Source organism: Bradyrhizobium manausense, assembly GCF_018129685.1.
Taxonomy (GTDB): domain Bacteria; phylum Pseudomonadota; class Alphaproteobacteria; order Rhizobiales; family Xanthobacteraceae; genus Bradyrhizobium; species Bradyrhizobium manausense_D.
Genome location: NZ_JAFCLG010000026.1, coordinates 1 through 56,545, shown reverse-complemented (window position 1 = coordinate 56,545; position 56,545 = coordinate 1). Strand labels below are relative to the sequence as shown.

Genomic DNA, 56,545 nt, shown 5'->3' with positions numbered 1-56,545 from the left:
CTTGCTTGCCACTGGATATGCCGAATTGCCTGAAGGCGGGCCACAGCTTGACCTTCCGAGGCTGGCCAAGCCGTATCATCAGGATCAGCTCCGCGATCGCCTCGATCAGATGCTGCGCTGAACGCAGCAGCTGCAATCATCAGCCCACCATCCGGTCACGTCCGCTCCAGAAGCCGGCGCGCAGCACCTTCTTGTCGACCTTGCCGACGCCGGTCATCGGCAGCTGCCTGACGAACTGGATCTGCTTCGGCGCATGCGCGGAACCCTTTCGCGCCCGCACCATGTTGATCAGCTCGTCCGGATCGGGCCTCGCGCCTTCGCGCGGCACGACGATGGCGGTGACGGCTTCGCCCCATTTCTCGTCGGGAATGCCGACGACCGCGACCATCGCCACATCGGCGTGTTGCGAGAGAACGTCTTCGATCTCGCGCGGAAAAATGTTGAAGCCGCCGGTGACGATCATGTCCTTCTTTCGATCGAGGATGAACATGTAGCCGCGTTCGTCCTGGCGCGCGATGTCGCCAGTGTGGACCCAGCCGTTCTTCAACGTCTCGGCTGTGATATCAGGCCGCTTCCAGTATTCCGCCATCACATGCGGTGCGCGCACGCAGATCTCGCCGGCCTCGCCGGTCTTCACCTCCTGATCGTTGTCGTCGAGAATCCTGACCTCGCAGGCCGCGATCGGGAAGCCGCACGACAAGAACAGCTCCGGCGTGCTGGGATCGTGATCCTTCTTGCGCAGCACCGAGACCGGGTAGCATTCGGTCTGGCCGTAGAGCTGCGAGAACACCGGTCCGATGCGTTCGATGCCTTCGACCAGCCGGCTCGGCGACATCGCCGATGCGCCGTAGAGCACGAGTTCGAGCGAGGAGAGATCGGTCTTATCAAGCGCGGGATGATCGAGCAGCACATAGATCATGGTCGGCACGAACAGCGTGAAGTTGATGCGCTCCCGCGCGATCGTCGCCAGGACGGCCTCCGGATCGAACCCCTTCAGCATGTGTACGGTGCCGCCGCGCATCAGCGTTGGCAGCACCTTTGTGCCGGCGACGTGGCTGATCGGCGCCACCGTGAGATAGCGCGCGGCGTCGGGGATCTCGAAATCGGCGAGGATCGCGCCGGCCGCTCCGGCGTTTTCGCGGTGGTAGCGCAGCGCCCCCTTGGATTTTCCCGTGGTGCCGCCGGTGTAGTTCAGCGTGGAGAGATCGTCGAGACCGGCGAGGCACCGCGCGCTGGCATGTCCCGCGTTCTCGACCGCCGCGAGCAGATCGAGGCCGTAATCGGCGGGTCCCATCGTGAAGACTGCCTTGAGCAGCGTGGCCTTTGCGGCAAGCTCGCCGCCGCGATCGCGGAAGGCGGCCACATCGACCACCAACACTTCGGCTTCGGAATCCTCGAGCTGGAACAGCTGGTCGCTCTGTGATCCCAGCGGATGGAGCCACGTGATGCAGCATCGCGACAATTGCGCGGCGACACCGGCGCACCAGGTGTCGGCGCGATTTGCGGTGAGAAAAGCAACGCGCGCACCCGGCTGCAGGCCGAGCCGCATGAACACGCCCTGGATGCGTCCGATCAGATCGAGCGAGCCCTGATAGCTCAGCGATCCGCCGGGCCATGCGAAGGCCGTGCGATCGGGATAGCGCGCCAGCGCCCGTAGCGTCTGCGCACAAGTCGGGGACGATGCGTGGAGCGGATCGGACATATGTTTCCTCGCAGCCTTGTCATCGGCTTCTTGCGTGCCAATGTTGCCGGCGACGCTATCACAGGGAGTGCGGGATGGAACGACAAAGCCCGCGCAGGGAGGCATGCGTGACGTCAGCTCGGCTGCGGATTTTTCGCGATCGTCTCAGCCTGCCGCTGATTGCAGCGCCGATGTTCCTGGTGTCGGGCGTCGAGCTCATGGTGGCGGCCTGCCGCAACGGTGTGATCGGCAGCTTTCCCACCGTGAATTGCCGCAGCACGGAACAGCTCGACGGTTGGCTTACGGAGGTCGCAACGCGGCTGCGACAACACGAAGATCAAACCGGCCGCAAGGCCGCGCCGCTTTGTCCGAACCTGATCGTGCATCGCTCCAACGCGCGGCTGGAGCAGGATCTCGCCGTGCTGCTCAAGCACAAGCCGGAGATCGTCATCACCTCGGTGGGCTCGCCGGCGCAGGTGTTGAAGCCGCTGCATGATGCCGGTGCGCTCGTGCTGGCCGACGTCGCCTCCATCCGCCACGCCGAGCGCGCGGCAGCGGCGGGCGTTGACGGACTGGTGCTGCTCACCGCGGGCGCCGGCGGGCAGACCGGCTGGCTCAATCCGTTCGCCTTCGTCCGTGCGGTGCGCGCGTTCTACGACGGCATCATCGTGCTTGCCGGCGGCATCAGCGATGGCCGCGCATTGCATGCGGCCGAGGTGCTCGGGTGCGATCTCGGCTACATGGGCACGAAATTCATCGCGACGCGCGAGAGCATGGCGGACGATCGCCACAAGCAGATGCTGGTCGAGAGCAGCGCCGACGATATTCTGCTCACCACTGCGTTCACCGGCCTGCAGACCAGCATGCTGAAGCCGTCGATTGTCGCGGCCGGGCTTGATCCTGACGACCTGCCGGCGCGCGGCGCGATCGACATCGGCAAGGACATCGACGTCACCGCGCGCGAGAACCGGCCCGAGCGCTGGCGCGACATCTGGAGCGGCGGCCATTCGACGTCGGGTGTCACTGGCATCATGGCAGTCGATGATCTCGTTGCCCGGACGGCAGCGGAGTACCGCGATGCAACGCGGCGGTAGCGTCGTGCGCCGCCCAGCACGGTTAATCTCGCATGGCTGCCCAGGCCCGCACTTAACGGCAGATTAACCAAGCCCCGCCAAGAATTCCCCTCACGGCCGCCAATCAGGACGAGAGGGACAGGCGATGGATTTCGATTTTCTCAACAGCAAGACCGCCGCAACGCTGGACGAGATCCGCGTTCGTGTCGCCCACGCGCTGGCCCGCCATCCGCTGTGCCGCACTGTCCGCTTCGACATCGTCAGCGTTCCCCGCACCCGTCGGGGCGGCAATTGGACGGTGACGCTGCAATCGGTCGAGCCGCGCGCGGTCTGGGAGGCCTCCGAGATCGTCGCCGACATCCAGGACGCCTACGATCTGGCTGCAGCCGCCTGATTTTAAAGGGCTTTTAGCGCTTGTCGCGATGGACAAGTCGATTGTCGCCTGAAAGGCACACTCAAGCCTTAATTCGCGCCTTTTTCCCGGGCATCTCTAACAACATCGTGAAGCGGTCCTTCCGGAGAGACGTTTGTCCAGAGCCATCACCATCACCGTGCTGACCTGTATCCTTGTCCTCGGTGCCGCCACCACTGCCATTCTCGGTCGCGACAGCGTGCCCAGCGTCGGTGCCGAGATGATCACCCAGGCCCCGCCGAAGCCGCTCGCCACTAACCGGGCCGCCAAGGCCGACCGGCTGGTTCCGACCCTGGCGCTGGCCTCGGCCGCCATTAACCCGGTGCAGGTATCCTCTGATCAGCTTTCGCAGGCCCCCGTCCTGACCGAGCCGCTGCGCCAGGCCTTTGCCGCAGCCACGCCGTCCGATTTCCCGATGCTCAAATCTCCTGAGCCCAAAGCTGCTGAGCTCAAGGCCAGGGACGCCAAGGTCGCTTCGTTGGAGCCGGCCACCGCAGAGCCGGCGACCGGTTCGCTTACGGAAGCGGCGAAGCCAAAAGTGGCCGCCAAACCGCAGCCCCAGAAGACCTACTCACTGCTCTCCGACGTACAGATCGCCGGTATCAGGGATCGCCTGAAGCTGTCGTCGTCGCAGGAATATTACTGGCCCTCGGTCGAGTCCGCGCTGCGCAACGTCGTCAAGAAGATTTCGGCGAACAAGCTCTCCAATCCCAACGGGCCGAATGTGCAGATCGATCCGAATTGCGACGAGGTCCAGCAGTTGAAGTCGGCGGCGATGCCGCTGCTGTTCCAGCTGCGTGACGACCAGAAGGAAGAAGTGCGCAAGCTCGCCCGCATCATCGGGCTCGAGAAGGTCGCGCAGCAGATCTGAGGTTTTGGTTCCCGAGAGGAACTGCGCGCTCATCAGGAACATCCGGCAATCGACAGGCGTTGCCTGCTCCGAACAGGGAGTGGACCAATGCGCGCCTCGACAGCCTATTTCGTCGGTGCCGGATCGATCGTCGCCGCCATCGCCATTGGTCTCGGCGGCGGCATCGTCGCCGGCAATATCATGAATCCGATCGCGCCCAAGCAGGGCCCGGACACCAGCAAGATGGCGCAGCGCGACGAAGCCGCCACACACACACGCGCGCCGTCGGAGCGCGTGCAATATCTGACGGGTTCGCAAAGCTTTGGCGCGATGATCGCTGCGCCAGCACAGGCGCAGGGCGAAGCCAAGCCTGATGTGCCGGCCACTCAGGCGAGCCCTGAACCCCCGGCGCCCCCGCTTCCGCAGACAACGGCCGCGGCCGAGCCGGCCAAGCCCGCGGCTGCGTCCGCTCCGCAAGTGACAAGACCCGTCGAGCAACAGGCCTCGACGGAGTCGGCGCCTTCGCCCGACAGTGCCTATGCCAAGGCCAGCGCTTCTGACGTGAAGCGTGCGGCGTGGGAGCGGCGGCGGGCGGAACGGCACTCGCGCTGGGCGGAACGCCGTCGCTATGACCAGCGCGATGCACGCGGCGCGCGCGATCAAACCGACTGGGATGATGTCGCGCGCAACGTTCGCGCGGATTCCGCGACCCGTGATGTTGTCGTCCGTCGTCCGCCCGGCGGTGTCATGCTGTTCGGTCGGGACGACGATGACTAAAGCGCGATGAGATTTGGATGAATCGTCATTGCGCTTCAGATTGTTGTTTGCGCATGATTTTTCCGGAAAACCGCTTCGCACTTTTCCGGATCATGCTTAGGCGCTTGACCAGCCCCGCACGCGATCGTGAGCGGCGGTTCGTCCTGTGGAGGCGATTGCCTTAATTTTCAACTTCCGGATGATCGCTCTGCGAGGCATGATCGACGCAGCCAGCCTGAGGCCGCGTCATGGGAGTAGCGCTGCTAGCTTGGGGACGCTTCTTCGGTCCGCACGGCGAACGCGTGACCGTGCCTGCGCCGGTTGACGGACGCGGCGCGCCCTGGTTGCTCGACTTCCTCGCCTCCCACCTTCGCGCGCTGCGCAATGTCGGTTTCACCGCGATCCAATTGCCGCCGACCTCGAAGGCGCAAGGCGGCGCAGGGCCGGGCTGCGACGGCTACGGCGTGTTCGATCCCCGCGACATCGGCAGCAAGGGCCAGCAAGGCTCGGTGGCCACGCGTTATGGCACCAAAGCGTCATTGACGCGCCTGGTCGCGGTCGCCCATGCCTGCGATATCGACGTCTATCTCGATCTCGTTCTGCATCAGCGCATGGGCGAGAACGGCGGCCCAGGCGTGTTCCGCTATCTCGGAGCGGACGGGCACACGCTGAACGGGCGTCACACCACATCGCCCGGCTGGTTTCGCGGCGTGCCACCGGACAATCTGCCCGACGATGACGTGCCGAGCCCGCCCAACGATTTTCCGTTCGGCCGCGAGCTGTCCTATCAACATTGCCGTCCGCCGCGCGTCACGATCGAGGATGCGCTCGATTTCGGTGAATGGGTGTTTCGGACCACGGGCGCCGACGGCGCGCGCTTCGACGACGTCAAGGGCACCTGGGCGCCGTTCGTGCGCGAGTTCATGACTCACGGCGTGATGGCGTCGAAGTTTTTCTACTCGGAATATTTCGACGGCAATCGCGCCATCCTCAACAGCTGGGCGACGCAGCCGCCGATGAGCGGCCGGTCGCTGGTCGCCGACTTTCCGATGCATTGGGCGCTGCAATCCGCTTGCGATGGCGGCGATGCGCGCGTGCTGGATGGCGCCGGTTATACGAGCTGGCGGCCCGATCTCACCTGCACCTTCGTCGACAATCCTGACACCGATACCTCGCCGGGACAGCAGGTGATCAGCAACAAGCTGCTCGCCTATGCCTTCTTGCTGTCGATCGAGGGCTATCCCTTCGTCTACGGCAAGGACTACTTCCCGACCAGCGTCTGGCCGGGCGCCTACGGGCTGAAACCGTGGATCGACAACCTCGTCTGGATCCACGAGCACCTCGCCAATGGGCCGACCAGCGGCCGCTTTGTGGATGACAAGGTGATCGTGCTCAACAGGACCGGCGCGCCCGGCCTGCTGACCGCGCTCAACTTCGACACCGTGAATGCGCGTACGATCAGTTGTCAGACTGCGTTCGGCGCCAACGTCCAATTGCACGATTACAGCGGCCATCATGACGATGTCAGGACCGATGCAAATGGCGTCGCAACCTTCACGATTCCGAGCAACGCCTTCAGCAAGGGTCAGAGCTATCTCTGCTTCTCGCGCGCCGGCCTGAACGTGGCATCCGTCAGGCCGCAGCGTCACACGACGCAGACGATTTTTGGCGCGGCGGATCTCGATACGCCGCCGGCGACCAATGCCGAGCACGAGCCCGGGCAAATATGGGTGGAGCAGGGCAGCAGGATTGCCCTCGGTGTCAGTCTCGATCGCCGCGGCGTCGCGGCCGATGGGTCGCTCAAGGTCTCCATCGCCGATGCGCAGGGGCACAGCGTGGTCGAGGCGGTTTGCAGCGGGGACCATGTCAGCGCGGAGGGAACGGCCGGCGCGACCGGCGAACATCACATTCGCGTCGCGGGTCGGCAGCTCCCGGACCACGGCGCGGCGTTTTCGATCGACGTCACCTACCTTGCCCCACAAATCCTTTGAGAGGACCTCATGTCATTGCATCTGTTGTGGACGTCCGCGGACAGCCTGATCGTTGCGTTTGCGTTGTCCTTCGTTGTGCCGGCACGGCACGCTCTCCCGCTCGCCGTGATGTTCGGCCTCTGCGACGGGCTCGGCTCGGCACTCGGCGTCAGTCTGCCGCTCGCGGGTGGACTTGCCGCGATGCTGCTGTTGGCGTGCGGGGTGGCGCTTCTCGCCGGTCTGCCTGTTGCACGGTCTCTGTCGAGGGCGCCGGGCTGGCTCTATGTGTTGCCGCCATTGCTGGCAATCGACAATGTCGCGATGCGTTCAGCCGATGCGCCGCATCTTGCGGCGTTGTCGAGCGCGATCATGGCCGGGCTCGGCTTTGCCTGCGGCGCTGCCGTCTTGAACCGGTGGCGCGCGGGCTTGCGTGACGCGCGGCGGCTGGCGGCGGCCCTTCTGGTCGCAGCCGGCGGCCTGCTCGCCTGGGCGGCCTGACCATGGCCGGCTCCGTCACCACCCGAGGTTATGACCTCGCCAGATCAGGCGCGAATAATTCCGAGACGGAATTGACCGCGACCGCCGTCCGCACCAAGGGTATCGTCAAGCTCTTCAGCATTCCTATTCCCGACGATCCCCGCCTCGAGGCGCAGCCGCTGGCAGTCGGCGGCGTGCACACGCCCGGCGGCAGGATTCGCGACCTGATTTTCCAGGCCACCATGGGTAATTGGGTCTATGCGTTTGATGCTGCGACCGGCGACAAGGTCTGGGCGACACATCTTGGTCGTCCCATCGTCGGAACACGTGCCATCGACGGCCATCTGACCAACGTCAATTGGGGCATCCTCTCGACCCCGGTGATCGACGAGGCCGCCGGCATTCTCTACGCCTGCGCCTGGATCAGCGACGACGGCAGCGTGGCCAGGGGCCAGCATTTCCTGGCAGCCCTGCGGATCACCGACGGCACGCGGGCGCATCCCCTCCTGAACCTCGAGGGTGCGGTCTATACGCCGCCGGGCGGGCTGCCCGTCCAGAAATTCGTCTCGGCCGAGCGCAAGCAGCGCAGCGCGCTGACCTTGACGCAGAACCACGTCCTGATTCCCTTTGGCACGATCGCCGAGACGTCGAAGACCGCTCGTGGCTGGCTGATCGCAGTCGATGTCCATGCCTGGCATCTCGCCGCCGCGTGGTGCTCGACCGTCACCGGTATTGGTGGCGGCCTCTGGCAAAGCGGGGCGGGGCCGGCGGTCGGCCCGGATGGTGCGATCTATGTCATCACCGGCAACGGCGCGTTCTCGCCGCAGCATGGCGATTTCGGCGAGAGCATCGTGCGGCTGGCCTTGCGCACGGGGCCACACGTGCATTTCGAGGTCGTATCTTGGTGGTCGCCATGGACCGATGCGAACAGGGTCGGCGCGACAGCCGCAGCGCTTGTCGAGGATGATGACGACGAGCATGCGTTGCCGTCCAACGTCTCGCTGACCACGGTGATCGGCCATGCCAGGCGGATGGGAATGGCCTTGAAGCCGATCCATGCCCGCGAGATGGCGCATGTCGCCGTCACGTCCGGTCCGCATGCCTTGGACGCCCAAATCGCGCCCGTCGTCGCCCAACAGATGGACGCGATGAACGAGTCGATGTGGAGCGATCAGGATTTTGGATCGGGCGGCCCGGTCTATGTCGCCTCGGCTCACGTCGTGCTGGCGGCGGGCAAGGACGGCATTCTCTACTCCGGCAATGCCGATGCGCTCGGCTCCACGCAGCCCGGTGATCTCGCCGCTGGCCATTTTGCCGCGAACTACGCCAAGCTGCGCATGCCGCCGATTCTCTATACGTATTTCGACCCCGCCGTGCCGCCGGCACCGCCAGCGCCGACGCAATTGAATTTGTTTCCCGGCGGCGCAACGCGGCATCTGCACGGCTCGCCGCTGCTGTTCTCGTCAGCCATCCACGGCACGATGCATTTTGTCGGCGGCGAGAACAGCGCCTTGCGCGCCTGGTCGATCGCAGCCGACGGAACCACGGTCTATCTCGCGGGATCCAACGAGATCGCCTCGCCGCAATCGCCGCGGCCGCCGGGCGGCATGCCCGGCTGGAGCATCACACTCGCCGCCAACAACGGCGCCGACGGCATCATCGTGGCGATGGTGCCTTACCAGGACAGCAACATGCTGCTGAGCCCCGGCCGTTTCCTGGTGTATGACGCGCAGAATTTCGCGGCCAATCCGGATGGCTCGCAGCGGCTGCAGGTGATCTGGGACAGCGAGAACTGGGGCCCGGAGCACGCCTTCATGCATCCGAAGTTCAACCGCCCGATCGTCTGGAAGGGCCGGATCTATCGCCCGACCTATAACGGCCAGCTCGACGTCTATGGGCTGACGCACTAGCCGCGACGCTGGTCGATCCCCTTCCTTTTCATCTACTTTTGGTTGCTGTAGTGTTTGTCGGTATTTTTATGAACTTGTCATGTTCAAGGGATTTGCCATGCGCGCACGCATATTCCCGCTTTTGATGTTTGCATCCTTCGCCTCGGCCGGTATCTCGTTCGCCAATGACAGTTGCCGGTTTTTGCCGGATGGCCTGGGCCCGTTGCAGGACGGCCAGCTTTTCGCATCCGGGAAGTCGGGCTGGCAGACATTCGGTACGCTATCCGACTTGGTGGCGAGGTCGCCGCAGGAGATGGAGTTCGCCTATGTGATCGGCGCCAGCGGCGCCCCCGATCGCGCAGGTGTGCTCGTCGTCAAGACCAACCGGCCCGTCGCTCAAACCGATACCGATCAGTTGCGGAACAGGGTCAAGCTTGTGCGCCGCGACATCGTCAGTGATCCCGGCTGCGCTGCGGTCGGTCCCCCTAATTCGGAGACATCAATCTCGACCCAGTCGTTTCGCGACTATCACGACTTTCCGCCACGTGCGACCGAAGCCCTCCGTCGCCGGGCTGCCGATGGCAGCGGAACTGAATTTGATACGGTCAGGGCGTTTCACTTCGAGTATCGTTCGGTACGCAAGCGACGATGTGTGCGCACCGACAGCGGCGAGTACGACGACTTTCCAACCAATTGGAACAGCAACCGGGCCCAATTCTCGTTTGATAAAACCGTGGTCGCTGACGGTGCCTATACCGTTTTCGGGCTGTTCCGCGCGCCCGCGTCGCCGTTCGACGGAGCAGCCGAGCACCGTGTGCTTGTGAGGAAATACGCGACGGAGGGCGGCTTGGCCTGCGTCCGCTTCACTGTCCCGCTCAGGTCGACCGATTATTCGTTCCGGATCAACGATCTGGAGGCGCGGATCTCGGAATCGTCAAACCGCCGTAAAGACGAGCTAATTCGAACTTGGCCGCAGGGAAGGTGAATTGATTAACGTGACTTTTATCCGGCTGCCGCCATGATGGCCGAGGCAGCAGGCTTGGAAAGGTAACGGGCTTGAAACATGAGTGACACCCTCGTTCAATCGGTGCAGCCTCGTCCCAGCCCGGCACTCGGTGGCGGCCATTTCGCGGCCCTTGTCGTATCCATGGCAGCGGGATGCGCAATTTTCGTGGTCGATCGCAAGCTGACATGGGGCGTGGACGAGCCCATGCTCGATGCTTGGCTCATTGTGTTGGGTCTCGTCCCCCTCGTCGTCTATGCGGCCTTGGCTCTCATTCTGCCGCCATCCCCTCACCATCGCGACCCAGCCGCGGTCAGGTATGCTCGACTATCGTCCGTCTGGATCGTGTCCCTCATCCTCTATGCCGCCGCACAGATAGCGATGGTGTCGCGCTCGATCGACGATCCGATTTACGAGACCTTCGGCCTGAACCTGACGGCATTCGCATTGCTAACGATCATCTATGTCGCGATGTCATTCGTGGCGGTCTGGGCGATCGCGGTTTGGCGCAGAGATCGGCACAGCAGACGCGAATCTGATTCTCGCGAATTGGCACGGCGCATGGAAATCGTCGTCGGCGCGACGATATGCCTGCCGATGTTTCTGCTCTTCGTCTTCTGTCTTCCGGCCTAAGTCCAATGACCGTAACATCGGTCGTCCTACGGATTAGGCCGCGCCGGAGTCGCCGGGGGTGATGGCTGCGCGGGGGGCTGTGGCTGCGGCCGGTTTTGATACGCCGTAACCACCGCGTTTGTATCGATATGACCAGGGCCGAGATTGAGCTCGCCGATCGCCTTGTCCATGTTCAGGAAGCCGACGCTGCGGTATGCCTCGACCTGCTCGGGCACGAAGAACTGATCCAGGGTTGGCTGGTGTGGGAAATCCGTGTGCTGGGCGCGGTAGCCCAGGGCGTCGAACCCCAGTCCCTGTGCGAGCGAGAGCTTCACGTAGATCAGGACACCGCTGCTGCCGCCATCGTAGGTGATCGGGGCGACGAAATAGGGGCGCGTGACGAAGCTGACGCCCTCCGGATAGCCTTTGCCCTTCTCCGGAATGAGTTCGTCCAAGACCCCGTTCAGGTCGATCTTGGCCTTGAAATCCTCGCGGACGCGTTGAACCACCGAATAGAGAGCCGGCAGCGCCATGCTTGGATCCTCCTCGCCGTCGATCGCGACGATGACCGCGCATTTCCTGCGCACGAGCTCGTAGATGCCCGAATTGTCGAAATGACCGCCATCGGTGAGTTCGACGAAAGTGCTGTCGGACCGATAGCCCGAACGGGTCAGGCCGTAGCGAAAGCCGGGTGACCAATGGTTGGGCTCGCGCTTCAGGCGACCGGGACCATGATCATCAGGACGCGTCGCCCACATGCCGAGCCGAAGATTGAGCAGCACCAGGACGATCGAGACCAGCCGGTCGCGCGTGACGCCGGCGCCGACATAGGCCGCGTTTGCGTTGATGGCTGCGCCCGAGGCCGCCACCGCCGAGGGCACCGAGATCGGTCCGTTCTTGCTGATGTAGTTGCGCGTTCGCTCCCATCCGGTCGCAGCCGAGCCGACGAACAAGGGGCTCACGATGAAGTTGTCGCCACCTCGCCATGACAGCAAGCGGTCGGAATCATTCATCATGATCACGTTGGTGTTGACGATAGGGTAGGGAATGTCGCGCGGCTGCGCGGGCGTGGCTGGATTCCGCGGCGGCGGCCACAGATCGGCGATCGAAAGCCGGTCGGCGAATGGCGAAAAATCGATGACATTGCGCCGGACCGCATCGTCCGAGGGCATGAACGCTTCCATCAGGCGATCTCGATAGAAGCGATGCAACCCGACATAGTTGATGTTCGTGAATGATGCCATCAGGAGCGCGACGCAAACCCAAGCCGTGATGCCGGCGCGGATCAGATTGGATGCGAGCTCGGCATCGCTTGAATCCAGCAGAAAGTTCGGGTCGAGCCAGAACTGCGCGATGGCGTAGGCGACGACCGCGATGGAGTAGATGAAGATCGCCGAGGCGACCATCAGGATCCACCTGCTGAGATCCGTCGGTGCGCTTTGTGAAGCCTGTGCCTGATGGCCGAATACGGCCGCATAGAGCCCGCTCGCGAGCGAGGCGACAGCTGCGCCCGCTTTTACAGCGAAGCCGGCTTTGTTGATCAGCAGATAGGGAATGACGGGGATCGTGCCGAGTGCGATCAGGATGGTGATCCAAGGCAGCGACCATCCGGCCTTGACCTCGAACAGGCGCCGCCAGTTGTAGTTCGCAGAGACCGTCCGGTTCGCCTTCTGAAGCCGATAGAGAACGCCCGCCAGGTAGGCAAAGACGAGGAACAGGATCCCGACGGCGAAGCTGAAGGGATCTAAAACCGGCTCATTCGTGAACAAGAACCAGAGGGTCAGTCTCAAAAAGACCAAGCCGCAGAACAGCGAAAGTGCACCGCACAGCAGGCGCAGGCGGGGGTTCGGCGTTACGTCCTGCTTCGGAGATATCCGGGTATCGATCGAGAACCCGATCGCCCACAGCGCGAAGCGGGCGATCCACAGCATAGCCGCCACCAGGCAGATTTCGAAAAAAAGGTCGAGCTTCCAAAAACAAGCTGGCTGCATCGCTTTGGCTGCCAGGCTGGTCGCCGCCGTGCAGATCTGGGCTCCGCCCGGAATATGCGCTGCCGAAGCCGCCGCGGCAGCCGTCTCGGCCGCGCCCTTGCAAATCGCCAGCGCATCGCCTTCGCAGTCGTTCCGCCACCGCGAGGCCATCACGAATGCCAGGAGATTGGGAAGCTTGTCGATGTATGGAATCTTTTCGAGCAGCCGGGACAGCAGCATCATGACGATATAGGCCAGCGCGCCGATCGGCAGCCAGACCGAAAGGTTCAGAAACAGGGTGCGAGTGACCACGGCGCTCAGCGACCAGATCGACAGATGCTCGTCCGGGATAAGGTATTGCCCGTGCGAGCGAAGATAGGCGAGCCGCTTGTCCTTGGCGTCTTCGCCGCAGCGATATTCGCGTGTGGCTCCAAAGGGAAAACCTGCTTCTGACGATCCGGTGGCAGGATCGTTTCGCCAGAGCCATTGCAGTGCGGCAGCGACATAGCCGCCGCCGGATACGGTCGACATATAGTCGAAGCTCGGCATGACGTTCTTGGCCGCGAGCGCCTGGAGCGCGCCAAGACCAAAGATTGCCGATCGGATGCCGCCGCCGGAGAGCGCGAGCCCATACCAATCTGTTCGCCCATCCCGCGCGCGGCTGCTCGCGATGAAGGCTTTTTCCTCCGTAATGAGATCTTCGGCCTGAGCCTTCGTAAAATAGTCGGTCATGCCCCCACCTCCGTGATGCCGCCTCGGCTCCCCGCCTGCTATTTCGGCGGCTGCGATAAAGGGACGTTGCCCTGGTTCCACTTCTCCATCTTGCCGAGGATTCCCCAGAGCGTCATGGCAATGAAGATCGGCACGCCGATCTGCGGAACGAGCCCCAGTGCGCCTGCGCCAGCTCCCGCCCCCAGGCCGGCCGCCACGCCGGAGCCACTGAAGAGAGAGCCGATGATCGGCGCAAGCCACGAGGCGAGGCTGCCGAAGATTCCGATCGCGGTCTTCTTGCCGTTGAGGAGATCGCCGATCGTCTGTCCCAGCGCGCCATTCACCTGACCGAGCTGCGGAATCTGCTTGCTGATCGCCGGCACGATCAGCTTGGCGATCAGGTCAATGATCGCCGCGGTAGGATCGGCCGCAGGGTCAGGAGCCGGTGCGGGCGCCGGAGCCGCCGGCCCGGGCGCTGGATTTTGACCGCCGAGAATCTTGATCAGCTGCTGGAGAAGGGTGCTGACGTCGTCGGATGAAAGCGGCATCTTGATGGCTCCGTCCTTCGCGATTTTTTGTAGCAGTGCGACAATTGCCAGCACAGCGTCCGGGTTTGCCTGCGGACCTTGCCCTGCGCCGACGAATTCCCAATCGACAACGCCCTTGCCCGGGATGCCGATCGCGCGCGCCGCGCCCGGCGTCAGGTCGATGCCGGCGCCGTTGGTCTTGCGTCCCGTCAGGTCGGTGCCGGACTCGGCTTGCGGCCTTGCGCCCTTCTCCCAATAGGGATCGCGGATGTTCCACGGTCCGACATCGACGATGTTGCAGACCACCGACTTGCCGTTCGCCCTGTTCGTGACCCGAACCTGAGGGCGCGGTCCGGAGAAACGAGCCGGCAGGGCGACGCCAAGCTCGACATCATCGATGTGGTGGCCGTCATAGGCGCTCTTCTGGTCCTTGTCGGCGCTGCCGCCGAATTCAGTTGCCGTGATGTTGATGCAACGGGTCGTGCTGCCGGCCACCGCTTCGGGAACGATCTTCGCCCGCCGCATGAGGTTGGGATCGATCTGCCAGGCTGTCGTATCGTCATAGAGGCTCGGTGTGTCCATGACGGAGACATGAACATGATGCTCGTGAGCATTTGGGCCGCTGTAGGGACGCCATTGCCAGGGTGAGACGACGCTCGAGGCGATCCGGCGATTGGAGATGATGTACTTGATGCGCTTGTCCTGCGACTGGCGGAGCGTTTCCGCCAGATCGCCCGCATCGACGCCATGTGCCGGATCATGGGTGATGTCGATCGCGGTCACCACGCCATTGGCGTCGGGGTTGTGATCGGATGTGCGCATTTGATGGGATTGGTCGCCGAGCATTCCGTCGCTCGATTTGTCGCGACCCGGCGCCATCTCGTTGACCTGCCTCAGCAGGACTTCAAGGCTCCTTGCGGGCCTCCAATCGTTGCTCATACGTGCGCTCCAAAAATCTCAAGTGAGCACAGCTGTTCGTCGGCCAGGGTCGGCATCTCCGAGCGTGACCGGTCGATCAAAAAAATCTGCGATTGCCACGAATGCAATGTTGGGTGGCAATGCCTATGCGGATCGCGTGCTTAAACTGCCTCGCAATCTTTCGTTGTACAAGTGTGCTATGTCACAAAATATCGAATTTGTTTGCCGCGCTGCGCTCCGAGCAGAGCGAGGGAGCAGCGGCGACGCCGCGTCCGCCATCCGCGGAGCGGCCGGCAAGAAGCCGGCAAGAAGCCGGTAAGAGGCCGACAAGAGAAATGCCCGGGCGAGCCCGGGCATCCCTGTGTTGCGAAGCCGCGGAGGGCTCTTATTTTCCATTGCCGCGGCATCCGCCGCCGGGCCCGATATGGTAGCCGCGCGGGCAGGCATGCGCGGCGGGGTCGGCGTAGTTTCTCAGGCAGCCGCCATAGGGGCCGCGGTGCCAGCCGGTGCCGCAGCCGCCGGCGACAGCGATGACATCGCCACGTCCCTGTGCGCCGTACGGCGCCAGCGGCATGGCCTGGGCAGAGCTGGCGATCGCGCCGAGCGCGAGCGCCGCGGCGAAGGCGATTCGTATCATGATGTGTGGTCCTGCATCTTGCCGCATCAATGGGTGGCTGCGAACGCGATGCCGGCGCGGACCTCGGCCATGGCCTGGTCGATCAGCCCGAGCGCCCGTTCGCGATGGCCGCCCTTGTTGGGCTCGGCCTTGGCAAGCTCCGCGCGGGCCGATTGCAGGATCGCCAGCGCCTCGTCCATGTGCGGTTGCGCGCCGAGCGCATAGCCGATGCAGAGGCTGGTTGCGATGGCGCCGCCGAGCACGAAGCTGCGGGTGAGAGAGGTTCGCATGTCGTTGTCTCCTCCAGCGGGCGTCAGGCTGGGGCCGCCCGGTTGCCCGGACGCGATTCACGTGTGGCGGGACCTCGCATCCGCTGATTGAATAGAATGAGGGCGTCCGGCCGTCTTGGACTGTCCGGCGCCGGCCGGCCTGCGGCTTGGACTGACCGGCGCGACTTGATTCAAGTCGGCGTGCTGATAGCTTGGCGCGCAGGTTTCAGCGGGCGTTCATGTCCAGCCTGCAAGGCTCGGAGAGCGCCCAAGTCGTTTTTTGAAGAAGCTCGGAAAAGCCATTCTCGAAAAGCCGTTCTCGATGTCTGTCATCAGGAAGTCGTTGTCGACCGAGATGCTGCCGCCGGACCTGTCGGAGCGGCAGCGCTTCATCCGCTTCGCCGAGCTGTTCGAGCATTTTTCCAATACCGGCGAGCTCGATCCGGCCTCCGACGTGCCGTTTCGCGCCGCGATGAACTCGATCCATATCGGCACAACCTTGCTTGGCCGCTGCGACGGCAGCTTCGTCACGGTGCGGCGCGAAAAGCGCCAGGTGGTCGAGACCGGCGACGACCGCTTTTGCCTGGCGCGCAATACCGGCGATCGTCCCTCGCAGGTGATCCATCGCGGCCGCGAGTTCACCATGCGGCCGGGATCGATCGTGCTGCTCAAGCTCGACGAGCCGTTTTTCGCCGCCGACGGCGCGAGCCGGAAGCGCTTCACCAACGTACATCTGCCGGTGGATTCGTTGCGTGCGATGGTCAACGATGTGGACAGCCTCGTCGGCCGCGAACTCGAGGCCGGCGGCGCGCTGTCGCTGGCGATGGATTACAGCGATCTGCTGCTGCGCCATCCCGCCGCCGCCGACGAGGCCGGCATGGCGATCGCAACCCATTTGATGGATCTCGCCGCGATCGGTTTGGGGGCGCGCAGCGACGTTGCCGCGGCGGCACGACGGCGGGGCCTGCGCGCAGTGCGGCTGAAAGCCGTGCTGTCGATTCTGGAGGCGCGCTTCCACGAGCCGGATTTTTCCGCGCAGAAGCTGGCCATCGCGGCCGGCCTTTCCGAGCGTTACGTCAACGAGCTCTTGTTCGAGGCCGGTGCCAGCTTCACCACGCGCCTGACCGAATTGCGGCTGCGCAAGGCCGCCGATCTGCTCGTCGATCGCGATGGACGCATCAGCGACATCGCCTTTGCCTGCGGCTTCAACGATCTATCCTATTTCAACCGGTGCTTTCGCCGCAGGTTCGGCCTGACGCCGACGGCGGCGCGGGGCAGGTGAGGCCGCGCCTACAACGACTCCACCCGCGGCGGCGGATAGCGCCGCGCCAGCATCGACAGCGGCAGGCGCCGTTCGTCAGCCGGCAGTTCCAGCCAGGCAAGCACGAGCGGACGCTTCCAGTCGCCGATACCGAACTCCATCTCGCCCCATTTCTGCGGCTCGGGCCCCTCGAGGCCCCGGACCCAGACGAAGTAACGCGGCAGGTCGTCGGCATCCGTTTCGGTCGTGGGTCCGGTCGTGTGTCTCCTGGCCATCACCTGCTCGCTGCATCGACACGCGTTCGCCCAGGATATAGGTAATGGAGCGGCGAAGTCGAACGCGCAGTCCCGGCGGAGCGCTGTCGGGTTGAGAAGGACATGAACGAAACGGCGATCGATGGTTGGGGCGCGGCCTGCGAGGTGATGGCGCGGCTGGCCGGCGCGTGGTCGTTCGAGCGGGCGATCGAAGGCCAGGGGTGCATGCAGGGCCTTGCGACCTTCACGCCGTTGGACTCGAAGAGCCTGGCCTATCGCGAACAGGGACGCTTGAGGCTCCGCAACGGCACTGAGCTCGAGGCCTCTCGCGAGTACGTCTTCCGCAGAACCGAGCGGGGATTCGAGGTTCTCTTCAAGGAGACCCCGTTGCGGCCGTTCCACGCGATCTCACTGTCGGCATCCGAAGCCGGCGCGTTGAACGGCAGGGCGAGTCATCTGTGCAATCTCGACCATTATCAGTCGACCTACACGTTCCGCTCCGACGGCAGCTTTGTCATTCGCCACGTCGTGTCGGGCCCGCGCAAGAACTATACAATGGTTACGGCCTACGATCGGGCCGCGCCAGTTGCCGCAAATTTGCGACGCCGCCTTACCTTTCCTTGAAGGCTTCGGAAGCCGTCTCGACGAGAGGCGAGAACAGATATTCCAGAATGCGCCTGCTTCCTGTCGCGATTTCGATGTTGACCGTCATGCGCGACATCAGGAAACTCCCGCCCGGCGTCATCGGCCCTGAGCTGACGAGCGGCGGTCGTTGGTCGAATATTTGAAGACGCTGTGGCGCAGGTCGTCGGGACACGTGTCGCTTCCGGCGATTTTGCATGGCCGCGCCACGCGAAGCCCGAATGGGCGGAGCGTGGTGCCCCTGGCCGGAATCGAACCAGCACTCCTTGCGGAACTCGATTTTGAGTCGAGCGCGTCTACCAATTCCGCCACAGGGGCCCTCGGTCGGCCCCCGGTGAGGGCGTCGCGAAGCCGGCGGACTATAGCCATGGAAAAAGCCGGGTCAACCCGCGCCAAAGTGATCCCTGACGTTCTCGACAGGGGCTCGGTCGCGGATTACAGCCTTAGCGCCACGACCCCATCCGAAGAGGCCGCCGTGACGACCCAGAGCGCCGCAATACCCGCATTTCGCACCGCCGCCGGCGGCCCCGCGCTGACGGCCTCGCTGGCCGTCGCCCTGATCGCGGCGGCGACGATTGCAGGCGCCTGGTTTTTCCAGCTCGTCCTGGACATCCTGCCCTGCCCGCTCTGCCTGGAGCAGCGCTACGCCTATTATCTTGCGATCCCGCTCGGCCTGCTCACCGTGCTCGCTGCGCGGAGCGGCGCGCCGCGGCCGCTGCTGCTGGCGGGGCTTGCGATCCTGGCGCTGGCGACGCTCGCCAATGCCGGCCTCGGCACCTATCATTCCGGCGTCGAATGGGGGTTCTGGAAGGGGCCGACCGACTGCACCGGTCCGGTCGTCAATCTCGGCAGCGCCGGCGATCTGCTGTCGCGGCTCGACACCGTCAAGGTGGTGCGCTGCGACGAGGTGCAATGGCGCTTCCTTGGCCTGTCGCTCGCCGGCTACAACGTGCTGATCTCGCTGCTGATGTCCGCAATCGCCGCCTGGGGCTTTGTACGGACCGCGCAGCGCGGGTAACTACACGCTCGCACCTTCGTGCTGGAAGCCGAGATAGCTCGCCGCCACCCGCTCATTCGCCGCGATATCGCTGGCCTTGCCGCTGAGCACGAACTCGCCGAGCTCCATCACATAGGCCTGGTCCGCGATCTTGAGCGCGGCCTGCGCGTTCTGCTCGACCAGCAGCACGGAGACGCCGCTGGCCCTCAGCTCGGTGACGATGCGGAAGATGTCGGCGACGATGATCGGCGCGAGGCCGAGGCTCGGCTCGTCCAGCATCAAGAGCTTGGGCTCGCCCATCAGGGCGCGGCCCATGGCGAGCATCTGCTGCTCGCCGCCGGACAGCGTACCGGCAAGCTGCTTGCGCCGCTCCTTGAGGCGCGGAAACAGCGTGTAGATTCGCTCGATCGAGGCCTTCGCGCGGCTCCGCTCGATGCGGAAGGCGCCCAGCTCGAGATTGTCCTCGACATTCATGGTGACGAACAATTCGCGATGTTCAGGCACGAGGCCGAGCCCCATTGCGACGCGATCCTCGATGTCGAGCCGGGCGAGGTCTTGCCCTGCAAAGGCGACGCGGCCCTTCAGCGGCAAAATGCCCATGATGGCCGAGAGCAGCGTGGTCTTGCCGGCGCCGTTGGCGCCGACGATGGTGACGATCTCGTTCTCGCCGACGTCGAGCCCGACCGAGCGGACGGCTTCGACCTTGCCATAGGCGACGTGCGCGTCAGTGACTGACAACAGCGCGCTCATGCCGCCACTCCGAGATAGGCCTTGATGACTTCGGGATTGGTCTTGATCGTGGCGGGCGTGCCCTCCGCGATCTTGGTGCCGAAATCGAGCACCACGATGCGGTCGGCCAAATTCATCACGAAGCCCATGTCGTGCTCGACCAGCAGCACGCTCATGCCGCCGTCGCGCAGATCGCGCAGCAGCTTTGCGAGCTGTTGCTTCTCCATGTGGCGGAGGCCCGCGGCCGGCTCGTCGAGCAGCAGAAGCATCGGATCGACGCATAGCGCGCGGGCGATCTCGACGATGCGCTGCTGGCCGAGCGACAGCGATCCTGCGAGCTGGTGCATCTGGTCGGCAAGGCCGACGCGCTCGATCTGGCGCGCGGCTTCCGCCAGCAGCCTGGCCTCATCGGCGCGGTCGAGCCGCAGCATCGAGGAGATCGGTCCGGAATGGCCGCGCAGATGCGCCCCGATCGCGACATTCTCCAGCACGGTCATGTCAGGCACGAGCTTGACGTGCTGGAAGGTCCTGCTGATGCCGAGCTTGACGATCTCCTGCGGCGGCGCGTTGTCGACCGGCTTGCCGAGCACCGAGATCGACCCCGATGTCGCCGACAGCACGCCGGTGATCAGGTTGAACGTGGTGCTCTTGCCGGCGCCGTTCGGTCCGATCAGCGCGACGATCTCGCGGGCCTGGACGTCGAAGGAGACGTTGTTGACCGCGATCACGCCGCCGAATTGCTTTCGCGCTTTTTCGACGTGGAGCAGGACGCCGGCTTCGCCGGACCGGCGGATGCGCTGCTCGAGCTTGAGCGAGGTATCGGGCTTCTTGCCGCCTGACCGTTCGGGCAGGAACGACATCAGCCAGGGCCAGACGCCGCCGGGTGCGAGCTGGAGCAGCGCCACCAGCATGATGCCGAACACGATGGTCTCGACCTGGCCGGAGCCGGGCACGATCAACGGCAGATAGCTCTGCAACACCTCTTTCAGGATCACGACGATCGCCGCGCCCAGCACGCCGCCCCAGACATAGCCGGCGCCGCCGACTACGGCGATGAAGAGATATTCGATGCCGGCCTGCGCCCCGAATGGCGTCGGGTTCACCGCGCGCTGGAGATGGGCGTAGAGCCAGCCGGAGAGGCCGGCGAGCACGGCGGCGTGGATGAACACCAAGAGCTTGGCGCGTGGCGTGTGCACGCCGAACGCCTCGGCCGCGACATGGCCGCGCCTGAGCGCGCGGATGGCGCGGCCGGTGCGGGAGTCCAGCAGGTTCGTCGTGAGCAGCGCGGCGAGGATCACCGCGACCCAGATCGCAAAATAGATCGAGCCGGGTGAGAGCATCCTGAACGAACCGATCGACAGCGGCGGGATCGCCGAGATGCCGTCGTTGCGGCCGAGGAATTCCAGCTTGCTGAAGAGGTAGAACAGGCCGAGCCCCCAGGCCAGCGTGCCCAGCGGCAGATAGTGGCCGGAGAGGCGGACCGTGACCAGGCCGAGCAGCACCGCCAGCAATCCGCTCACGAGCAGCGACAGCGGCAAGGTCAGCCACGGGGACAGGCCGTAGGCCGTCGTCAGCAGCGCGGTGGTGTAGGCACCAAAGCCAACGAAGGCGGCCTGTCCGAACGAGGTGAGGCCGCCGACACCGGTAAGCAGCACGAGGCCCATCGCAACCAGCGCGGCGAGCCCGATATTGTCGAGCAGCACGATCCAGAACGGCGGCATGCCCGGGATGAACGGGATCGCTGCCATGACGAGGGCGAAGACGAGGATGGGAAGCCGGCTCTGCATCGCGCTCAGTCCTTCTCTTCCTCGACGGCGGGGGCCGCGAGCGAGCGCAGCAGCAGCACGGGGATCAGGAGCATGAACACGATCACCTCCTTGTAGTTGGAGGCATAGAAGGACGAGAACGCCTCGACGATGCCGACGAACAGGGCCGCGACCGCGGTGAGGGGATAGCTGACGAGACCGCCGATGATCGCGGCGACGAAGCCTTTCAGGCCGATCAGGAAGCCACTGTCGTAATAGAGTGTCGTGATCGGCACGATCATGATCCCCGACAGCGCGCCGATGACGGAGGCCAGCAGGAACGCGATCTGTCCGGACAGCGTGGTGCGGATGCCGGCGAGCCGGGCGCCCAACCGGTTGACGGCGGTGGCGCGCAGCGCCTTGCCGTAGAGTGTCAGGCCGAAGAACAGCCACAGACCGACAATGAAGGCGATGGTGATGCCGTAGACGGTGAGGCTCTGGCCGGTGAAGCGCAGCGATCCCGCGGTGAAGGCGCCTGACAGCACGGCAGGTCCGCGCTGACCCTCGGCGCCGAAGAACAACAGGCCGAGGCCCTGCAGGGCCAAATGCGTGCCGACCGAGGCGATCAGCAGCACCAGCACCGATGTATGGGCCAGCGGCTGGAACGCGATGCGGTAGAGATAGAGCCCGATCATCGCCACGATCACCAGCGACAGTGCGATGCAGACCGCAACCGGCGGCTTCTGGGCGGCGAGGTTGATCGTCAGCGCCAGCACGATCGCCGGCAGCACGACGTTGGCGAGGACGCTGCGCAGGATCAACCGGCCATGCAGCGTCTTGCGGGCCGCGAACAGGTCGAAGCCACAGGCGACAATGCCCATGGCCAGCGCCAGCTTGGCCGTGCCCGGCATCTGGCCCGAGGCCAGCGAGGCATAGGTCAGCGCGCCATAGGTGACGAATTCGCCCTGGGGGATGAGGATGACGCGGGTGACGGCGAACACCAGCACCAGCGCCAGGCCGAGCAGCGCATAGATCGCGCCATTGGTGATGCCGTCCTGCACCAGAAACAGCATGATGGTGGTGTTCAAGACCGGACGCTCCCCCTTAGATCAAGGGCCGGTCTCCGCAATTGCGGTGGACGGTCCCCTCACAGCCATTGAAATACGACGGCGATATTTGATATGGTCCATAACAATTATCAAATATAATCTCAAGGGTGGCGAACGACCCATCCCGAATTTAGCGGGATTGCGAGCATGAGGCGATGACCGTTTCGAAAACCGCTGAAAAGTCTGCTGAAAAGGCCGGTGACGGGACCAGGGGCCGCAAGGATGCGCCCGAAGGCTTGCCCGAGGCCCTCCAGCTCGGCGAGCTCTCCGAGCAGCTCGGCTACGTGCTGAAGCGGGCGCAGCTCAAGGTGTTCGAGAACTTCCTGCACTGCATGGCCTCGCTCCAGCTGACGCCGGCGCAGTTCTCCGTGCTGCTGCTGGTCGAGAAGAACCCGGGCCGTAACCAGACCGAGATTGCCTCCACCCTTGGCATCCTCCGGCCGAATTTCGTGGCCCTGCTCGACAATCTCGAAAGCCGCGACCTCTGCGCCCGGATCCGCTCCACCAACGACCGCCGCTCGCACATTCTGGTGCTGACCGACAAAGGCAAGGCCGTGCTGACACGCGCCAAAAAGCTCGTCGCCACCAAGCACGAGTCGCGGCTCAACGAGCTTTTGGGGCAGGCCAACCGCGAGGCGCTGCTGGAGATGCTGTCGAAGATCGCCAACGAATTTTGAGCTCTTACCCTCCCCTGGAGGGGGAGGGTCGATTCGCATGAGCGAAGCGAGATGCGAAGCGGGGTGGGGTGGGGTGACAGTCTATCCATCGAGGCGGTGCCCGTGCGGAGAGATCACCCCACCCCGGCGCTTCGCGCCGACCCTCCCCCTCCAGGGGCTACCGGATTCACAGATCGCCTCGGCGCATTATGAGGTTTGCGCCGCGCTTCATAGCTTGGAACTCCAGCCAGCCCTGAAGTATGACGACGGGGCCCGGCTTGCCGTAATAGCCGGTCCATCCGCCCAGACGCGCGCAGACCCAGGCTGCGCGCGCGAGCGATCCCTTCGGATGGGGGTTTTTCTGCCGCTCCGTCTTGCCTTCAAGGTCGGCGCAGCAGGCCTCGATAAGTGGGATGTCCTCGGGCTCGAATGCATCGCTCAGAGGCCGTAGCGTTCCCGGACCACCATCACGGGCGTGCACAAGTTGCTGGATGCACACCGCCGCGATCAGCGTCGCAGTTATCAGCCGGTCGCGGGGGGCCTTGTCCTCAATCTGCACATCTTCGATATCGAAGCCTGCGCTCTTGAGGACGCGGAACAGCTGTTCAATTGCCCAGCGTTGCCGATAAAGATCGACCGTCCCCCAGGCCTCCGCCTCACTGGCCACTGTGTGTGTCGTTAGAAGCCGCCAGTGAATCGGCGCCTCTCCAGCCGGCGAGTTGATCTCGCGGACATCAATGACGTTCACGACTACGCTTTCCGGCAAGTCGGCGCGCAATCCATTTTTGGGGCGGGCAAGCCTTGCCGGCATGAAGCGTATTTCAAGCTGCGCGGTGCGCTGCCTGCGGCCGGGCTTGGCGGGCAACTCCAGCTCCGCTCGCCCCATCGCAGGCAGTGCATCGGCTCGCGCAAATAGCGTATGGCCATCGGCCAGCGCGCGATCATGGGCCGCACGTACTAGCAATTCGACGCGCTCCGGACGCAACGCAAAAGCCTCAAAGATATCGCTCTCGCGATCGGCAATCACCGTCACGGAAGCCGCGCCGGCGCATACAGATGCTGCATGGTCAGCGCCTTCCAGCCATCGGAAGCTCTCCTTCTCTTCGATCGGTACGGAGCGGCGCGCTGCCCGCCGGCCCTCCTTGCGCTCCAGGAAGCTGCCACCGATCAGCCCCAGGATCGCGCGCCGTCCTGCGCATCCAGAGCTAATACGGCATGCAGATACTCACCCCCGCCACCTTCCGAGCGCAGCACAGTCGTGTCCTGGATCGCCAGGACATGCCGTCCCATGCAGCGTTCTGCCGTCCGCCCGGCTGCTTCCGTCAGCATCTCCTCACAGCTGAATGCTTCATTGCGCAAAAGCCGCGTCAGACGGATCTCTCCTGCCCGAGAGCCGCCCAATCGACGCACCCGTAACTTTCTGCCGCCCGAGGCAACGAGGCGGCCCAGAAGGAACGCCCCCCTTTTTGCAGGCGACGGTCGCCAAACCGTCCCAGTCCAGCTTCCATGCCGTCCTCCCCTTCAGTCGGACAATACGGAATCAGACATCCCTGCCGTCTTCAACCTCGATGTGTGAATACCGTAGCCCTCCAGGGGAGGGTAAGGTGAGTTCTGCTCGCCCTACTCTCAATCCACCAAAATCACCCTGATGTCGTTTACATTCGTCAGCGTCGGCCCCGGCTGCAGCAGATCCCCCGTCGCCTCGAAGAACGTCGTCGCGTCGTTGTTGTCGAGATAGGCCTGCGGCTGAAGTCCCTGCGCCTTCATCCTGGCGAACGTCGCCGCATCGATCAGCGCGCCAGCGGGGTCGGTGGGGTGGCCGGCACCGCCGTCGGCGCCGTCGGTGTCGCCGGCGAGCGCCGAAATGTCGGGCGTGTCCTTCAACAGAGAGGCCAGCGCCAGCGCGTATTCCTGATTGGGGCCGCCGCGGCCATTGCCGCGCACGGTCACCGTGAGCTCGCCCCCGGAGAGGATCGCGACGCGCTTGCCCTGCGCGCGTGCGGCAAGCGCGCGTCTTGCGTGATCGGCCGCGACCTCGCGGGCCTCGCCTTCGAGATCGGCGCCGAGATCGATGGTCTCGTAGCCGGCCTGCTTGGCGAGCTTCACCGCGGCGTCGAGCGATTGCCCGGGCCGCGCGATCAGCTCGAACGTGGCGCGCGCAAAGGCGGCATCGCCCGGCTTGCAGCTCTCATTGGCGGGATCGTCGAGCGCGCGGGCCACGGCATCGTCGATGGCGAGCTTGTACTTCGCGACGATCGCGCGCGCATCGGCGAGCGTGGTCGGATCGGGCACGGTGGGACCCGAGGCGATCGCGGAAGGATCGTCATGCGGCACGTCGGAGATCGCGAGCGTCACGATCTCGGCGGCGTTCCGGCCGGCGCGCGCGAGGCGTCCGCCCTTGATGCGCGAGAGATGCTTGCGCACGACGTTCATCTCGCCGATCGGCGCGCCCGAGCGCAGCAGTGCCTTGTTGACGGCCTGCTTCTGCGCAAAGCTGATCCCGTCCACCGGCGCGATCCAGTTCGCCGACCCGCCGCCGGTGAGCAGCACCAGCAGCAGGTCGTCCGGCCCCGCCTCACCCGCGAGCGCGAGCGTGTCGGCCGCGCCCTTCAGGCCGGCTTGGTCGGGCACGGGATGGCCGGCCTCGACGACGCGAATGCGGCGGGTCGGCACGCCATAGCCGTGGCGCGTGGTTGCGATACCGAGGAGGCGCTCCGGCGCGAGCCCCAGCGTGTCGAGATAATGCCGCTCGGCAGCCGCGGCCATCGCGGCGGCGCCCTTGCCGGCGGCGAGGCAGATCACGCGCCCCTTCGGCGCGGGGCGCAGGTGAGGCGCCAGGATGGTGCTCGGATGGGCGGCGGCAACGGCGGCGTCGTAGAGCGCGCGGAGCAGGGGGCGTCGATCGGTCATGACGATTGGCCTTCAGCAGACTCTTGAGCAGACTAGGGCGACGGCGCGGGCACCGCCATTCCCTGCCTAGCGCATCGGGCGCGAAAGGGTAAGCAGCCATTACCATCATTCGATTGTGCAATCGCGTGATGATATCCGGCGCAGCAAAAACCCCCTGCGATCATCTCGCAGGGGGCTTTTCATTGTCGGGATAATTGAGACGCTAGCCGCCGACGTCGGCGCTGATCACGTCGCCGAACAGATCCCATTTCTCGCCCTTGAACCGTTCGAGCTGGAGCTGGCTGATCGGGGCAAAGTCGGTCGGGGAAGTGTTGATCTGGATGCCCGGCAGCAGCACCTCGGTGCGGAAGTTCTTCAGGCTTGCCGCCTGCTTCATGACGTTCTCGCGCGTGAGATCGTCGCCGCACTGCTTCAGGATCTGGACCAGCGTCTGCGCCACGCCGTAGCCGACGACGGTGCCGTGGTCGAGCTTGTCGCCTTCGGGAAAGTACTTATCCATGAAAGCGAGGAAGTCCTTCATGCCGGGATCATCCTTCCACTGCGGATCCGACACGTCCTTGAGGTAGTCGGCGGAGATGATGTCCTGCGCATTCTCGAAGCCTGCGGGCTTGAGCACGGCGCCGACGTTGCCCGAGACGTTGTTGAGGAAGTGCAGCGGTTTCCAGCCGACCTCCGCGATCTTCTTGATCGCCTGCGCCGCGAATTTCGGCGTCGTGATGTTCATGAAGACGTCGGCATTGCTCGATTTCAGCTTGATGATATGGCTGTCGATGGTTGGCTCGGAGGTTTCATAGCTTTCCTCCGCAACGATCATCGAAGCGGCCTTTGCGCCGAGACCATCCTTCAGACCCTTGAGATAGTCCTTGCCGTAGTCGTCGTTCTGGAACAGCACGGCGATCTTGGCGTCCGGCTTGTTCTTGAGCAGCCATTTCGCATAGATCTGCGTCTCGCTCTGGTAGGACGGCTGCCAGCCCATGGTCCAGGGGAAATTTTTCGGATCGTTCCATTTGGTGGCGCCGGTCGCGACCAGGATCTGCGGCACCTTCTTCGAGTTCATGTATTTCTGGATCGCCGAGTTCGACGGCGTGCCGAGCGAGTTGAAGATGAACAGCACCTCGTCGCTCTCGACGAGCTTGCGGGCCTGCTCGACCGCCTTCGGCGGCGAATAGGCATCGTCGTAGGAGATGAAGTTGATCTTGCGGCCGTTGATGCCGCCTTCCTCGTTGATCTTCTTGAAATAGGCGGCTTCGGTCCGCCCGATGAGGCCGTAGGCGGAAGCTGGTCCGCTGTAGGGCATGATGTTGCCGACCTTGATCTCGGTGTCGGTCGCGCCGGTGTCGTATTTTTTCTGGGCCGAGGCGATGGAGGTCGAGGCCGCAATGAGCGCGAGCGCCAGTGACGCAACCGCAAACTTGCCGGTGACAGCGGGCATTCCAATCTCCCTTGATTTTCTTGGTGTGTGCGCTCCTTTTTTTGGCTTGATTGTTTTTGGCGGCGCACCGGCAATTCAATACGATTTGCCTTTGCCCTTCAACAGAAAGCCCCCGCGACATCGTCGCAGGGGCTGCTTCTTTAGTAGTCAGCGGCGCCTGTGCAACTGCGAGACGGCGGCGCCGTCCTTGGGTTGCTCGATGCTTGGCGGGCTATTCTGGGTTGATGTCAGTGAGCGAGGTTGCTGGAGATGACGTCGCCGAACAATTCCCAGGCCTTGCCTGTGAACCGCATCATCTGGAGCTGCTCGATCGGGGCGAAATTGTCGGGCGCGGTGTTGATCCTGATGCCGGGCAGCAGCGTATCGGGTGCGAAATCCTTCAGGCTTGCGGCCTGCTTCATGACGTTGTCTCGGGTCAGGTTGTCGCCGCACATCTGCAACACCCTCGCCATGGTTTGTGCAGCGGCGTAACCGAACACGACGCCGACATCGAGCTTGTTGGCCTTCGGATCGTATTGCGCGATGAAGTTGTAGAACCTCTTCATGCCGTCATCGGCATTCCATTGCGGGTCGGAGCCGTCCTTGAGGTAGCTCGCCGACAGGATGCCTTGCGAGATCTCGTAGCCCGCCGGCTCGATCACGCCGCCGACGGAGGTCGAGACGTTGGAGACGATGTGCATCGGGTGCCAGGCGATCTCGGCCGCCTTCTTGATCGCTTGCGCCGCAAACTTCGGCGTTGTGATGCTGATGAAGACGTCGGCGCCCGAAGCCTTCAGCTTCACGACATGCTCGTCGATCGCGGGCTCGGAGGTGTCGTAGGGCTCTTCCAGCACGATCATCGGGGCTTTGTCGCCGAGCCCCTCTTTCAGTCCCTTCAGATAGTCCTTGCCGAAATCGTCGTTCTGGTAGAGCACGCCGATCTTCGCGTCGGGCTTCTCCTTCATGATGTATTTGGCGTAGATCTTCGCTTCGCTCGCGTAGCTCGGCTGCCAGCCCATGGTCCAGGGGTATTGCTTCGGGTCGTTCCACTTCGAGGCGCCGCTCGCCACGAACAATTGCGGCACCTTGCTCTCGTTCATGTATTTGCGGATCGCGCCGTTGGTGGAGGTTCCGAGCGAGCCGAAGATCAAGAGCACGTTGTCGCTCTCGACCAGCTTGCGCGCCTGCTCCACCGTCTTCGGCGGCGAATAGGCATCGTCATACGAGATGAACTTGATCTTGCGGCCGTTGATGCCGCCCTCGGCATTGATCTTGTTGAAATAGGCTTCCTCGGCCTTGCCGATCGCGGCGTAGGCCGAGGCCGGGCCGCTATAGGGCATGATGTTGCCGATTCTGATCTCGGTATCGGAGGCGCCGTTGTCGTAGGCCTTCTGCGCCAGAGCGGCAGTGTTCATCGCAGTGCACAACGCGAACGCGGCAAACAGCGCTACAACCGGAAATCGAACGGCAGTCATCTCACTCCCACCTCACCAGGATCGGCGTCGCATTGAACAAATTTGATATCTGACGTCAACAAAAAGCCCCCGCGATCGTTCGCGGGGGCTTTGTCGGCGTGGACCGGCTTGGGCTGCGACGTCAGCGCGTCATTCGGAGGCGACGTCGCCGCTGATGATCTCGCCAAAGAGTTCCCACTTCTCGCCCTTGAACCGCTGCATCTGGAGCTGCGAAATCGGCGCGAAGTCGGTGGGGCTGGTGTTGATCTTGACGCCGGGCAGAAGCGTGTCCGGAGCAAAATCCTTCAGGCTCGCCGCCTGCTTCATGAGGTTGGCACGGGTGAGATCGTCGCCGCACTGCTCCAGCACCTTGGCCATGGTCGAGGCCGCGCCGTAGCCGTAGACCATGCCGGTGTCGGTCTTGTCGGCGCCGGGCATATACTTGTCGACGAACTCGTTCCACGTCTTCATGCCGGGGTCATTGTTCCACTGCGGGTCGGTGGAATCCTTGGCATAAGCCGCCGAGAGCACCTCCTGCGAGGCCTCGAAACCGGCCGGCTTCATCACGCTGCCGACCGAGATCGACACGTTGGTGAGGATCTGGAGCGGCTTCCAGCTGAGCTCCGCGGTCTTCTTGATGGTCTGGGCCGCGAACTTCGGTGTCGCGTAGATCAGAAGCACGTCGGGATTGGCAGACTTGATCTTGACGATGTGACCGTCGATTGATGGCTCGGAGACTTCATAACTTTCTTCCATGATGATCATGGAGGACGCCTTCGCACCGAGACCGTCCTTGGTTCCTTTGAGGTAGTCTTTGCCGAAATCATCGTTCTGATAGAGGATCGCGACCTTGGCGTCGGGCTTCTCCCTCATCAGCCATTTGGCATAGATATGCGCTTCGCTCTGGTAGGAGGGCTGCCAGCCCATGGTCCAGGGGAAGTTCTTCGGGTCGTTCCACTTGGTGGCGCCGGTCGCGACGAACAGCTGCGGGATCTTCTTGGCGTTCAGGTATTTCTGGATCGCGGAGTTCGAGGGCGTGCCGAGCGGGTTGAACACGGCGAGCACCTCGTCGCTCTCGACCAGCTTGCGGACCTGCTCGACGGCCTTCGGCGGCGAATAGCCGTCGTCATAGGTGACGAAGTTGACCTTGCGGCCGTTGATGCCGCCCTTGTCGTTGATCATTTTGAAATAGGCTTCTTCGGTCTTGCCGATGATGCCATAGGCCGAGGCCGGACCGCTGTACGGCATGATGTTGCCGATCTTGATCTCGGTATCGGTCGCGCCGGTGTCGTATTTCTTCTGAGCGAGTGCTGCGCCGGAGGTGAGGGTCGCGACCGCCGTTACGAGTGCGGTGGTTCGCAGTGTTCTTCCGAAAGTCAATTTGGTCTCCATCCTTGATTGAAGCGTTTCAGTTCTTTCTGAGCCGTCCGGCGAATTGCTGGCCCAGGATCGCGACTTGCCTTGCGCCGTGCGGCACGAGGTAGATGACGAGGAACAGGAGCACGCCGAACACGGCGCCGGAGAGGCCCTTGGAGATGCCTTCGGCGATGTTCGGCACGAAGATGATGAAGGCCGCGCCGATGATCGAGCCGGGCAGCCAGCCGACGCCGCCGACGACCATGCCGAGGAACAGCTGGATCGCGAGCGTGATGGTGAAGCTGTCGGGCGCGACGAACTGCACCGCGATCGCGCTGAGACCGCCGGCGACGCCGGTGATTCCGGCAGAGACGCCGAAGGCCAGCGTCTTGTAGAGTGCGACGTTGACGCCCATGGCGGAGGCCGCGATCTCGTTGTCGCGGATCGCCATGAAGGCGCGGCCGGAGCGGGAGCGCAGCAAATTGACCGAGAAGATGTAGATCGCGAGCACGACGACGAGCGTGAAGTAATAGAGCCACATGTCCTGCGACATCGGCAGCCCGAACGGCGCATCCGGCTTGGTGACGACGAGGCCCTGCACGCCGCCGGTCCACTTCTCGAGGAAGTTCAGCTTGAGCAGCTGCGGCATCGCGGTGGCGAGCGCGAAGGTCGCCAGCGCGAGATAGACGCCGGAGAGCCGCAGCGCCGGCTGGCCGAACAGGAAGCCGACGCCGAAGCAAAGCACGCCCGCGACCGGCAGGCAAAGGAAGTAGGGGATGTTGAACTGCTCCATCATCACGGCCGTGATGTAGGCGCCGATGCCGTAGAACGCGCTCTGTCCGAGCGAGAACTGGCCCGAGCCGCCGGTCAGGATGTTCAGCGCCAGCACGGCGAGGCCCAGATACAGGAGCTGGGTCAGCTGGAAGATGACGAAGTTCTTCGCAAACAACGGCACGGCGATGAGGAGCAGCAGCACCACGATCGAGGTGCCGCTTCCCAGCGTCATGGCTCGCTTCGGAACGGCCTCGACGGCCGGGGCTTCCGTGACGACGTCTTCGACTGCGCTCATGATCAAACTCGCTTGACGATTTGCCGGCCGAACAGACCAGCGGGTTTGACGACCAGGACGGAGATGATCAGCGCGAGCGCGATCGGGAGTTTCAGCTCGTTGCCGACGCCGGGAATGTAGGTGCCCGCGAGATTCTCGAAGATGCCGACCAGGAAGCCGCCGACCACGGCGCCGAACGGGCTGGTGAGGCCGCCGAGCACGGCTGCGGCAAACCCGTAGATCAGCACGCCGCCCATCATGTTGGGCTCGAGGAACACGACCGGGGCAATCAGCATGCCCGCGATCGCGCCGATCGCGGTCGCCATGCCCCAGCCCAGCGCGATCATCCAGCTCGTGTTGATGCCGACGAGGCGCGCCGATTCAGGCACCGAGGCGGCCGCGCGCATGGCAAGGCCGATCCTTGTGTACTGGAAGAAGAAATACAGGCCGAGCAGCAGCAGCACGGTGACGCCGATCATGCCGGCCTGGTGGGTCGAGATCAGCTGGCTGCCGAGGAACGGCGAGGAGCCGAACGGGGTCGGATATTGCTTGATGGTGAAGTCCCAGATCAGGCCAGCCGACGAGTTGATGATCGCAAACAACGCGATGAAGCCGGCGACGTTGGTCAGCACCGGGGCCTTGGCGAGCGGCTTGAACAGGATACGCTCGATGGCGATGCCGGCGACGAAGGACAGCGCGAGCGTGATCACGAAGGCGCCCCAATAGGGCACGCCCCACTGCATCAGCTGCCAGGAGATGAAGGTCGAGAACATCGCCATCTCGCCTTGCGCGAAGTTGAGATGGTCGATCGCCTGGTAGATCATGACCACCGCGAGCGCCATGCAGGCGTAGATCGCGCCCGTGGCAATGCCGGCCAGCACCTGGTTGGTAAATAGCTCCATCGTGCCGGCTCCCTAAAACTTGCCCGATGCGGGGTGAAATGCGACGACGTCGGAGGTCCACCTCTCCCCAGCGGGGAGAGGTCGATTTGCGCAGCAAATCGGGTGAGGGGCCGCAGCTTCGGAATGGGACCGTAAACCCTCACCCGGCGCTACGCGCCGACCTCTCCCGAAGGGAGAGGTGAAGCGAGCGCGCGGATAGATCGAATCCATCATCTCACCTCAGTAACCCAGATAGGATTTGCGGATTTCTTCGTTGTTCGCGATGTCCTTGGCATTGCCCGACATCACGATACGGCCGGTCTCGATCACATAGGCCTGGTCGGCGAGCTCGAGCGCGAGCTGGGCGTTCTGCTCGACCACCAGGATCGACACCTTGTCCTCGCGGTTGATCTTGCCGAGGATGCCGAACAGGTCGCGCACGACCAGCGGCGCAAGCCCGAAGGACGGCTCGTCGAGCAGCATCAGCCGCGGCCGCAGCATCAGCGCGCGCGCCACCGCCAGCATCTGCTGCTCGCCGCCCGAGAGCGTGCCGGCCTGCTGGGTATGCCGCTGCTTCAGCACCGGGAAGTGCGCATACATGCGCTCGATGTCCGAGATGATGCCGGCATTGTCCTTGCGGGTGATGGCCCCGAGCTGAAGATTCTCCTCCACCGTCATGGTGGTGAAGGTGCCGCGGCCCTGCGGCACATGGGCGATGCCGAAGCGCACGATGTTTTCGGTGGATCGGTTGTTCAGCGGCTTGCCGTCGAACTCGATGCCGCCGGTGGAGCGCACCATGTTGCAGATCGCGCGCAGCGTCGTGGTCTTGCCGGCGCCGTTGGCGCCGAGCAGCGTCGTCAGCGAGCCTTCGTTGAGCGAGAAGGAGAGGCCATGGAGTGCCTGGACCTGGCCGTAATAGGCGCGCAGGTCCTTGACGTTGAGCAGAACGGTCATTGGTCCTTGCTCCCGAGATAGGCCTTGATGACGTCGGGGTCCGCCTGCACCTGGGCGGGCGTGCCTTCCGCGAGCTTCTTGCCGAAATTCAGCGCGACGACGTGGTCGGCGATCGACATCACGAGGCCCATGTGATGCTCGACCAGCAGCACCGTCATGCCGCGCTCGTCGCGGATGCGGCGGATGAGGTCGCCGAGAATGTACACCTCTTCGTGGTTGAGACCGCCGGCGGGTTCGTCGAGCAGCAGGATCTTCGGGTCTGCCGCCAGCGCGCGCGCCAGTTCGACGCGCTTCTGCGTGCCGAACGGCAGGCCGGAGACGGTGGTGTGGGCGACGTCCTCGAGGTCGAGATAGGCGAGGATCTCGTGCACCTTCTTGTTCACGCCGCTCTCGCCGCGGCGAACCCAGGCAAGGCGCAGCGAGTCGCTGATGATGTCGGAGGAGGTGCGGGCATGCGTGCCGACGCGGACATTGTCCATCACCGACAGGTTCGGAAACAGCGCCACGTTCTGGAAGGTGCGGCCGATGCCGATCTCGGCGATCCGGTGCGGCGGACGCGTCAAAATGCTCGCGCCTTCCAGCAGGATGTCGCCTGACGAGGGCTGGTAGAGGCGGGAGAGGCAATTGAAGAGCGTGGTCTTGCCGGCGCCGTTGGGGCCGATCAATCCGAGGATCTGTCCCTTGTGCATCTCGAAGGACACGCCGTTGAGCGCGACGATGCCGCCGAACACGACGCTGACGTCGCGAACCGCGAGCAGAGGCGATGTCCCCTGTGCGAGCTGTGCCTGCGTCATGTCGTCTCGCCCACACCGTTTCGCAGGCGAAGGGGCGATGCGAACCGCTCCCTGACATGACAAAGGCTATCTGATCCCCTCGGCCACACGCGCAACTTTTCCTCCTGATTTCAGCTTTTTGCTGTCGTCTTTTTTGGATGGCGGCATCAGTCCCCCGAGTGCCGCTTCGATGTTCCTTACCATCGCAAGCAGACGGGGTCCAATGTCGTTGATCAATCGCTCTTCCGTGAAGCGGAATGCGGGCGCGCCGCAATTGAATGCGTAAGGCCCGGTTCCGTCGTTGAGCCTGAGCGCGACGCCGGCGGCGCCGATGTCATCGTGCCAGTCGCCGACCGAGATCGCGAAGCCGTGCTTGGCAACCGTCTCGCCGGAACGCTCCAGCCCCTCGCGCATCTTCGGCCAGCGGCTGCCGTAATGTTCGCGCAGGACACGCGTCAGTTCGGCGCGGTCTTCCTCGCCGAGCGCCCAGAAATAGGCGCGGCCCATCGCGCTGGTTGCAATCGGCACGCGCGAGCCGACGTCAAGTTGAACGCCGACGGTCTCGCTGCCGCGGCTCTGTCCGAAATAGATCATGCTGTGACGGTCGCGGCCGCCGATCGCGACGGCACCTCCCGTCGCGCGCATCAATTCCTCGCGGAACGGTTCGGACAAATGCCGAACGCCGAGATTGGCGAGCGCCGCGTAACCGAGCGCCATTGCGGCCGGTGCCAGCTGATATTTCTCGAAACGGGGAACCGGCGTCAGATAGCCAAGCTTCGTCAGCGTGTAGGTCAGCCGCGAAACGGTCGGCTTCGGCAGATTGGTGCGGGAGGCAATCTCCTGATTGCCGAGCAGTCCGTCGCTGGGCTGGAATGCGCGCAATACGTCAAGTCCGCGGGAAAGCGCCACGACGAAATTCCGATCGGTCGCAGTCTTCTTTCCTGTACGCTTCATCCCTGATCTGCTCTTGCGCGGAGTCGTTGACAAGCCACGTGCTTCAAAATAACCCTGCCGTCAAGATGCGGAATTAAATTCCGCACCGCGAAATCGAACAAAACTACATCCCACCAAGGAGGGAAACCGTGAGCGAAGTGGTCAAGCTTGAGCGTCATGACGAAGTCGGGATCGTCACGGTCAATAGCCCTCCGGTCAATGCGCTGAGTGCCGCAGTTCGGGGTGGAATCCTGGAATGCATCAAGGCCGCCATCGCCGATCCCGCGATCAAGGGCATCGTGCTGACCTGCGCCGGCCGCACCTTCATTGCGGGGGCCGACATCACCGAATTCGGCAAGCCGCCGAAGCCGCCCGGCCTCAACGAAGTGCTCGCCGAGATGGAGAATTCGCCGAAGCCGATCGTGGCTGCGATCCACGGCACCGCGCTCGGCGGCGGCCTCGAAGTCGCGCTTGCCTGTCATTTCCGCGTGGCTGTCAAAGAGGCAAAGCTTGGCCTTCCCGAAGTGAAGCTCGGCCTGTTGCCGGGCGCCGGCGGCACCCAGCGCCTGCCGCGCGCGGTTGGTCCCGAGCTTGCCGTGAAGATGATCGTGGGTGGCGATCCCATCGGTGCGGCTGAAGCGCTCAAGGCCGGCCTGATCGAGGAGATCGTCGAAGGCCCGGCGTCCGGCGGCGAAGCCTTCGTCCGCCAGCTGATCGCCGAGAAGCGCCCGCTGCGCCGCCTGCGCGACGACGATTCCAAGCTCGCAGCTGCGAAGGCCGATCGTTCGATCTTCACCAATGCGGTCGCATCGATGACCAAGAAGTCGCGCGGCCTGGAAGCGCCGTTCGCTGCGGCCGATGCGGTCGGCTACGCCATCGACCTGCCGTTCGACGAAGGTCTGAAGAAGGAGCGCGAGGGTTTTCTCAAGCTCGTCGCCAGCGACCAGTCCAAGGCGCAGCGCTACGCCTTCTTCGCCGAGCGCGAGGCCGCCAAGATCGCGGGCGTCCCCGAGGGCACCAAGTCGCGTCCCGTTAACCGTGTTGCGATTTTGGGCGCCGGCACCATGGGCGGCGGCATCGCAATGTCCTTTGCCAATGCCGGCATCCCCGTCACCCTGATCGAAACAGGCGAGGAGCAGCTCAAGCGCGGCATGGGCATCATGCAGAAGAACTGGGAAGCCACCGCCGCGCGCGGCGGCATCCCGGCGGATGCGCCCGCCAAGCGGATGGCTCTGATCAACGGCGTGGTCGGCATCGAGAACGTCGGCGATGCCGACCTGGTCATCGAAGCCGTGTTCGAGACCATGGCGGTGAAGCAGGAGGTGTTCGGCAAGCTCGACCAGTACGCCAAGCCCGGCGCGGTGCTCGCCTCCAACACCTCGTACCTCAACATCGACGAGATCGCGAAGGCGACCAAGCGTCCGCAGGACGTGCTCGGCATGCACTTCTTCTCGCCCGCCAACGTCATGAAGCTGTGCGAGATCGTGCGCGCCGACAAGACAGCGCCCGATGCCCTCGTGACGGCTGTCTCGATTGCGCGCAAAATTGCAAAAGTGCCGGCCGTGGTCGGCGTCTGCGACGGCTTCGTCGGCAACCGCATGCTGGCGCAGCGCGGCAAGCAGTCGGAAAAGCTTTTGTTCGAGGGCGCGCTGCCGCAGCAGGTCGACGCCGTCGTCACCAAGTTCGGCATGCCGATGGGCCCGTTCGCGATGGGCGATCTGGCCGGTCTCGACATCGGTTGGCGCTCGCGCAAGGACCGCGGCATCAAGTCGGAGATCGCGGACGCGCTCTGCGAAGCCGGCCGTTTCGGCCAGAAGACCGGCAAGGGCTACTACAAGTATGAGGCCGGCTCCCGCGCGCCGATGCCCGATCCGGAGGTCGAGAAGCTGATCGACGAGACGCTGCTGCGTCTCGGCCGCAAGAAGCGAATCGTCAGCGACGACGAGATCCTCGAGCGCATGATGTATCCGATGATCAACGAGGGCGCGAAGATCCTCGAAGAGGGCATCGCGGCCCGTCCCTCCGACATCGACGTGGTCTGGCTCTATGGCTATGGCTGGCCGATCTATCGCGGCGGCCCGATGTTCTGGGCCGACAGCGTCGGCCTCAAGCACATCGCCGACCGCCTGGCCTTCTATGCGAGGGAGACCAACGACCCGAGCCTCGAGCCCGCGCCGCTGCTGAAGAAGCTCGCAGCCGAAGGCAAGACGTTTGCGTCGCTGGCGGCCGAGTCGAAGGCGGCGTGATCAGGTTGGGTGCTGCTGCTATGTCCCCGCTCCGGGCAACGCTCTCTCCGTTCCCTCCCCCCTTGTGGGCAGGGCAATCGCATATGGTGTGTAGGATGCGGCGGCATTGGCAGTCGGCTCCCTCTCCCGCTTGCGGGGGAGGGCTGGGGTGGGGGCTGTCTCCGCATTGGGATTGTCGAGAATTGCGGAGGATGTCCCCGAGTGGTGAGAACCCTCACCCGCCGCGCTCTCCGAGCGCGTCGGCCTCTCCCGCAAGCGGGAGAGGCGGAGTAAGCCCGCGGTCCTCGCGAAATCCATATGCGATTGCCCAACCCTCCCCCGCAAGGGGGGAGGGAGCCCGTCCGTCCGTGGCCACCTCACGCGACACCATCACGACCGCTTTGCAGAGTATCGATCGCCTATGACCCATCCCGGCGAACAGTTTTACCCCGAGGGCGTGCATTGGGACGACACCATCGTCCAGGGCACGTTGCCTGACCTGCTGTCGACGGCGGCAACGAATTACGGCCCGCGCACCGCGATCGAGTTTCGCGATTCCCCGATCACCTACACCGAGCTCGCCGGGATGGCCGAGCGCGCGGCCGCCGCGTTCCTGCGCGCCGGCTGCGGCAAGGACACCTCCGTTGCGCTGTTCCTCGGCAACACGCCGGATCATCCCGTCAATTTCTTCGGCGCGCTGAAGGCCGGCGCCCGCGTCGCGCATCTGTCGCCGCTCGACGGCGAGATCGCGCTGACGCACAAGGTGTCCGATTCCGGCTCGCGCCTGCTGGTCACCTCGAACCTCCAGGCCCTGCTGCCGACCGCGCTGAAATTCCTCGAGAAAGGGCTGATCGACCGCCTCGTCGTCTGCGAGGACGATCATTGGGGCAAGGTCGGCACGCCGCAGGCGGCAATTCCTGATGATCCCCGGATCGTCACCTTCCAGGCCTTCGTCGCGGGCGCGCCGCTGCCGGCGCAATGGCCCGCTGTCGCGGTCGATGACGTCGCGCTGCTGCAATATACCGGCGGCACCACCGGCCTGCCGAAGGGGGCCATGCTCACGCACGGCAATCTCACCTCTGCCGTGTCGATCTACGACGTCTGGGGCAAGCCGGCACGTGCGGCGCGCGGCGACGTCGTCGAGCGCGTGATCTGCGTGCTGCCGCTGTTCCACATCTACGCGCTCACCGTCGTGCTGCTGTCCTCGCTCCGGCGCGGCAACCTGATCTCGCTGCACCAGCGTTTCGACGTCGAAGCCGTGATGCGCGACATCGAGGTCAAGCGCGCGACCTATTTCCCGGGCGTGCCGACGATGTGGATCGCGATTGCCGCGCTCCCCGATCTCGACAAGCGCGACTTCTCCTCGCTCAACGCCATCGGCTCCGGCGGCGCGCCGCTGCCGGTCGAGGTCGCGAGCTTCTTCGAGCGCAAGGTCGGCAAGAAGCTCAAGAGCGGCTGGGGCATGACCGAAACCTGTTCGCCGGGCACCGGCCATCCGCCTACAGGTCCCGACAAGCCGGGCTCGATCGGCCTGATGCTGCCCGGCATCGAGCTCGATGTCGTCTCGCTGGACGATTCGACAAAAGTGCTGCCGCCGGGCGAGGTCGGCGAGATCCGCATCAAGGGCCCGAACGTCACCAAGGGCTACTGGAACAAGCAGAAGGAAAACGCGGAGTATTTCTCCGACGGCCGGTTCCTGACCGGCGACATCGGCTATGTCGACACCGACGGCTATTTCTTCCTGGTCGATCGCAAGAAGGACATGATCATCTCGGGCGGCTTCAACGTCTATCCGCAGATGATCGAGCAGGCGATCTACACCGTTCCAGGCGTGCACGAGGTGATCGTGCTCGGCATTCCCGACCCCTATCGGGGCGAAGCCGCCAAGGCCTTCATCAAGCTGAAGCCGGATGCAAAGCCGTTCACGCTCGACGAGCTGCGCGCCCAGCTCGCCGGCAAGGTCGGTAAGCACGAATTGCCTGCGGCGGTCGAGTTCGTCGAGGATCTGCCGCGCACGCCGGTCGGAAAGCTGTCGCGCCACGAATTGCGCCAGCAGCAGAAACCATCTCATCTCACGCAACAAGGAGGTCGCTCTTGACCGACGCCGTCATCGTTTCCACTGCCCGCACGCCGATCGGCAAGGCCTATCGCGGCATGCTCAACGCCACCGAGGGCGCGACGCTGCTCGGCCATGCCATCGGCGAAGCCGTTGCGCGCGCGAAGGTCGATCCGAACGAGATCGAGGACGTCGTGATGGGCGCTGCGCTCCAGCAGGGCGCAACCGGCGGCAACATCGCGCGTAAGGCGCTGCTCCGTGCCGGTCTTCCCGTCACCGTTGCCGGCACCACGATCGACCGTCAGTGTGCTTCGGGCCTGCAGGCGATCGCGCTCGCCGCGCGCTCGGTGATCTTCGACGGTGTCGAGGTCGCGGTCGGCGGCGGCGGCGAGTCGATCTCCCTCGTCCAGAACGACAAGATGAACGGCTTCCACGCCCAGGACCCGGCGCTGCTCAAGATCAAGGGCGAGGTCTACATGCCCATGATCGACACCGCGGAAGTCGTCGCCAAGCGCTACGGCATCTCGCGCGAGAAGCAGGACGAGTATTCTCTCGAGAGCCAGCGCCGTACCGCGGCGGCGCAGCAGGGCGGCAAGTTCAAGGACGAGATCGCGCCGATCACGACGCAGATGGCGGTCACCGACAAGGCGACCGGCGCCGTGTCGATGAGGGAAGTGACGCTGTCGCAGGACGAAGGTCCGCGCCCCGAGACCACGGCCGAGGGTCTTGCCGGACTCAAGCCCGTGCGCGGGGAAGGTTTCTCCATCACCGCCGGCAACGCCAGCCAGCTCTCGGATGGCGCCAGCGCCTCGGTGATCATGAGCGACAAGGAAGCGGCCAGGCGCGGTCTCAATCCGCTCGGCATCTTCCGCGGCTTCGTGTCGGCCGGCTGCGAGCCGGACGAGATGGGCATCGGCCCGGTGTTTGCCGTGCCGCGCCTGCTCAAGCGTCACGGGCTGAAGGTCGACGACATCGGTCTGTGGGAGCTCAACGAAGCCTTCGCGGTGCAGGTGCTCTATTGCCGCGACAAGCTCGGCATCGACCCCGAGAAGATCAACGTCGACGGCGGCGCGATCGCGGTCGGGCATCCCTACGGCATGTCGGGCGCGCGCCTGACCGGCCACGCCTTGATCGAAGGCCGCCGCCGCAAGGCCAAATACGCGGTCGTCACCATGTGCGTCGGCGGCGGCATGGGGGCGGCGGGGTTGTTCGAGGTGTTGCAGTAGTTTTCTGTCGTCCTGGCGAAAGCCAGGACCCATACTCCGCAGCAGGAGTTTGGCGGACAGACAGCAGTTGCCTTCGCGAAACGAAGGCTGGTGGTAATGGGTCCTGGCTTCCGCCAGGACGACAAGGGTAGGAGGATCCGATGGATCTCGCATTCACGAAAGAAGAGCAGGCGTTTCGCGAGGAAGTGCGGTCATTCTTCCGCGACAACGTGCCGCCGGATACGCGGCGCAAGCTGGTCGAGGGCCGCCACCTCTCGAAGGACGAGATGGTGACGTGGTGGCGCATCCTCAACAAGAAGGGCTGGGGCGTCAGCCACTGGCCGAAGGAATATGGCGGCACCGGCTGGACCGCCGTGCAGCACTATATCTTCAACGAGGAGCTGCAGTCCTATCCGGCGCCGCAGCCGCTCGCCTTCGGCGTCAGCATGGTCGGCCCCGTCATCTACACCTTCGGCAATGAAGAGCAGAAGAAGAAGTACCTGCCGCGCATCGCCAACGTCGACGATTGGTGGTGCCAGGGCTTCTCCGAGCCTGGCTCCGGCTCCGACCTCGCCTCGCTCCGCACCAAGGCCGAGCGCAAGGGCGACAAGTGGATCATCAACGGACAGAAGACCTGGACGACGCTGGCCCAGCACGCCGACATGATCTTCTGCCTGTGCCGCACCGATGCCAATGCCAAGAAGCAGATGGGCATCTCCTTCATCGTCTTCAGCATGCACTCCAAGGGCGTCACGGTGCGCCCGATCCAGACCATCGACGGCGGCCACGAGGTCAACGAGGTGTTCTTCGACAACGTCGAAGTCCCGATCGAGAACCTGATCGGCGAGGAGAACAAGGGCTGGGACTACGCAAAGTTCCTGCTCGGCAACGAGCGCACCGGCATCGCCCGGGTCGGCGTCTCCAAGGAACGGCTGCGCCGCATCCGCGATCTCGCCGGCAAGGTCGAGTCCGGCGGCAAGCCGATCATCCAGGATGCAAGCTTTCGCGAGAAGCTGGCGGCGTGCGAGATCGAGCTGAAGGCGCTCGAGCTGACGCAGCTCCGCGTCGTCGCGGACGAAGGCAAGCACGGCAAGGGCAAGCCCAATCCGGCCTCGTCCGTGCTCAAGATCAAGGGCTCCGAGATCCAGCAGACCACCACCGAGCTTTTGATGGAAGTGATCGGCCCGTTCGCCGCGCCCTACGACGTGCACGGCGACGACGGCTCCAACGAAGCCATGGACTGGACCGCCCAGATCGCGCCGAGCTACTTCAACAACCGCAAGGTCTCGATCTACGGCGGCTCCAACGAGATCCAGCGCAACATCATCGCCAAGGCGGTGCTGGGGCTTTGATCTGCTCCCTCTCCGCGGAGGCGGAGAGGGCAATTCTTCCACCGTCATTCCGGGGCGCGACGAAGTCGCGAGCCCGGAATCCATAGCCACGATCGGGAGTATGGATCCCGGGCTCGCGCCACGCGCGCCCCGGGATGACGAAGCCAGATAATTTCGGGTACGAGGAACGATAAAATGGATTTTGACCTGACCGAGGAGCAGCGGCTCCTGAAGGACAGCATCGACGGCCTGCTGACCGATTGCTACGATTTCGACAGCCGCAAGAAGTACATGCAGGAAAAGGGCGGCTGGAGCAAAGCCGTCTGGGGCAAGCTCGCCGAACAGGGCCTGCTTGGTCTGCCCTTCAGCGAGGCCGATGGCGGCTTCGGCGGCGGCGGCGTCGAGACCATGATCGTGATGGAAGCGCTCGGCAAGGCGCTGGTGCTCGAGCCTTATCTGGCGACCGTCGTGATCGGCGGCGGCTTCCTCCGCCATGCCGGCACCGATGCGCAGAAGGCCGCGCATGTCCCGGGCATCGTCGACGGCAGCAAGACGCTGGCGTTTGCCCAGCTGGAGAAGAACTCGCGCTACGACCTGTTCGACGTCGCCACCACGGCGAAGAAGAAGGGCGACGCTTACGTGATCGACGGCGAGAAGTTCGTCGTGCTCAACGGCGAGAACGCCGACACCCTGATCGTCACCGCGCGCACCAAGGGCAACCGCCGCGACACCACCGGCATCGGCGTGTTCCTGGTTCCGGCCGACGCCAAGGGCGTTGCCAGGAAGTCCTATCCGACCCAGGATGGCCTCCACGCCGCGGATATCACCTTCACCGGTGTGGAGGTCGGCAGCGATGCCGCGATCGGCAATCCCGAGGACTCGCTCGCCCTGATCGAGCGCGTGGTCGACGAAGCCCGCATCGCGCTTTGCGCTGAAGCCGTGGGATTGATGGACGAGTCGCTCAAGACCACCGTCGAGTACATCAAGACGCGAAAACAGTTCGGCGTCGCGATCGGGTCGTTCCAGTCGCTCCAGCACCGCGCCTCCGACATGTTTGTCGCGGCCGAGCAGGCGCGCTCGATGTCGATGTTCGCGACCATGGCCGGTGATTTCGAGGACGCCAGGGAGCGCTCCAATGCCATCGCCGCGGCCAAGGTGCAGATCGGCAAGTCGCTGAAATTCGTCGGCCAGCAGTCGATCCAGCTCCATGGCGGCATCGGCATGACCATGGAGGCGAAGATCGGCCATTACTTCAAGCGTCTCACCATGATCGAGAACACCTTTGGCGACACCGACTACCACCAGCGCCGCGTCGCGGATGCGGGCGGGTTGATCTGATCCACGGGTGCTGTCATCCCCCGCGAAAGCGGGGGATCCAGTACGCCGTGGCCCATCGGCTTAATCACTGCGGTCTCTGGAATACTGGATCGCCCGCCTTCGCGGGCGATGACACCGAGCAAGTTGAATCAGCGGAGTCCCCCATGAAAAACACCCCGTTCGATCTCACCGGCAAGGTCGCGGTCGTCACCGGCTCCAGCCGCGGCATCGGCCGCGCCTCGGCCGAGCTGCTGGCAAGACTCGGCGCCAAGGTCGTGGTGTCCTCGCGCAAGGCCGACGCCTGCAAGGAGGTCGCCGACGGCATCAATGCCTCGGGCGGCGATGCCATCGTCATCCCCTGCAACATCGCGCGCAGGAACGAGGTCGAGGTGCTGATCGCGGGCGCCACCGGGCATTACGGCAAGATCGACATCCTGGTCTGCAACGCCGCGGTGAACCCGTATTACGGCCCGCTGCTCGACATCACGGACGAAGCCTTCGACAAGATCATGGGCTCGAACGTCAAGAGCAACATCTGGCTCTCGGCCCTCACAATCCCGCAGATGGCCGAACGCGGCAAGGGCTCCGTCGTCATCATCTCCTCGATCGGCGGCTTGCGCGGCTCGACCGTGATCGGCGCCTACGGCATTTCGAAGGCGGCCGATTTCGCGCTGTGCCGCTCGCTCGCCGGCGAATGGGGTCCGAAGGGCGTCCGCGTCAACTGCATCGCGCCGGGACTCGTGAAGACCGATTTCGCCCGTGCCCTGTGGGAAGACGAAGCCAACCTCAAGCGCCGCACCGCCACCACGCCGCTGCGCCGCATCGGCGAGCCCGACGAGATCGCCGGCGCCGTCGCCTATCTCGCCTCGGATGCCTCGAGCTTCATGACGGGCCAGACCATCGTCATCGACGGCGGCGTGACGACGGCGGCGGTGTAGCCGTTACTGGCCGCGCTCGGCCAGGGCGCTCTCGATGGCGCGCACGACCAGCAGGGCCGAGCGCTCGTCGAGATGGACGCCGTCGGCCCAGCGCAGCTCGCTGCGCGGCGGGTCGATCCGCAGCCAGCGTCCCTGATCCGGGAAGGCGGCGTGGACGATCGCCTTGCTCGTCGTGACATATCGCGAGTCCTCGATCTCGGGCGCGAACGGAATCTCGAGCAGGAAGGCGCGCGATCCCCGCCGCTCGATATCGTCGATGAGCGCTCCCATGCGCGCCACGTTCACGCGCGTCGCAGCCGTCGGGTCCTCCGCGTTCATCTGCCCCACGGCGCGGTCGAGATAGACCTTGTTGTTGAAATTGCTCGGCGGTTCGCCGAGCAGGCGATCCCGCCCGGCGCGAGCCTCGGCAGGATTGGGTGGCGTGTGATTCCACGTCTCGTAGGCGGCCACCGCCGTTCGCACCGGCCGCAGGAACAGCGGCTCGTTGCCCGCGCCACCTTTGAATTTGCCGATCAACGCCTCGTCGGCCAAGCGCGTCAGAACATTGGTCTCGATCAGGACGATCTTCGGCAGGCTTTTCTGCCTGGCGATGATGTCCAGGCTGGTCACCGGGGAGCCGCCGGCCAGAGCAAGATTGCGGACGCCGGAGCGCGAGAAATACTCTTCCTTGAGCCGCCAGGCGACCGAGCTGCCGACCAGCACGAGGTCGGGCGTGGGCTCGCTGACATAGCGGTTGAGCGTGACGAGGGTGCCGTCGCGGGTGGTGACGGTCGGTTGCTGAAGCGCGGCACCGAAATGCGCCGTGGCAAGGCCGCAGGCGAGCAGCAGCACGGCCGCGGCGCCCGCGCATTTGATCAGCCATGGAAACGTCGACGTCTGTTCCATCGTCAGAACTGAAAATAGATGAAGGCGGCCTCGGGGCCGGCCTCGAGAAAGCTCATCGCTGCGAGGGCGCCGTAGAGATACGGCTCCAGGCGCCGAAATCTGCGCTCGAGAAGCGCGCCGATGCCGAGGTGCTGGATCAGGACGGGCAGGGCGTAGAGCAGGGCCATGTTGCGGTACAGCTTGGTCGGGTTGGGATTGTCCGTCGGCGCGAACATGCCCGAGAGGTAGCCGAGCGCGTGATCGAAGTTCGGCAGCTTGAAGAAGATCCAGAGCATCGTCACGCAGAAGAACACCACGCCCATGCGGACGACGCGCACGACCGGGCCGGCTTGGCCCAGCCGTGCGAGGAAGGGGCGCTCGACCACGAGCAGCACGCCGTGCAGCATGCCCCACAGCGCGTAGCTCAGGCTCGCGCCGTGCCACAGCCCGCCGAGCGTCATCACGATCATCAGATTGAGGCAGGTGCGGATCGGTCCCTTCCTGTTGCCGCCGAGCGGGATGTAGAGATAGGTCCTGAGCCAGGTGGACAGCGAGATGTGCCAGCGCGTCCAGAACTCGGAGAACGAGACCGAGACATAGGGCAGGTTGAAATTGACGGGCAGGCGGTAGCCGAACAGCAGCGCGAGGCCGAGCGCGATCGCAGAGTAGCCGAAGAAATCGGCATAGATCTGGTAGCTGTACAGGAACACGAGCAGCCAGCGGTCGGGTGTCGCCACCGCCTCGTAGAGCGGATAGTCCATGTGGGACGTCATCTCGTTGAGATTGTTCGCGACATACAGCTTGAAGAAGTAGCCGGTCAGGATCCACTTCGCAGCCTGCAGGACCTCGACATCGGCGAGCCGCTTGGGCGCGATCTGCGGCATGAACTGGCCGGCACGGGTGATCGGCCCGGACACCAGCTGCGGAAAGAAGATGATGTAGAGGAACACGTCCCGCAGGCGCGGCGGCTGCTTCTCGCGCGTGAGGTCGACCAGCAGGCTGATATTGTGGAAGACGAAGAACGAGATTCCGATCGGCAGCGGCAGCCGCAGCAGCACGTCCAGCGGCGTGATGCCGGTCGGGTGCAGCGTGCTCAAGTCGATGAACAGCAGCTTGTATTTGAAGAACGCCAGCAGGCCGAGATTGAAGACGATGCCGGCAGGCATCCAGACGGCGCGGTTGTCGAACGCCAGCACCAGGCACAGATAGGTCCCGAGCACCGCAAGCAGCAGCAACGGCAGCAGGGCCGGCTGGCCCGATCCGTAGAACGTCAGGCTCGCCAGCACGAGCAGCTGGACCTGGAAGCGCTGCAGCGGCGGCAAATAATAGACGCCGACCACGACCGCAACGAAGATCCCGAACTGAAGGGAAGTAAATGTCATGCCGCCCCGAATTGCCCGATCCGGCATGTACCATTTTCGCTTCCGCCCTCCTAGTCTTGCGGCTCGGATTGGGGGCACTGCCACCCGCCGCCATGCAGTGCATCCCACCTTGACCTTGCCCTGCCAATCCCGTTTTCTCTGCCGCGACACAATGATCCTCCAGGGAAACGCCAAGGTAAGCTTCCATGTCTTTCGTCCTCGCCATCGACCAGGGCACCACCTCCTCGCGCGCGATCGTGTTTCGCAGCGATATTTCGATTGCGGCGCGCGCGCAGCAGGAGTTTCCGCAGCATTTTCCGGCCTCGGGCTGGGTCGAACACGAGCCGGAGGACATCTGGACCTCGACCGTGATGGTCTGCCGCGAGGCGATCGAGCAGGCCGGCATTACGGCCAAGGACATCGCCGCGATCGGCATCACCAACCAGCGCGAGACCACCGTGGTGTGGGATCGCGCTACGGGCCAGGCCGTGCACCGCGCCATCGTCTGGCAGGACCGCCGCACCGCGGATGTCTGCGCCAGGCTCAAGCACGAGGGCCGCGAGCCGCTGATCTCGCAGAAGACCGGCCTGATCATCGACCCCTATTTCTCCGGCACCAAGGTCGCCTGGATCCTCGACCACGTCCCGGGCGCGCGCGCCCGCGCGGCCCGCGGCGAGTTGATGTTCGGTACAGTCGATTGCTACCTGCTGTGGCGCCTCACCGGCGGCAAGGTGCACGCCACCGACGCCACCAACGCCTCGCGCACGCTGCTGTTCAACATCCACACCGGCCAGTGGGACGACGAGCTGCTGGAGATCATCGGCGTGCCGCGCTCGATGCTCCCGGAGGTGAAGGATTCCTCCGCCCGCTTCGGCGAGAGCACGCCGGACCTGTTCGGCGGCCCCATTGCGATCGCGGGCATCGCCGGCGACCAGCAGGCGGCGACCATCGGCCAGGCCTGCTTCCGCCCGGGCATGATGAAGTCGACCTACGGCACCGGCTGTTTCGCGCTGCTCAACACCGGCTCCACGCCCGTGGCGTCGAAGAACAAGCTGCTCACCACCATCGCCTATCAGCTCGCGGGAAAACGCACCTACGCGCTGGAAGGCTCGATCTTCGTCGCGGGCAGTGCCGTGCAATGGCTGCGCGACGGCCTCGGCATCATCAAGCACGCGGCCGAAACCGGACCTCTGGCCGATCAGTCGGACTCGATGCAGAGCGTCTATCTCGTGCCGGCTTTCGTCGGCATGGGCGCGCCCTACTGGAATCCGCGCGTGCGCGGCGCGCTGTTCGGCCTTACCCGCAACACGGGACCTGCCGAGCTTGCCCATGCCGCGCTGGAGAGCGTCTGCTACCAGACCTTCGATCTCTGGGCCGCGATGCGCGCGGACTGGCCGAGCTCGGAAGTGGCGAGCGTCGTGCTACGCGTCGACGGCGGCATGACCGCGTCGGACTGGACCATGCAGCGCCTCGCCGATCTCCTCGACGCGCCCGTCGATCGTCCCGTGATCCAGGAGACCACGGCGCTCGGCGCGGCCTATCTCGCCGGCCTTCAGGCCGGCGTCTATCCCGAGCCGACGAAATTCGCCGACAATTGGCGCCTCGAGCATCGCTTCAGGCCGAACATGAGCCAGGCCACGCGCGAGCGGAAGCTCGCCGGCTGGGCGCGTGCGGTGAAGGGCGTGCTGGCGAGCGACGAAGGCGAGGCGTAATACATCTCTCGCGTCGTCCCGGCGAAGGCCGGGACCCATACGCCGCAGCAAATGTTGTGAACGGGACTCGTCGTTCCGGCGCGCAAGACAAATGACATTCGTGGTTATGGGTCCCGGCCTTCGCCGGGACGACGATGGAGTGTGCAGTGCCTGCTCTGGAGTCTCTCGCGATGAAGTGGAGTCGGCAAGGATGATCCTCCCCGATGGCTATTCCGATGTGCCCAACGGAAAGATCGCCGCCGTCGTCACCCATCTGGAGATGACGACGCGTCCCGCGCGCCGCGACGATCCGCCGGGGAACTGGATCCTGCGCAAGTTCGACACGCCCGCTCTTCATTCGTACCGCGATCTCCTCCGCCGCGTCGGTGAGGAGTGGCTGTGGTGCTCGCGGCTGCGCCTGACCGACGCGGGGCTGGCCGCGATCATCCACGCGCCTGATGTCGAGGTCTATTCACTGGTGGTCGACGGTCGCGAGGAAGGCCTGTTGGAGCTGGACTTCCGCGAACCCGGCCAGTGCGAGCTGGTCTATTTCGGTGTCACTTCAAGCTTGATCGGTACCGGCGCCGCGCGCTTCCTCATGAACCGCGCGCTGGAGTGCGCATGGTCGGGTGGCGTGCGTCGCGTCTGGGTGCACACCTGCACCTTCGATCATCCCTCGGCCGTTGCGTTCTATCAGCGCTCCGGCTTCATCCCGTTCCGCCGCCAGATCGAGATCGCGGACGACCCGCGCCTCGACGGCACTTTGTCGAGAACAGCGGCAAAGCATGTGCCGATCATTGAATGACGGAGCGCAGGCGCCGCGACCGCATCCTCAATAATTATACCGCACGCCCAAACTAAATCCCTGCGCCAGCAGGTTCGTCGTGCTCATCACCGGCAACGGCCGGGTCGGGCCGGCGGGCGGTCCCGGCGGGATCAGGGTCGGATTGATGGTCGTGTCGATCAGCCCGCCGGCGCGCTGCACGCCGGTCCAATACAGCACATCATAGCCGACGGTCAGGCGCCAGGCGGGCGCGATCTGGTAGCCCGCCTTGAGCGACAGCTCCGGCACCACGGCGAATTTGGTCTGCGAGAAATGGCCGCTGTTGCCGGCGAGCGCGAGCAAGCCGCCCGGCACCGTCGTGCTGACGGCGCCGACCGTCGAGATCGTCGAGCCCGTCACGTCGGCGGTGTTGAAATTCGCGCCGAGTGCGACCTTGCCGCGCCATTCCAGCGACCACGGGCCATTGCGCCAGTCACCGGTGATGCCGAGGTCGATGCCGTGAAAATTGCTCGCCGCCTTGAGATTGTCCGATGGCGTGAACGTGCCGAAGGCGATGCTGTTGATCGTATCGGTGATCCACAGCGTATCGGACGAGCGCAGATAGCGATAGCCGATCAGCGCGCTGATGCGCTGTCCGCTCCACATCCCGAACTCCTGGCGATAGAGCGCGCCCGCGCCGAGAAGACGCGAGGTCTCGTTGGCGTTGACGCTGCCGGTGCCGACGCCGGGGAAGCCGGCGAGCAATGCGCTCTGGGCACCGGTCGTGGCATCCAGGAACGGACGCGTGAGGATCGGATGCGCGTTGGTGTCGGTGGCAAAACCGGTCCCGATGTTCTCGAGCCCGAAGAACGAGGCCTCGATGCCGCTTCTGCGCTGCGGATCGAACCAGTATCCGGCGGTGATGCGCCCGCCCGAACGCCAGTCCGTGTTGACGCTGGAATTGCCGAACAGCACGGTCGTCGTGGGCTGGCCGAGCGCGCCGGCGACGGCCAGCGGCGTGCCGACGGGAGCCGTGGTCACCAGCGCCGGCAGCTTGTCGCCGGTCACGGTCCAGGCGAGATACTCGGCCTCGGCCCAGAACGGATTGACATCGATGGCCTTCGGCAGTGCCTTGAGCGGCAGGTCGGCGGCCCCTGCGCCGCCTCCCAGCGCGAGTGCCGCACATGTCACGCCGACCGCTGCTGCCCGCCGATTCATCTGCGTTCCCCAAGGTTCCATGGAATGAACCATGCGATAATCTATTCGGCAAGGCGAAGTTGAGGCGAGGGGAGCACGAAAACGTTTGGCTGTTGTCGATGGGCACCGCCCACGACTCTGTCCCGGCTCGGGCCCCGCACTTACATCGACAGCGGCACAACGACATCGGACTGGACCACGGGCGTCTCGCCGATCTGTTCGACGCGCCGGTGTACTGGCGAGTGACGGTCGCCTGTTACAAGATGAACTGGTGGAAGAACCGGTAGAGGAGACTGCTAGCAGGCTGGTTTCCAGTAGGGTCCACGGCTACCTTCGATTCCATCCGAGCTAGAAAGAATTCTTCTGGGAGGCAATTTTGGACAATCCGTTTCAAGTTTATGGGCCGTATGAGGTTAACCGCGAGAGAGTATCGGACAGAAATTGGCAGAATGGCGAGTGGGACTATATCGATGATCTCGTAGGGGCCGATTTGTCGAGTGCGAAAGGAGCCTACGTGTTCTCGCTACGACATGGGGAAAAGTATACGCCTTTGTATGTTGGCATTACCAACAAGGGGTTTCGTCATGAGGTCTTCGGCGTTCATAATAGGGAGAAGGTCCACTACAACTGGAGGAAGGAGAAAGGACAAATCGTATTCCATCTGCTCGCAAAGCCAAAAAGCGTACGGCGGGGATTTTCGAAAAACATCCGGAGGGATTGGCTTCAAGCCCTAGAAGCACTTTTGATCTTCATGTGCCGGCGCAGCAACAAGAAACTGCTCAATAAAAAGCACATGAAATGGCTCGACGCAGTCGGCATCTTGGGAGTTACCCATACGGAGGTGCACAGAGGAAAGCCGCCTCGCGAGATTCAAACCTTCAAAAGGGTGCTTAGATGGTGAGTCCGAAAATGCAGACTATGCCCGTCTGTCAAAAGTCCGCTTTCCGGGAGGAAACGGAAGGTCGTAGTTAAGTTAGCCTGCTGTTCCGTTGTCGCGGTCACTAGAGCTTGTACCCTACTGAAAGGAGCCCCTGCCGCTGATCGCTCGATAGGGGTGCTCGAAAGTTTTCTGGCAATAGTTTGAACCCGTAGTCTTTAGGTGTGGCACTAGTGCGAGCAAATTTCTTGCTGAGGCGTTCAACATAGATCGGGTTCACATTGCCGAACCAAGATTGATCGAGAGAGCGAAAAATCGCGCTGGCTGCACAGTCGGCAATCTGTAAACCGATTTCGTCTTTGTCTTTGCGGCTGTTGATGTCGAGCGCGTTAACGACCGACCAATCAATTTGGCCCTTGTTGTTGAAGTATCCTCGATCGCGTCGCTCGGTTTTCAGTTTCAAAAGATAGGCGCCAGTTTGTGAGTATGAGATCTCCTTGCGTCGAGAGAAAACGATCTGGATCGAGCGAACCTCTCCGTACGCGCGATAAGTCCATCGCTTGCACTCCGCACTGGCGCGCTCGAGCAAATAGCGGAATAGATTATTGTAGAACCAATTATACCGACGCGGCCGAAGTCGTCCGCGAGAAAATTCGAGGTTGCTGGCCTCGCAGCGCAAATTTCTGTATCCGCGCATGTTTCGTTTGTTCGAAACTATGGCTATTAGCTCCAATCTGAGCTCCGCAATGGATTCGATCACTATGAGCTTTTGATCCTCAGTCAGGTCTCGGAAGTGAATCTTCTCCGAAGGAGAAATTCCGACCTTTGACTTTATCTTGGCAAAGGCTTGGATAAGCTCAGGATACTTGCTGGTTCGTACCAACACGCCAACCAAAACAAAGTACTCGGACGCACCGTCAGCATCGATTGGTCTCACTTTATCGAGACCTTCGTCGCCTGCTTCATCAATAAATAGATAAAATCCAGGGGTCATCAAAAGCTGGCCGCCACCAATTGTCTGGCAAGTTCGATCTTAAATGGCGGTAGCTTAGTCCGCGCAACCGACGCGGGCAATAGAGGCTAGTCTAGGTATTCTGCAACTCTCAAAACACCTTCCGCTCGGCCCGCGCCAGCGAGAACCCGTGCTGCATCGCGTTGAAGCAGGTCAATCCCGTCTGCTCCGAACGACATGTGAATCCCGCGCGTTGCCACACCTCGCCATAGGCGAGCACGGGCAGCGACGGGTCGATGATGGTGTCGCCGACGCAGATCTGGCCTGCGCTGCCTTTTGCGGTCATCGCGAAGGCGTGGCTCGAGTCGCGTTCGCAACCGGCGAGGCGCTGCTGCCGCGTCTCAATAAACGTGATGTCGCAGCGGAGCGTGGCCTCGCCGCTTTCGGCAAAGAACTGGCAGCCGATGTTCTTCGACGGCATCTGGAATCCGACCAGGCGATCCTGTGCGCGGGCGAGGCCTGCGATCGACGCAAGCAGGGTCGACAATGCAATGATTGCGCGCAGCCCGATCATGCCGCGTTCCCAAAACAAAGACGTGTATTGAAAAACGCCAGCTTCCGAGCGTCAAGCGGAAGCCGCTCCGCCTGGTCGGCATCGACGGACAAGACCCCAAGCGTTTCGCGCAAGCTCGACTACCCCTCAAGCTTTCCGATGGGATCTGCGTTGACCGAGCCTGTGAACGTCTCCATTCGCGAAGTCGTCGATTCGAGATATGGAAGAACGATATCCAGAACTGTCGTACAGAAATTAAGCTGATATTCGGAGGGCTTTGAAAATGAGATTTTCTGTTCATCAGCACGAATGAAGCTGACAGGATGCGAATGAACCCAATTCGATAGATAGGCTTGTTGGAAATCAAATCTATCGAGGTCCCAGCCCGCCTCACGAGCAGCGCCTCTCGCGCCGCCGATGAATACCTTTTGGCCGGTCACTAGTTCTTCGATTACTTCATCGGAAAACAAGAGCTGCTTAGCTAAAGTCTCAATTTTCTCTTTGAATTTAACTTTTTGGGTCTCATACGTCTGAAAAAATGGGAGCGCCCCTCGATCAGCCTCTGCGACCGAAGCAGTAAGAAATCGTTTGCGATTGAACAGCTCGTGCAGATAGAGAATCGTCCTTCTCAATTCCCACTCCTTCTGCTTTAGGCTGGGTTGAGCAATGTACATCGTCATTAGGGACGCATCAGTTATCGCTCTCCCCAATGTCGCGACGGAGAAGTGATCCAATAACCCGATGCCTTTTGGCGCGCTCCTGTACTTGTCCAAAATGAGCTTGATCGAGAGGCAGTGACTTATCAGCTTGCTATAAATGAACAGTGCTCGGTTCTGCCTACCCGTATGGTCAACTCCAATTCGGCTTTCGGATATCGAGACGGCGGCTTGGATGGCCTTATCGAAGCGATCTTGAGCGCTGCCTAGGGTGCTCGCTGCTGATGGTGTCTTGTTCTCAGTCATCGCGCCTCCAATCTGCGGATCAAACGCGCCCGGCGTAGGTGCGGAAAGTTTGGGCGCTCGCGTGGCTCAGCTTACTATGAATCCGCAAGAGTGTTCGGCGTCATCAAATCTGATTCCGCTTTTGGCCCCCGGCCGGACCTCACGAAATGTCCACGTCGGCGCCGCTACAGGGGGATAAGCCGACATCGCGGACCTATGAGTCCACGCCCTAGCCGTCGAACTTCACCGCCGTCGTGTTCGCCCCGCACACCAGCACCGCGACACGCTCGCCTGCCGCCGGACGATAGCGGCCGGAGAGCAGCGCCGCAAACGCCGCGGCGCCGCCGGGCTCGGCGACGAGGCGCAGGCGCGACCATAGCGCGGCCTGCGCCTGCCGGATCGCGTCGTCGCTGACGAGGACGACCCGCTCGACATGGGCGCGCGCGATCGGGAACATCAATTCGCCGACGCGCCGCGGCGCGAGGCTGTCGGCGGCGACGCCGCCGGCCGGCGCATCGACCGGCGCGCCTGCCGCGAATGCGGCGTGCAGGGTCGGAGATTGCTCCGGCTCGATCGCGATGATGCGTGTCCGGCCGGCCGTCCATGCCGCGATGCCGCCGATCAATCCGCCGCCGCCGACGGCGACCAGCAGCGTGTCGATATCGGGCGCATCCTGCTCCAGCTCGAGGCCGACGCTGCCCTGACCGAGCAGGGTTTCGGCCTGGTCATAGGCATGAACCGCAAGCGCGCCGGTCTGCGCCAGATGGGCCTCGCTGGCCGCAAGCGCATCGGCGTAGCGGCTGCCCGCGATCACGAGCTTGGCGCCGTAGCTCTTGATCCGCTCGGCCTTCGCCGGCGAGGTGATGTCAGGCACGAAGATGGTGGCGGGAATGCCGAGGCGTTGCGCGGCATAGGCCACCGCAGCGCCGTGATTGCCGCCGGACGCGGCGACGACGCCCGCCTGCGGCACATGCCGCAGCAGCAGATTGGCAAAGGCGCCGCGCGCCTTGAACGATCCGGAATGCTGCAGCAGCTCGAGCTTGAAGGTGACGGGCGCCGCCGGCAGGCCGAAATCGGCGAGATCGGCCTCGAACAGCGGCGTGCGTCTGATGTGCGGACGGATGACGGCCTCGGTCGCCGCGATCCCCTCACGGGTGATGTTGGGTGTCGCTGTCATGATGGTGAATGCTAGCGTATCAGGAAGTTGACATCAATTAGCCAATTAGCAAAATGGCTAAATGAAGTTCGCGATCGCCTTGCGTGCCTTGGCCAACGAGCGGCGCCTGCAGATCCTGGAATGGCTGCGGGATCCGCGACGGCATTTTCCGGAACAGGTTGACGGCGACCTGGTCAAGGACGGTGTCTGCGGCCTGCTGATCGCCGAAAAGCTCGGCGTCAGCGCGCCGACCGTGAGCGAGCATATGCGGGTGCTGACATCGGCCAAACTGGTGCGCGCCAGGCGCATCAAGCAGTGGACCATGTACAAGCGCGACGAAACGGCGATCGCCGCCCTCAAGCGGGCGATTCGAGATGGGCTTTGAGCCGTTTCCGGCTCGTCATTGCGAGGAGCACTTGCGACGAAGCAATCCAGGCTGTCCCCGCGGAGAGATTCTGGATTGCTTCGCTGCGCTCGCAATGACGGAATACTCAAAACACCTCCTGCCGCCCCCGCGCCAGCGAGAACCCGTGCTGCATGGCGTTGAAGCACGTCAGCCCGGTCTGTTCCGAGCGGCAGGTGAATCCCGCGCGCTGCCATATCTCGCCATAGGCGAGCACCGGAAGTGACGGATCCATGACGGTGTCGCCGGCGCAGATGCGCGCGGAGCCGCCGCTGGCGCCGCCCTTGGCGGTCATCGCGAAGGCGTGGCCATAGTCGAGCTCGCAGTCCGGCGGCCGACGCGGCGGCGTGTCGATTGTCAGTATGTCGCAGCGAAGCATGTCCTGGCCGTTCTCGGCGAAGACCTGGCAGGCGATGTTCTTCGATGGCATCTGGAAGCCGATCGGACCGTCCTGCGCCCGCGCGAGGTTTGCCGCGGCGAGCAGGACGAGCACGGTGATTGATCGCAATGACATGACAGGATTCCCGGCTGGTCGGCGGCCCATTGATTCCGCGTTGTTGCGCCGCGCGCAATGCTCTCCTTCCAAGAAAATTGTTGCGGACGCCGCGCAATGACGATGAACTCACCGGCCCTGCCTTGCCCAGCGATACGGAGGAGCGAGAACCATGTTCCTGATCGGCCAATATGATTCCCCCTTCGTCCGCCGCGTCGCGATTGCGCTGCGGCTCTACGGGATCGGCTTCGAGCACAGGCCGTGGTCGACGTTTGGCGATGCCGACAAGATCGCGCCGTACAATCCCTTGCGCCGCGTGCCGACCCTGGTGTGTGACGACGGCGAGGCGCTGATCGAGAGCACGATCATCCTCGACCATCTCGACGAGCTCGTCGGGCCCGAGAAGGCGATGCTGCCGGCAAGCGGCGCTGACCGGCGCAAGCAGTTGCGCATTTGCGCGCTGGCGTCGGGCCTCGGCGACAAGGCGGTGAGCCTGCTCTACGAGCGCGTGCTGCGGAAGGAGCAGCTCGCGCTGTGGGTCGATCGCTGCCGGGCGCAGATCGGCGACGTGCTCAAGGTGCTCGAGGCCGAGCGCGCCAAGGTGTCGGCGCCGTACTGGCTCGGGACGCGCATCGGCCATGCCGACATCGCGGTCGCCTGCGTCGTCCGCTTCACCCGCGAGGCGCATCCGGACCTGTTCGATGCCGCGCGCTACCCGGCGTTGTCGGCGCATGCCGAACGCTGCGAGGCCCTGGCTCCGTTCAAGGAGATCGTGCAGCCCCTGGCGCCGCCGAAGGGGTGAGCTCTTTTTATCCTCCCCTGGAGGGGTCCGGGACGAGCGTAGCTCGCCCGTGGGTCGATCGCGCGAAGCGCGAGCGGGGTGGGGTGATCTCTCAACACGGGGAGTGTTCGACGCGGAGAGACCGCCACCCCACCCCGTCTCACATTTCGCTGCGCTCAAAGTGAGCCGACCCTCCCTCATCCACAGCCACGCCGCTGAAGCATCGCCGAACCTAGCTTTTAGCCGCGCTCTCTCTTTTACCCTCCCCTGGAGGGGGAGGGTCGATCGCGCGAAGCGCGAGCGGGGTGGGGTGATCTCTCAACACGGGGAGTGTTCGACGCGGAGAGACCGTCACCCCACCCCGTCTCACATTTCGCTGCGCTCAAAGTGAGCCGACCCTCCCCCTCCAGGGGAGGGTAAAGGCGCCCGCTCATCCACAGCCACGCCGCTGAAGCATCGCCGAACCTAGCGTTTAGCCGCGCTCTCTCTTTTACCCTCCCCTGGAGGGGTCCGGGACGAGCGTAGCTCGCCCGTGGGTCGATCGCGCGAAGCGCGAGCGGGGTGGGGTGATCTCTCAACACGGGGAGTGTTCGA

General features: G+C 63.9%; 53 protein-coding genes and 1 tRNA gene (1 of these 54 cut by a window edge). 25 read left to right on the top strand and 29 right to left on the bottom strand.

All coding sequences use genetic code 11. The features are described 5' to 3' along the window. Positions 1-121: the final stretch of a PAS domain-containing hybrid sensor histidine kinase/response regulator gene (locus JQ621_RS32155; protein ID WP_312015465.1), read on the top strand. The gene continues 1,565 nt to the left of window position 1, outside the view; 121 of the gene's 1,686 nt are visible here — the last part of the coding sequence; the start codon falls outside the window, past its left edge; it ends in the stop codon at positions 119-121. A gap of 18 nt (positions 122-139) precedes the next feature. Here the strand turns inward: JQ621_RS32155 and JQ621_RS32150 are convergent, their stop codons facing one another. Then, positions 140-1,702 (bottom strand): AMP-binding protein, encoded by a 1,563-nt coding sequence (locus JQ621_RS32150; protein WP_212240970.1) that lies wholly within the window; start codon positions 1,700-1,702, stop codon positions 140-142. A 107-nt stretch (positions 1,703-1,809) separates the two neighbouring features. Between JQ621_RS32150 and JQ621_RS32145 the strand changes: the two genes are divergently transcribed. From JQ621_RS32145 to JQ621_RS32105, 9 genes are all read left to right on the top strand, one after another. Further along, the gene (locus tag JQ621_RS32145; RefSeq protein ID WP_212240969.1) at positions 1,810-2,775 is read left to right on the top strand and encodes an NAD(P)H-dependent flavin oxidoreductase; all 966 of its coding nucleotides are present in this window, start codon (positions 1,810-1,812) and stop codon (positions 2,773-2,775) included. A gap of 124 nt (positions 2,776-2,899) precedes the next feature. Next, positions 2,900-3,148: a hypothetical protein gene (locus JQ621_RS32140; RefSeq protein WP_200471728.1), complete on the top strand. Its 249-nt coding sequence runs from the start codon at positions 2,900-2,902 to the stop codon at positions 3,146-3,148. Between the two features lie 133 nt (positions 3,149-3,281). Then, complete coding sequence (locus JQ621_RS32135; RefSeq protein WP_212240968.1) at positions 3,282-4,037, top strand: hypothetical protein; 756 nt, start codon at positions 3,282-3,284, stop codon at positions 4,035-4,037. An 87-nt stretch (positions 4,038-4,124) separates the two neighbouring features. Beyond that, positions 4,125-4,793, top strand: coding sequence for a hypothetical protein (locus JQ621_RS32130; RefSeq protein WP_212240967.1), 669 nt, complete (start codon positions 4,125-4,127; stop codon positions 4,791-4,793). 227 nt (positions 4,794-5,020) lie between these two features. After that, positions 5,021-6,763, top strand: a complete 1,743-nt coding sequence (locus JQ621_RS32125; protein ID WP_212240966.1) for an alpha-amylase family protein — start codon at positions 5,021-5,023, stop codon at positions 6,761-6,763. Between the two features lie 9 nt (positions 6,764-6,772). Next, the gene (locus tag JQ621_RS32120) at positions 6,773-7,240 is read left to right on the top strand and encodes a hypothetical protein (RefSeq protein ID WP_212240965.1); all 468 of its coding nucleotides are present in this window, start codon (positions 6,773-6,775) and stop codon (positions 7,238-7,240) included. A gap of 2 nt (positions 7,241-7,242) precedes the next feature. Further along, the gene (locus JQ621_RS32115; protein WP_212240964.1) at positions 7,243-9,129 is read left to right on the top strand and encodes a hypothetical protein; all 1,887 of its coding nucleotides are present in this window, start codon (positions 7,243-7,245) and stop codon (positions 9,127-9,129) included. A 79-nt stretch (positions 9,130-9,208) separates the two neighbouring features. Beyond that, complete coding sequence (locus tag JQ621_RS32110) at positions 9,209-10,093, top strand: hypothetical protein (RefSeq protein ID WP_212240963.1); 885 nt, start codon at positions 9,209-9,211, stop codon at positions 10,091-10,093. A gap of 78 nt (positions 10,094-10,171) precedes the next feature. Next, entirely contained in the window at positions 10,172-10,744 is a 573-nt protein-coding gene (locus JQ621_RS32105) for a hypothetical protein (protein ID WP_212240961.1), read from the top strand. Between the two features lie 26 nt (positions 10,745-10,770). Here the strand turns inward: JQ621_RS32105 and JQ621_RS32100 are convergent, their stop codons facing one another. From JQ621_RS32100 to JQ621_RS32085, 4 genes are all read right to left on the bottom strand, one after another. Then, complete coding sequence (locus tag JQ621_RS32100) at positions 10,771-13,425, bottom strand: patatin-like phospholipase family protein (protein ID WP_212240960.1); 2,655 nt, start codon at positions 13,423-13,425, stop codon at positions 10,771-10,773. Between the two features lie 38 nt (positions 13,426-13,463). After that, the gene (locus JQ621_RS32095) at positions 13,464-14,870 is read right to left on the bottom strand and encodes an RlpA-like double-psi beta-barrel domain-containing protein (protein WP_212240959.1); all 1,407 of its coding nucleotides are present in this window, start codon (positions 14,868-14,870) and stop codon (positions 13,464-13,466) included. Positions 14,871-15,234: 364 nt separating this feature from the next. Continuing rightward, positions 15,235-15,486 carry a GCG_CRPN prefix-to-repeats domain-containing protein gene (locus tag JQ621_RS32090; protein ID WP_212240958.1) on the bottom strand — a complete coding sequence of 84 codons (252 nt, stop codon included), beginning with the start codon at positions 15,484-15,486 and terminating at the stop codon, positions 15,235-15,237. Between the two features lie 26 nt (positions 15,487-15,512). Beyond that, a complete protein-coding gene (locus JQ621_RS32085; RefSeq protein ID WP_212240957.1) occupies positions 15,513-15,755 on the bottom strand; it encodes a hypothetical protein in 243 nt (80 codons plus the stop codon). Positions 15,756-16,056: 301 nt separating this feature from the next. Here JQ621_RS32085 and JQ621_RS32080 point away from each other — a divergent pair, with 301 nt between their 5' ends. Then, a complete protein-coding gene (locus JQ621_RS32080; protein WP_212240956.1) occupies positions 16,057-17,016 on the top strand; it encodes an AraC family transcriptional regulator in 960 nt (319 codons plus the stop codon). 8 nt (positions 17,017-17,024) lie between these two features. Here the strand turns inward: JQ621_RS32080 and JQ621_RS32075 are convergent, their stop codons facing one another. Continuing rightward, positions 17,025-17,270: a hypothetical protein gene (locus tag JQ621_RS32075; protein WP_212240955.1), complete on the bottom strand. Its 246-nt coding sequence runs from the start codon at positions 17,268-17,270 to the stop codon at positions 17,025-17,027. 102 nt (positions 17,271-17,372) lie between these two features. On the opposite strand from JQ621_RS32075, the gene JQ621_RS32070 reads away from it, so the two are divergent. After that, on the top strand, positions 17,373-17,873 hold the full coding sequence (locus JQ621_RS32070) for a DUF6314 family protein (protein WP_212240953.1): 501 nt from the start codon (positions 17,373-17,375) through the stop codon (positions 17,871-17,873). A 251-nt stretch (positions 17,874-18,124) separates the two neighbouring features. Here JQ621_RS32070 and JQ621_RS32065 read toward each other — a convergent pair. Beyond that, positions 18,125-18,209 (bottom strand) — tRNA-Leu (locus JQ621_RS32065). Positions 18,210-18,366: 157 nt separating this feature from the next. Here JQ621_RS32065 and JQ621_RS32060 point away from each other — a divergent pair. Next, positions 18,367-18,909: a disulfide bond formation protein B gene (locus JQ621_RS32060; RefSeq protein WP_212240985.1), complete on the top strand. Its 543-nt coding sequence runs from the start codon at positions 18,367-18,369 to the stop codon at positions 18,907-18,909. On the opposite strand, the gene JQ621_RS32055 is transcribed toward JQ621_RS32060, so the two are convergent. From JQ621_RS32055 to JQ621_RS32045, 3 genes are read right to left on the bottom strand one after another with little or no spacing between them, the layout of a single operon-like run. Then, positions 18,910-19,638, bottom strand: a complete 729-nt coding sequence (locus tag JQ621_RS32055; RefSeq protein WP_212240952.1) for an ABC transporter ATP-binding protein — start codon at positions 19,636-19,638, stop codon at positions 18,910-18,912. Further along, entirely contained in the window at positions 19,635-21,404 is a 1,770-nt protein-coding gene (locus JQ621_RS32050; RefSeq protein ID WP_212240951.1) for a branched-chain amino acid ABC transporter ATP-binding protein/permease, read from the bottom strand. Before JQ621_RS32050 ends, JQ621_RS32055 begins: the two co-directional genes overlap by 4 nt. A gap of 5 nt (positions 21,405-21,409) precedes the next feature. Beyond that, the gene (locus tag JQ621_RS32045) at positions 21,410-22,450 is read right to left on the bottom strand and encodes a branched-chain amino acid ABC transporter permease (protein WP_212240950.1); all 1,041 of its coding nucleotides are present in this window, start codon (positions 22,448-22,450) and stop codon (positions 21,410-21,412) included. A 176-nt stretch (positions 22,451-22,626) separates the two neighbouring features. Between JQ621_RS32045 and JQ621_RS32040 the strand changes: the two genes are divergently transcribed. After that, entirely contained in the window at positions 22,627-23,148 is a 522-nt protein-coding gene (locus tag JQ621_RS32040; RefSeq protein WP_212240949.1) for a MarR family winged helix-turn-helix transcriptional regulator, read from the top strand. 166 nt (positions 23,149-23,314) lie between these two features. Here JQ621_RS32040 and JQ621_RS32035 read toward each other — a convergent pair whose 3' ends face one another. The 11 genes from JQ621_RS32035 to JQ621_RS31990 all read right to left on the bottom strand — a co-directional run bounded on the left by JQ621_RS32035 (position 23,315) and on the right by JQ621_RS31990 (position 34,868). Next, entirely contained in the window at positions 23,315-24,280 is a 966-nt protein-coding gene (locus JQ621_RS32035) for an IS4 family transposase (RefSeq protein ID WP_249125703.1), read from the bottom strand. Between the two features lie 14 nt (positions 24,281-24,294). Next, positions 24,295-24,417, bottom strand: a complete 123-nt coding sequence (locus JQ621_RS35825) for a hypothetical protein (protein WP_283813220.1) — start codon at positions 24,415-24,417, stop codon at positions 24,295-24,297. 336 nt (positions 24,418-24,753) lie between these two features. Further along, on the bottom strand, positions 24,754-26,037 hold the full coding sequence (locus tag JQ621_RS32030; protein ID WP_212240948.1) for a glycerate kinase type-2 family protein: 1,284 nt from the start codon (positions 26,035-26,037) through the stop codon (positions 24,754-24,756). Positions 26,038-26,239: 202 nt separating this feature from the next. Further along, entirely contained in the window at positions 26,240-27,469 is a 1,230-nt protein-coding gene (locus JQ621_RS32025) for an ABC transporter substrate-binding protein (protein WP_212240947.1), read from the bottom strand. A 227-nt stretch (positions 27,470-27,696) separates the two neighbouring features. Further along, on the bottom strand, positions 27,697-28,923 hold the full coding sequence (locus tag JQ621_RS32020) for an ABC transporter substrate-binding protein (RefSeq protein ID WP_212240946.1): 1,227 nt from the start codon (positions 28,921-28,923) through the stop codon (positions 27,697-27,699). Positions 28,924-29,052: 129 nt separating this feature from the next. Continuing rightward, positions 29,053-30,282 (bottom strand): ABC transporter substrate-binding protein, encoded by a 1,230-nt coding sequence (locus JQ621_RS32015; protein ID WP_212240945.1) that lies wholly within the window; start codon positions 30,280-30,282, stop codon positions 29,053-29,055. A gap of 28 nt (positions 30,283-30,310) precedes the next feature. After that, the gene (locus JQ621_RS32010; RefSeq protein ID WP_212240944.1) at positions 30,311-31,327 is read right to left on the bottom strand and encodes a branched-chain amino acid ABC transporter permease; all 1,017 of its coding nucleotides are present in this window, start codon (positions 31,325-31,327) and stop codon (positions 30,311-30,313) included. Between the two features lie 2 nt (positions 31,328-31,329). After that, a complete protein-coding gene (locus tag JQ621_RS32005) occupies positions 31,330-32,208 on the bottom strand; it encodes a branched-chain amino acid ABC transporter permease (protein ID WP_212240943.1) in 879 nt (292 codons plus the stop codon). Between the two features lie 219 nt (positions 32,209-32,427). Continuing rightward, a complete protein-coding gene (locus JQ621_RS32000; RefSeq protein ID WP_212240942.1) occupies positions 32,428-33,141 on the bottom strand; it encodes an ABC transporter ATP-binding protein in 714 nt (237 codons plus the stop codon). Beyond that, positions 33,138-33,935 (bottom strand): ABC transporter ATP-binding protein, encoded by a 798-nt coding sequence (locus JQ621_RS31995; RefSeq protein ID WP_212240941.1) that lies wholly within the window; start codon positions 33,933-33,935, stop codon positions 33,138-33,140. The genes JQ621_RS32000 and JQ621_RS31995 overlap by 4 nt, the downstream gene beginning before the upstream one ends. Before the next feature lie 66 nt (positions 33,936-34,001). After that, positions 34,002-34,868, bottom strand: a complete 867-nt coding sequence (locus JQ621_RS31990; protein ID WP_212240939.1) for an IclR family transcriptional regulator — start codon at positions 34,866-34,868, stop codon at positions 34,002-34,004. 128 nt (positions 34,869-34,996) lie between these two features. Here JQ621_RS31990 and JQ621_RS31985 point away from each other — a divergent pair, with 128 nt between their 5' ends. The 6 genes from JQ621_RS31985 (at position 34,997) to JQ621_RS31960 (ending at position 43,919) form a co-directional block, all read left to right on the top strand. Further along, the gene (locus JQ621_RS31985; RefSeq protein WP_212240937.1) at positions 34,997-37,093 is read left to right on the top strand and encodes a 3-hydroxyacyl-CoA dehydrogenase NAD-binding domain-containing protein; all 2,097 of its coding nucleotides are present in this window, start codon (positions 34,997-34,999) and stop codon (positions 37,091-37,093) included. Between the two features lie 400 nt (positions 37,094-37,493). Next, a complete protein-coding gene (gene pimA / locus JQ621_RS31980; protein ID WP_212240935.1) occupies positions 37,494-39,170 on the top strand; it encodes a dicarboxylate--CoA ligase PimA in 1,677 nt (558 codons plus the stop codon). Beyond that, positions 39,167-40,354, top strand: a complete 1,188-nt coding sequence (locus JQ621_RS31975; protein WP_212240934.1) for an acetyl-CoA C-acyltransferase — start codon at positions 39,167-39,169, stop codon at positions 40,352-40,354. The genes pimA and JQ621_RS31975 overlap by 4 nt, the downstream gene beginning before the upstream one ends. A 140-nt stretch (positions 40,355-40,494) precedes the next feature. Further along, positions 40,495-41,685 (top strand): pimeloyl-CoA dehydrogenase large subunit, encoded by a 1,191-nt coding sequence (gene pimC / locus JQ621_RS31970; RefSeq protein ID WP_212240933.1) that lies wholly within the window; start codon positions 40,495-40,497, stop codon positions 41,683-41,685. A 174-nt stretch (positions 41,686-41,859) separates the two neighbouring features. Then, positions 41,860-43,002: a pimeloyl-CoA dehydrogenase small subunit gene (gene pimD / locus JQ621_RS31965; RefSeq protein ID WP_212240932.1), complete on the top strand. Its 1,143-nt coding sequence runs from the start codon at positions 41,860-41,862 to the stop codon at positions 43,000-43,002. 143 nt (positions 43,003-43,145) lie between these two features. Further along, positions 43,146-43,919 (top strand): SDR family NAD(P)-dependent oxidoreductase, encoded by a 774-nt coding sequence (locus tag JQ621_RS31960; RefSeq protein ID WP_212240931.1) that lies wholly within the window; start codon positions 43,146-43,148, stop codon positions 43,917-43,919. A 3-nt stretch (positions 43,920-43,922) separates the two neighbouring features. Here the strand turns inward: JQ621_RS31960 and JQ621_RS31955 are convergent, their stop codons facing one another. Together JQ621_RS31955 and JQ621_RS31950 are read right to left on the bottom strand one after the other, a co-directional pair. Next, complete coding sequence (locus tag JQ621_RS31955; protein WP_212240930.1) at positions 43,923-44,804, bottom strand: hypothetical protein; 882 nt, start codon at positions 44,802-44,804, stop codon at positions 43,923-43,925. Positions 44,805-44,806: 2 nt separating this feature from the next. Next, positions 44,807-46,165, bottom strand: coding sequence for an MBOAT family O-acyltransferase (locus JQ621_RS31950; RefSeq protein WP_212240929.1), 1,359 nt, complete (start codon positions 46,163-46,165; stop codon positions 44,807-44,809). 185 nt (positions 46,166-46,350) lie between these two features. On the opposite strand from JQ621_RS31950, the gene glpK reads away from it, so the two are divergent. Together glpK and JQ621_RS31940 are read left to right on the top strand one after the other, a co-directional pair. Next, positions 46,351-47,856: a glycerol kinase GlpK gene (glpK, locus tag JQ621_RS31945; RefSeq protein ID WP_212240928.1), complete on the top strand. Its 1,506-nt coding sequence runs from the start codon at positions 46,351-46,353 to the stop codon at positions 47,854-47,856. A gap of 190 nt (positions 47,857-48,046) precedes the next feature. Beyond that, positions 48,047-48,640: a GNAT family N-acetyltransferase gene (locus JQ621_RS31940; protein WP_212240926.1), complete on the top strand. Its 594-nt coding sequence runs from the start codon at positions 48,047-48,049 to the stop codon at positions 48,638-48,640. 27 nt (positions 48,641-48,667) lie between these two features. On the opposite strand, the gene JQ621_RS31935 is transcribed toward JQ621_RS31940, so the two are convergent. Continuing rightward, on the bottom strand, positions 48,668-49,816 hold the full coding sequence (locus JQ621_RS31935; protein ID WP_212240924.1) for a BBP7 family outer membrane beta-barrel protein: 1,149 nt from the start codon (positions 49,814-49,816) through the stop codon (positions 48,668-48,670). Between the two features lie 355 nt (positions 49,817-50,171). Between JQ621_RS31935 and JQ621_RS31930 the strand changes: the two genes are divergently transcribed. Continuing rightward, on the top strand, positions 50,172-50,696 hold the full coding sequence (locus JQ621_RS31930) for a hypothetical protein (protein ID WP_212240922.1): 525 nt from the start codon (positions 50,172-50,174) through the stop codon (positions 50,694-50,696). Between the two features lie 100 nt (positions 50,697-50,796). Here JQ621_RS31930 and JQ621_RS31925 read toward each other — a convergent pair whose 3' ends face one another. From JQ621_RS31925 to JQ621_RS31910, 4 genes are all read right to left on the bottom strand, one after another. Next, the gene (locus JQ621_RS31925) at positions 50,797-51,666 is read right to left on the bottom strand and encodes a DUF3800 domain-containing protein (protein ID WP_212240920.1); all 870 of its coding nucleotides are present in this window, start codon (positions 51,664-51,666) and stop codon (positions 50,797-50,799) included. A 109-nt stretch (positions 51,667-51,775) separates the two neighbouring features. Further along, positions 51,776-52,198 carry a DUF6636 domain-containing protein gene (locus tag JQ621_RS31920; RefSeq protein ID WP_212240919.1) on the bottom strand — a complete coding sequence of 141 codons (423 nt, stop codon included), beginning with the start codon at positions 52,196-52,198 and terminating at the stop codon, positions 51,776-51,778. Positions 52,199-52,317: 119 nt separating this feature from the next. Then, complete coding sequence (locus JQ621_RS31915; protein ID WP_212240918.1) at positions 52,318-53,139, bottom strand: hypothetical protein; 822 nt, start codon at positions 53,137-53,139, stop codon at positions 52,318-52,320. 208 nt (positions 53,140-53,347) lie between these two features. Continuing rightward, the gene (locus tag JQ621_RS31910) at positions 53,348-54,295 is read right to left on the bottom strand and encodes a threonine/serine dehydratase (RefSeq protein ID WP_212240917.1); all 948 of its coding nucleotides are present in this window, start codon (positions 54,293-54,295) and stop codon (positions 53,348-53,350) included. Positions 54,296-54,356: 61 nt separating this feature from the next. Here JQ621_RS31910 and JQ621_RS31905 point away from each other — a divergent pair, with 61 nt between their 5' ends. Beyond that, entirely contained in the window at positions 54,357-54,659 is a 303-nt protein-coding gene (locus tag JQ621_RS31905; RefSeq protein WP_212240916.1) for an ArsR/SmtB family transcription factor, read from the top strand. A gap of 106 nt (positions 54,660-54,765) precedes the next feature. Here the strand turns inward: JQ621_RS31905 and JQ621_RS31900 are convergent, their stop codons facing one another. Next, positions 54,766-55,191, bottom strand: a complete 426-nt coding sequence (locus tag JQ621_RS31900) for a DUF6636 domain-containing protein (protein WP_212240915.1) — start codon at positions 55,189-55,191, stop codon at positions 54,766-54,768. Between the two features lie 151 nt (positions 55,192-55,342). Between JQ621_RS31900 and JQ621_RS31895 the strand changes: the two genes are divergently transcribed. Beyond that, a complete protein-coding gene (locus JQ621_RS31895) occupies positions 55,343-55,972 on the top strand; it encodes a glutathione S-transferase family protein (RefSeq protein ID WP_212240914.1) in 630 nt (209 codons plus the stop codon). Positions 55,973-56,545 lie beyond the last annotated feature (573 nt).

Coding starts and splice junctions, on each gene's coding strand:
- JQ621_RS32150 (WP_212240970.1), bottom strand. CDS start 1,702: ATGTCCGATCCGCTCCACGCATCGTCCCCGACTTGTGCGCAGACGCTA.
- JQ621_RS32140 (WP_200471728.1), top strand. CDS start 2,900: ATGGATTTCGATTTTCTCAACAGCAAGACCGCCGCAACGCTGGACGAG.
- JQ621_RS32130 (WP_212240967.1), top strand. CDS start 4,125: ATGCGCGCCTCGACAGCCTATTTCGTCGGTGCCGGATCGATCGTCGCC.
- JQ621_RS32125 (WP_212240966.1), top strand. CDS start 5,021: ATGGGAGTAGCGCTGCTAGCTTGGGGACGCTTCTTCGGTCCGCACGGC.
- JQ621_RS32120 (WP_212240965.1), top strand. CDS start 6,773: ATGTCATTGCATCTGTTGTGGACGTCCGCGGACAGCCTGATCGTTGCG.
- JQ621_RS32115 (WP_212240964.1), top strand. CDS start 7,243: ATGGCCGGCTCCGTCACCACCCGAGGTTATGACCTCGCCAGATCAGGC.
- JQ621_RS32110 (WP_212240963.1), top strand. CDS start 9,209: ATGTTCAAGGGATTTGCCATGCGCGCACGCATATTCCCGCTTTTGATG.
- JQ621_RS32105 (WP_212240961.1), top strand. CDS start 10,172: ATGAGTGACACCCTCGTTCAATCGGTGCAGCCTCGTCCCAGCCCGGCA.
- JQ621_RS32100 (WP_212240960.1), bottom strand. CDS start 13,425: ATGACCGACTATTTTACGAAGGCTCAGGCCGAAGATCTCATTACGGAG.
- JQ621_RS32095 (WP_212240959.1), bottom strand. CDS start 14,870: ATGAGCAACGATTGGAGGCCCGCAAGGAGCCTTGAAGTCCTGCTGAGG.
- JQ621_RS32090 (WP_212240958.1), bottom strand. CDS start 15,486: ATGATACGAATCGCCTTCGCCGCGGCGCTCGCGCTCGGCGCGATCGCC.
- JQ621_RS32085 (WP_212240957.1), bottom strand. CDS start 15,755: ATGCGAACCTCTCTCACCCGCAGCTTCGTGCTCGGCGGCGCCATCGCA.
- JQ621_RS32080 (WP_212240956.1), top strand. CDS start 16,057: ATGTCTGTCATCAGGAAGTCGTTGTCGACCGAGATGCTGCCGCCGGAC.
- JQ621_RS32075 (WP_212240955.1), bottom strand. CDS start 17,270: ATGGCCAGGAGACACACGACCGGACCCACGACCGAAACGGATGCCGAC.
- JQ621_RS32070 (WP_212240953.1), top strand. CDS start 17,373: ATGAACGAAACGGCGATCGATGGTTGGGGCGCGGCCTGCGAGGTGATG.
- JQ621_RS32055 (WP_212240952.1), bottom strand. CDS start 19,638: ATGAGCGCGCTGTTGTCAGTCACTGACGCGCACGTCGCCTATGGCAAG.
- JQ621_RS32050 (WP_212240951.1), bottom strand. CDS start 21,404: ATGCAGAGCCGGCTTCCCATCCTCGTCTTCGCCCTCGTCATGGCAGCG.
- JQ621_RS32040 (WP_212240949.1), top strand. CDS start 22,627: ATGACCGTTTCGAAAACCGCTGAAAAGTCTGCTGAAAAGGCCGGTGAC.
- JQ621_RS35825 (WP_283813220.1), bottom strand. CDS start 24,417: ATGGGACGGCATGTCCTGGCGATCCAGGACACGACTGTGCTGCGCTCG.
- JQ621_RS32030 (WP_212240948.1), bottom strand. CDS start 26,037: ATGACCGATCGACGCCCCCTGCTCCGCGCGCTCTACGACGCCGCCGTT.
- JQ621_RS32025 (WP_212240947.1), bottom strand. CDS start 27,469: ATGCCCGCTGTCACCGGCAAGTTTGCGGTTGCGTCACTGGCGCTCGCG.
- JQ621_RS32020 (WP_212240946.1), bottom strand. CDS start 28,923: ATGACTGCCGTTCGATTTCCGGTTGTAGCGCTGTTTGCCGCGTTCGCG.
- JQ621_RS32010 (WP_212240944.1), bottom strand. CDS start 31,327: ATGAGCGCAGTCGAAGACGTCGTCACGGAAGCCCCGGCCGTCGAGGCC.
- JQ621_RS32005 (WP_212240943.1), bottom strand. CDS start 32,208: ATGGAGCTATTTACCAACCAGGTGCTGGCCGGCATTGCCACGGGCGCG.
- JQ621_RS32000 (WP_212240942.1), bottom strand. CDS start 33,141: ATGACCGTTCTGCTCAACGTCAAGGACCTGCGCGCCTATTACGGCCAG.
- JQ621_RS31995 (WP_212240941.1), bottom strand. CDS start 33,935: ATGACGCAGGCACAGCTCGCACAGGGGACATCGCCTCTGCTCGCGGTT.
- JQ621_RS31990 (WP_212240939.1), bottom strand. CDS start 34,868: ATGAAGCGTACAGGAAAGAAGACTGCGACCGATCGGAATTTCGTCGTG.
- pimA (WP_212240935.1), top strand. CDS start 37,494: ATGACCCATCCCGGCGAACAGTTTTACCCCGAGGGCGTGCATTGGGAC.
- pimC (WP_212240933.1), top strand. CDS start 40,495: ATGGATCTCGCATTCACGAAAGAAGAGCAGGCGTTTCGCGAGGAAGTG.
- pimD (WP_212240932.1), top strand. CDS start 41,860: ATGGATTTTGACCTGACCGAGGAGCAGCGGCTCCTGAAGGACAGCATC.
- JQ621_RS31960 (WP_212240931.1), top strand. CDS start 43,146: ATGAAAAACACCCCGTTCGATCTCACCGGCAAGGTCGCGGTCGTCACC.
- JQ621_RS31955 (WP_212240930.1), bottom strand. CDS start 44,804: ATGGAACAGACGTCGACGTTTCCATGGCTGATCAAATGCGCGGGCGCC.
- JQ621_RS31950 (WP_212240929.1), bottom strand. CDS start 46,165: ATGACATTTACTTCCCTTCAGTTCGGGATCTTCGTTGCGGTCGTGGTC.
- glpK (WP_212240928.1), top strand. CDS start 46,351: ATGTCTTTCGTCCTCGCCATCGACCAGGGCACCACCTCCTCGCGCGCG.
- JQ621_RS31940 (WP_212240926.1), top strand. CDS start 48,047: ATGATCCTCCCCGATGGCTATTCCGATGTGCCCAACGGAAAGATCGCC.
- JQ621_RS31935 (WP_212240924.1), bottom strand. CDS start 49,816: ATGAATCGGCGGGCAGCAGCGGTCGGCGTGACATGTGCGGCACTCGCG.
- JQ621_RS31925 (WP_212240920.1), bottom strand. CDS start 51,666: ATGACCCCTGGATTTTATCTATTTATTGATGAAGCAGGCGACGAAGGT.
- JQ621_RS31920 (WP_212240919.1), bottom strand. CDS start 52,198: ATGATCGGGCTGCGCGCAATCATTGCATTGTCGACCCTGCTTGCGTCG.
- JQ621_RS31915 (WP_212240918.1), bottom strand. CDS start 53,139: ATGACTGAGAACAAGACACCATCAGCAGCGAGCACCCTAGGCAGCGCT.
- JQ621_RS31910 (WP_212240917.1), bottom strand. CDS start 54,295: ATGACAGCGACACCCAACATCACCCGTGAGGGGATCGCGGCGACCGAG.
- JQ621_RS31905 (WP_212240916.1), top strand. CDS start 54,357: ATGAAGTTCGCGATCGCCTTGCGTGCCTTGGCCAACGAGCGGCGCCTG.
- JQ621_RS31900 (WP_212240915.1), bottom strand. CDS start 55,191: ATGTCATTGCGATCAATCACCGTGCTCGTCCTGCTCGCCGCGGCAAAC.
- JQ621_RS31895 (WP_212240914.1), top strand. CDS start 55,343: ATGTTCCTGATCGGCCAATATGATTCCCCCTTCGTCCGCCGCGTCGCG.